The sequence below is a fragment of the Bradyrhizobium erythrophlei genome (assembly GCF_900129505.1).
GTDB classification, from domain to species: Bacteria; Pseudomonadota; Alphaproteobacteria; order Rhizobiales; family Xanthobacteraceae; genus Bradyrhizobium; species Bradyrhizobium erythrophlei_D.
Map to the genome: position 1 here is coordinate 7595302 of NZ_LT670818.1, position 56027 is coordinate 7651328.

Genomic DNA, 56027 nt, shown 5'->3' on the forward strand with positions numbered 1-56027 from the left:
CGCTCTGGGTGATCGGTTCGGACAGAAGCGGATCTTCCTCGCGGGGATCGCTCTCTGTGGCCTGGGCGCGACTGCGATTGGTTTCGCGCCGAGTTTCGCCCCGCTCATCGTCGGCCGGTTCCTGCAAGGCTTGGGCGAAGCCTTGATCCTGCCCAGCGGCCTTTCCGTGCTCGGGCAGGCCTTTCCCGCCGACAAGAAAGCCCGTGCGGTCGGCATCTGGTCCGCCGCCGCGGCTGTCGCCAGCGGCGTCGCGCCCGCGATCGCGGGCGCGATCCTCGATCACGGGTCTTGGCGGACGACCTTTCTGATGCTCCTGCCCGTAGTCGCCGGCGCGCTGGCCGTCGGCACCGTGTGGATACCCAACGACTCCCCGACGAGCCACGCCCGGGTCGACGTCGGTGGCGCGGTCTTTTCGACAGCCGGGCTCGGCGGGCTGGGTGCGGGGCTGACCAGCCTGACCAACGGTTCCGGTGCGAACCTTTGGGTGCTCGTCACTCTGATCGTTGGTCTGGGCAGCTTATCCGGCCTCATCGTGACCGAAAGGCGATTAGGCGACAACGCCATGCTGCCCCCGTCGCTCTTCGCCTCGCGGTCGGTCGTCGGCGCGAACCTGTTCACTGCACTCCTCTACGGAGCCTTCACGGTCATGCTAACCTTGATCCCGTTCGTGATGATCCGGGGGGCGCACCTGCCGACGCTGGTGGCGGGCCTGGCCTTCATTCCCCTGCAAGTGCTGATTGCGGTCGTCTCGCCGCTCGCCGGCATGCTCTGCCGCCGGTTCGGCCGGCGCTTGCCATTGTTCGCTGGCGGCGCCGTCGTCGCCTTGGGATGCGCCATGACGCTCACTGTCGGTTCGAACGCGACCTATTGGGCGGACATCTTCCGCCCTATCCTGTTGCTGTCGTTGGGCATGAGCCTGGCGATCGCACCGTTGACGACCCTCGTCCTCACCTCCGTCGAGTCCAATCGCGCCGGAACAGCGTCTGGTGTCAACAGCGCGGTCTCACGCGCCGGGTCTCTCTTCGCCATCGCCCTGCTCGGCGGCGTCCTGCAGCAGGGCGGTCCTCAACTGTTCTCAGGGTTCCACATGGCGCTGGCTGTCGCCGCGGTTGCGTGCGTTCTCGCCACGCTCGCGGTGTTCATCATCGAGCCGGGGCCCCACGTCGACTTCATCCCGCGAGACTGACCCGTTCGGTGTCCGTAATCAGCAGGCCGGCAAGAATTACGGTGACAGTGCACTGGAATTACGGTGACAGTGCACTCAATAGCCAGTCACGCGTTCGCAGACATCCTGCCGGAATTGCGCGCGCGTCATGTCACCCCCACCCGTTGGCTTGATCCGCGGCTGCGGGCTCCCGGGCGCCCCCTGCGGATTTGCGCGTAAAATCTAATTTCTCCAGCCGGATCAAGCTGTTTCTATCTGTCCAGTCCCTTCTGAAAAAATATTCTGGTTTTCCGAAGTCGCAAATCGCCTTATACCCGCCGCCGTCCACCCCACTCGAGGGGCGTATCGCGATCGTCACGGACGCGGGGCTGGATGCGATGGCCGCAAGCGGCGCTTCTGACGAGAGCGCTTTGCTTGCGGACGGCAAAATCGTGTGGTCCTGACGCCTCGACGCCGGCGTCAAGTTTGCGGGAAGCGATTTTCGCAAGCGACGGTGACAAAAAAGCCCGATCGCCGGGGAGAGCTCGACATAAGCCGTAAAACCATTGCGTGCGGGGATGCCGGGTGATTTCCGGTGCGACCGCTGTGAATACTCGTGTGCATCTTGCACTACCCACTTCGCACACGAGGCTGCGGGTGCACTGGGCACCCGGCATTCCCCACGCCCTCTTTTGGGGGCGGAAGATTCACTCAAAGCTTCGGGCGCAATCCGCGCCGCGAGAAGTTAAACGCATGTCTGGAAACCGTCATTGCGAGGGCAGCGACTTGTCCGCCGTAGCTCGAAGAGCGAAGGCGGAAGCAATCCAACTTTCTTGCTTTTGCGCGATGGATTGCTTCGTCGCTCCTCGCAATGACGTGGAAACACCATCGCGTCTCGAAAACAAAAACCCCGCGGCTCGCGCCGCGGGGTTTTTGCCTTGGATCGTATCGGGCCTCAGTGCGCCAGGATCGCCAGCAGCAGCAGCGCCACGATGTTGGTGATCTTGATCATCGGATTGACGGCCGGGCCCGCCGTATCCTTGTAGGGATCGCCGACGGTGTCGCCGGTGACCGCGGCCTTGTGGGCGTCGGAGCCCTTGCCGCCAAAATGGCCGTCCTCGATGTACTTCTTGGCATTATCCCAGGCGCCGCCGCCCGAGGTCATGGAGATCGCCACGAACAGGCCGGTCACGATCACGCCGAGCAGCATGGCGCCGACGGCCGAGAACGCCGCCGACTTGCCCGCCGCGCCGCCGCCCGCGATCGTATAGATCACGAAGTAGACGACGATCGGCGACAGCACCGGCAGCAGCGACGGGATGATCATTTCCTTGATCGCCGCCTTGGTCAGGAGGTCGACCGCCTTGCCGTAGTCGGGCTTGTCGGTGCCCTGCATGATGCCGGGCTTTTCGCGGAACTGGCGCCGCACTTCCTCGACGATGGCGCCGGCCGCGCGGCCGACCGCCGTCATGCCCATCGCGCCGAACAGATACGGCAAGAGGCCGCCGAACAAGAGGCCGACCACGACGTAGGGGTTGTTCAGCGAGAAGTCGGGCAGCACGCCCTGGAAGTACGGAAACTTCGCAGCGTTGCCGATGAAGTATTTGAGGTCTTCATTGTACGCCGCGAACAGCACCAGCGCGCCGAGACCGGCCGAGCCAATCGCGTAGCCTTTTGTCACAGCCTTGGTGGTGTTGCCGACGGCGTCGAGCGCGTCGGTGGCCTTGCGGACTTCCTTGGGCAGACCGGCCATTTCGGCAATGCCGCCGGCATTGTCGGTGACCGGGCCGAAGGCGTCGAGCGCCACGACCATGCCGGCCAGAGCCAGCATCGTGGCGGTGGCGATCGCGATGCCGAACAGGCCGGCAAGGCTGTAGGTGACGAGGATGCCGGCGATGATGACGAGCGCAGGCAGCGCGGTCGATTCCATCGAGATCGCAAGGCCCTGGATCACGTTGGTGCCGTGGCCGGTAACGGACGCGGCAGCGATCGACTTCACCGGACGATATTCGGTGCCGGTGTAGTATTCGGTGATCCAGATGATCAACCCGGTGACGGCGAGGCCGACGACGCCGCACTCGAACAGCGCCATGCCGGTGAACTTCACGCCCTCCAGCGGACCGAAACCGATCAGCCAGTTGATGACGCCGGCCACGCCGACCAGCGACAGGACGCCGGTGGCGATCAGGCCCTTGTACAGCGCGCCCATGATCGACTGGCTGGCGCCGAGCTTGACGAAGAAGGTGCCGATGATCGAGGTGATGATGCAGACGCCGCCGATGGCGAGCGGCAAGGTCATCATGTTCACCAGCAGCGGCGAGGTCGCGAAGAAGATCGCGGCCAGCACCATGGTGGCGACCGCGGTCACCGCATAGGTCTCGAACAGGTCGGCGGCCATGCCGGCGCAGTCACCGACATTGTCGCCGACATTGTCGGCGATGGTGGCGGGGTTGCGCGGATCGTCCTCGGGAATGCCGGCTTCGACCTTGCCGACCAGGTCGCCGCCGACGTCGGCGCCCTTGGTGAAGATGCCGCCGCCGAGACGGGCGAAGATCGAGATCAGGGAGGCGCCGAAGCCAAGCGCCACCATCGCGTCGACGACGGTGCGGCTGTTGGCGGCAAGACCCATGAAGTGCGTGAGGTAGGCGAAGTAGATCGTCACGCCGAGCAGCGCGAGACCGGCCACCAGCATGCCGGTGATGGCGCCCGCCTTGAACGCGAGTTCAAGTCCGCCGGCCAGCGAGGTCGTCGCGGCCTGTGCGGTGCGGACGTTGGCGCGCACCGAGACGTTCATGCCGATGAAGCCCGCGGCACCCGACAGGATCGCGCCGACGGCGAAGCCGACCGCCACCAGGATGCCGAGGAAATACGCCAAGAGCGCAAAGATCACGATACCGACCATGCCGATGGTCGTGTACTGGCGCCGCAGATAGGCCTGCGCGCCTTCGCGAACCGCCGCCGCGATCTCCTGCATCCGCGGATTGCCGGCGTCCGATTTCATCACGGAGGCCGTCGCCCAGATGGCGTAAACGATGGAAAGCGCTCCGCAGAGCACGATCACCCATAATGCTGTCATTGAATCTGCCTCAGATTGTTTCACCCCACGCCATTCACCGCGGGAGCGGCGGGCGCATCAAAAGAAGGCCTTCCCTGCCCAAAGGGTGACCTTAAATCGGCGGGACCATGCCAAAATCGTATGCCGGGCGCAACGCCACGAAGGTCCAAAGACGCCGATTTCGGCAGGTATTTGCGGGCGAACCTGCGAGCTTTTGGTGAAATGCCTAGAAATGGCTGTAGGACAGGCGCTGCAGCGGCACCTCCCTGCCCTGCGCGTCCAGGAACCGCGGGGCCGACCTGCCCGCCATGATGGTTCCGATCGAGGTCACCGTCACCCCGGCAGCACCTGCGTCCCGGGCGAAGCCCTCGAATCGTTTCTCGGGGATCGCGCACAAGATCTCGTAGTCGTCGCCGGCGGAAACCAGGGTTCCGATATCCACGATGCCGCGCGCGAGCAAGGCCGCCGCCGGCGCGGACAAGGGAATGCCCGGCGCGTCGATTACCGCCGAGGTGCCGGAGGCCGCGCAGAGCTTGGCGAGATCGCCGGCGAGCCCGTCGGAGACATCCATCGACGCGCTGGCGTGATCGCGAATGGCCCGCGCCAGCGCGTTGCGCGGCTGCGGCACGCGGTAGCGTGCGACCAGCATGTCCCTCGCCGCAGCGTTGTCGGCGAGCGCCGCGGCGGCCTTGCCGCCCTTGAGGATATCGAGGCCGAGCGTGGCGTCGCCGATCGTCCCCGTCACCACCACGCGGTCGCCGGGTTGCGCGCCGAAGCGATGGACCATCTTGCCCGAGGGGATGCGCCCGAACGCCGCGATCGAAATCATCAGCGGGCCCGGCGTGGAAACCGTATCCCCGCCGAGCAGCGGACAGCCATAATGCGCCGCGTCCTCGCCGAGGCCGCGCGCAAACGGCGCGAGCCAGGCATCGTCGGCCTTGCGCAGCGCCAGGGTCAGCATAAAGCCGGCCGGGGTGGCGCCCTTGGCGGCGAGATCGGACAGGTTCACCCGCAGCGCCTTGCGCGCGATGGTGTCGGGCGGATCGTCGGGCAGGAAATGCACGCCTTCGACGATGGCGTCCGTCTTCACCACGATGTCCTCGCCCGACGCACTCAGGATCGCCGCATCGTCAACGAGGCCGAACGCGCCGGGATCGGTCGCCAGCGGCTTGAAATACCGCGCGATCAGCGCGTCTTCGCCGGATGGGTCTGCACCGGGGGCGGCCATGTCACCCGCCTGCCCGCGAAAACTCGTCGGCGCGGAACTGGCGGGCGATCTGGTCGAGCACCGCGTTCACCATGCCGGTCTCCTCGGCCTCGACAAAGGCATGCGCGACGTCGACATATTCCGACACCACGACGCGGCCGGGCACGTCCTTGCGGTGCTCGAGTTCATAGGCGCCGGCCCGCAGCACCGCGCGCAAAATCGCGTCGATCCGCTTCAACGGCCAGCCCTTCGACAGTGCCTCGTCGATCAAGGGATCGAGTTTGCCCTGGTCGCGCACCACGCCGGCGACGACGTCCTTGAAAAACGCGGCTTCGGCCGGAAGGTATTTGTCGCCCTCGACCTCGTTGCCGAGCCAATGGCTCTCGAACTCGGCGAAGATGTCGTTGATCCCGGCGCCGCCGATGTCCATCTGGTAGAGCGCCTGCACGGCGGCAAGCCGCGCCGCGCCGCGCCGGTTGGCTTTTTTGTCGGCCCCCTTTGCGGGCTTCTTGTCCTGGCTTTTCTTGTTCTCCGCCATGATCAGATCCGCACCAGCCGGCGCTTGATCCGCAGCATCGCCAGTGCCGCGCGCGCGGCGTCGCCGCCCTTGTTGAGCTCGCCGGCTCTGGCCCGCGCCCAGGCCTGCGCCTCATTGTTGACGGTGATGATGCCGTTGCCGAGCGGCATGCGTCTGCCCACCGAAAGGTCCATCAGCGCGCGCGAGGATTCCATCGAGACGATTTCGAAATGGATGGTGTCGCCCCGGATCACGCAGCCGAGCGCAATCGCGGCATCGTAGGGCTTGCCGGTGCTTTCGGCGACATCGAGCGCGATCGCTATCGCGGCCGGAATCTCCAGCGCGCCGGGCACCGTGATGACGTCGTGGTTCAGCCCGGCGGCCTTCAGCTCCGCCACCGCGCCTTCCATCAGCGCATCCTGGATATCGTCATAGAAGCGCGCCTCGACGATCAGCGCGCGTGCGCCGGAAATGTCGGTCTGATCCTTCAAGGGTGCGCGCCGCGCGTCTGCCATCGTCTGTTCAATCCATCTGCGACCTATCCGCAAACATACGGATGCTGCGCGTTGTAGTCGCCACGGCGGATGAAGCCAAGCGCGAATACACTACCGGTTCTCCGCCCCGGCCGGCCTGATCGGACGACGAGGTCCGTTGGTGGGGCGCACCACCGCGCCTCACCCGCTCACGTAATCCCACACCAGTTTTGCGTTCAGCGCGATGATTACCGCCGCAGTCAGCGCCGCCAGCACCGTCAGCCAGCGCGGCGCGACGAAGGGGCCCATCTTGGCGCGGCTGGCGGTGAACATCACCAGCGGCACCACCGCGAACGGCAGTTGCAGGCTGAGCACCACCTGGCTCAAAATCAGCAGCTGCCCGGTTGCCTTGCCACCGGCCCAGATCGTCACGACCACCGCCGGCACGATCGCGATCATCCGCGTCACCAGCCGCCGCAGCCACGGCGCGATGCGCAGGTTGAGAAAGCCCTCCATCACGATCTGGCCCGACAGCGTCGCGGTGATGGTCGAGTTGAGCCCGCAGCACAAAAGCGCGATCGCAAACAGCGTCGGCGCCAGCGTCGAGCCCAGCAGCGGCGCGAGGAACGCGTGGGCCTGATCGAGTTCGGCGACGTCGGTCTTGCCGGCGCGGTGATAGGTCGCCGCGGCCAGGATCAGGATCGAAGCGTTGATGGTCAGTGCGAGACACAGCGCGATCGAGGAATCGATGGTCGCAAGCTTGATCGCCTCGCGCTTCTCCTCGGTGCTGTCGCCATAGCCGCGGGTCTGCACCAGCCCGGAATGCAGATAGAGATTATGCGGCATCACGGTGGCGCCGAGAATGCCGAGCGCCAGATACAGCATCTCGCGATTGGCGAAGATATCCGACGTCGGCGCAAACCCCTTGATCACCGCGCCCCAATCGGGGTCGGCCATCGCAATCTGCACCGCAAAACACGCCGCGATCACGCCGAGCATCGCCACGACGAACCCCTCGATCCAGCGGAAGCCGAACGCCTGGAGCGCCAGGATCAGGAACACGTCGGCCGCGGTGATGATGACGCCGATCTCGAGCGGAATGTGAAACAGCAGATTGAGGCCGATGGCGGTGCCGATCACTTCGGCGAGATCGGTGGCGGTGATGGCGATTTCCGCCGACAGCCACAGCGGCAACGACACCCAGCGCGGATAGGAATCGCGGCAGGCCTGCGCGAGGTCGCGCCCGGCGCCGACGCCGAGCCGCGTGCACAGCGACTGCAGCACGATTGCCATCAGATTGGACAACAACGCCACGAACAACAGCGCGTAGCCGAACTTGGAACCGCCGGCGAGCGAAGTCGCCCAGTTGCCGGGATCCATGTAGCCGACCGCGACCAGATAACCCGGACCGAGAAACGCCAGCAGCTTGCGGAAGAACGAGCCTTGTTTGGCCGTCCGCACCGTCGCGAACATGCCCGCGAGCGAGGGATCACCACGCTCGCCGCGCCAGCCGGTCAGCGCGGCTGCCGGGGCAACGTTGGCCGGGGAATCGGGGGGCAAGCCGGGAGACCGAGCGTCCATGTCAGGAGGATGGCGGATATTCAATTTTATTGCAACTCATTTGCAAGTGCATCTGGCTGCCGCCTTCCTCATATCGGGAAGCGGGTGGCCCGGCGGGTTCCCAATATCAGACAATGCCTGCAGACCGACGAATGCAAGGAGATCCCATGATGTCCGCGATCGAAACCACCCCCCGCCTGCCCCCGACTTTCAACCGCCTGGCGTGGTCCAATCTTGCCGCGCAATCCGCCGAGCAGATTGCGCTGGCGGCGGCTCCGATCGTCGCGGTGCTGTTGCTCGGCGTCGGCGAAGGCCAGACCGGCCTGTTGCAGACCGCACTGACGCTGCCGTTCATCCTGTTCGCAATCCCCGCAGGCCTGCTCGCCGACCGCATCTCGCGGCGGCGGCTGATGGCCGGCGCGGAAGCGCTGCGGGCGGCGGCCCTGCTTGCGATCCTCCTGCTGATCGGGCTGAACCTCCTGACGCTGCCCCTGCTCGCGCTGTCGGGCTTCGTCGCGGTCTGCGGTACGGTGGTCTACAGCGTGGCGGCGCCCGCTTTGGTGCCGTCGCTTGTGTCGCCGCCACTATTGCCCGCGGCCAATGCGCGGATCGAACTGGCGCGTACGGTCGCTTTCGCCTCGGGGCCGGCGCTCGGCGGCGTGCTGGTGGGATGGGTGGGTGCTGCGCCCGCGTTTGGTTTCGCCGCGGCGCTTTCCGTGATCGCGGTGGTGCTGCTCTCGGGGATCTACGAACCTACCCGGCAACCGGCGCCGCGACGCCATCCGCTGCAGGATATAAGGGAGGGTGCCGCCTTCGTGCTGCATCATCCGCTGCTGCGCCCGGTCTTCGTCACTCAGTTCATCTTCAACACCGCTTCCTTCCTGCTGCTCGCGGTGTTCGTGCCCTATGCGGTGCGGCGCCTCGGCCTCTCGGCGACCGGTGTCGGCACCACGCTCGCGATGTACGGTGTAGGCATGGTAGCCGGCGCACTCCTGGCGACCCGGGTGATGCGGCGCCTCGCGTTCGGCACCGTGATCGGACTTGGACCGGTGACCGGGTTTGTCGCCGCGGGCGTGATGGCGCTGACGACGATCATTCCGAGCCCGGCGCTGGCGGGTTTGAGCTTCTTTCTGCTCGGCGTGGGGCCGATCCTGTGGGTGATCTCCACCACCACCTTAAGGCAGTCGGTGACGCCGCCGCGGCTGTTGGGGCGGGTCTCCGCCATCAACATCATGAGTTATGGCGCCCGCCCGCTCGGCTCCGCGCTCGGCGCCATCGTCGGCGGGGTTTATGGGGCTGAGATGTGCCTCTATCTCGCGGCAGCGATCTTCGCGGTCCAGGCGCTGGTGATCCTGATGTCGCCGGCAGTCTCGCTGGCGCGACAGCCGGAAATGGTTTGTGAGGCCGCGTAGGCGTAACGAGACTGCTGATAGCCAACCATTCGTCATTGGGGGCGCAGCGAAGCAATCGATCGAGCAACAGCAAGAAAGCTGGATTGCTCACATGGGGATGGTGTGTGTCAATAAGTCTTCTTCCTTATGTTTGCGATCCGAGGTCCGAGCCGGCTTTGACGATCTGGTTTGCCTGCCAGATCAAACTCACATTCGGTCGTCGCTCGAGGCGACCGCACCAGGATTCCGCTTGCGACGGGTAGGCTCGAGAGGACGGGACCATTCTTCGTTGCGGCATTTGAAGCCATGCAATCCATCGGTTCGTCGACCCGGATCGGCCGAGGCTGATCAGGCCTTGGCTGATTGGTTTTGTTGGTTGTCCTGCGTTGGTGACAGAAGGTTCCGGAAGTGCGAGCCTTTGCTAGGTGGCGGCCTTCATCGCAGCTCCCTCGATGACGACGCCCTGTGTGACGTACTTCCACAAAGCGATGAGCAGCTTGCGCGCCAGTGCAACGATGGAGCCCTTGCGGCCTCGCTCGCCGCGCGCGTTGAACCAGCGGGCCAGCGCCGATTCTGGCTGATGGCGCAGCCAAAGCCAGGCGAGCTGGACCATCAAGGTACGCAGTCGCGGATTGCCGGCTTTCGACAAGCCCTGCTCGTGCATAACCGCGCCGCTTCGCCAGGGCGTCGCCGCCAGACCTGCATAGGCTGCGACCTGGCGGCGATTGGAGAACTGTCGAGACAGTCCTTCCGACCAGAGAATAGCGGCGGAGTGATCGCCGATCCCCTTCACGGTCAGCAACATCGCCACCGCGTTGCGCGGCTCTGCCTCGGACACCGCCTTCTCGGGACCGGAACCCGCCTCGGGCGCCGCCTTGCTTTCCGCGGCCAGCACGGCCTCCTGCTCGGCCTCGACGGAGCGGATCTGGTCGATCAGCAGTTCGAGCCGGTCAAGTTCCCGGCTGATCTGGGTCTTCAGATGCACCGGCAGGGGCCGTCCGTCTCCAGTGCGCAAGCCCTCAAGCCGCTTCCGCCGGTCGCGCCGCAGCGGCGCGTAGTCGGATATTCCTTGCGCGAACAGAAGCCCCTTGATCCGGTTGGTGTGCACGATCCTCTCGTCGAGCAACGTCTGGCGCTCGCGGCAAAGCCTGCGACGATCCTCTTCTTCAGGCGAAGGCGCAACCACCATGGCGCACACCCGCGGCTCGCCGCGCTTGAAGGCCAACAGTGCTCGCAACAGTGCCTCGCCGTCGATCTTGTCCGTCTTGGCCCGTCGGCGCCGGCGCGACGTCGCGATCGAAGCCGCATCGACCACGTGGCTCTCGATCCCTTCATCCTGCAGAACCCGGTGCACCCAAAACCCGTCAAGGCCGGCCTCATGAATGGTCATGATCGGATAATCCGATCCCGTGCGTTCTTTTGCCTTGCGTTTAAGGTCCGCAAACCGTGCCAACAATCCGCCGACGTCGCCCGCCGCCAGGCTATATTGCGACATCTTCTCCCCGTTGCCGGGCGACAGCGACGTCAGCACCCACTTCGAACGACTGAGTTCCAACGAAACGAAAATTGCGCCAAACTGTGTGCGGATAGCGGTCGGTCCAACGGAAGGATGATCGTGCAACATCGGTGGTCTCCAGGGTGGGTGGTTGAACAACCTCAGTCTGGCGTCAGACTTGGCCGCTATCCACCCCCATGGAATCTTCGTCGCTTCGCTCCTCGCAACGACGGTCAAACGCTCTCAGGCTACCCTGCCATCAGACATTGCGGTTTGGCGTCGCCGGAACTTCCCAAGGGTGTTTTATATGATATACATCATGTTAAATCACCGTAGGAGCTTCCATGGCCGACGAGACCATCTCTCATGTAACCGCAACGCCTCGCCCGGAAGTCTCCTCCACCTTCCTGCAGATCGCCGTGCTCGCTGCACTGGCTGCCACCGGAACGCTCGCCACCAACATCCTGCTGCCGTCGCTGCCGCAGATGGCCACGTCGTTGAAAGTGTCGACCGCGTCCGTCACCTCCGCGATCACGATTTTCCTGACCGTGTTCGCGATCGGCCAGCTCGTGGTCGGGCCCATCTCGGACCGCTACGGCAGGCGCTGGCCGGTGCTGACCGGCTTTGCCGTGTTCCTCACCGGCAGCCTCTGGTGCGGGCTCGCCAATGATTTGCCGGACCTGCTGATCGGCCGCGTCATCCAGGCCGCCGGCGCCTGCGCGACCTCGGTGCTGTCGCGCGCGATTGCCCGCGACCTGTTTTCCGGCGCCGCGCTGGCGCGAGCGATGGCGCTGATCATGATCGCGATGGCGGCAGCGCCCGGCTTCTCGCCGCTGCTCGGCGGCGCACTCGATCATTATTTCGGCTGGCGTTCCGAATTTGCCTTTGTCGGGCTGTTCGCAACCCTTGGCGCCGTCGCCTACAGCGCGGTGCTCGGCGAAACCCACCGCTCGACGCGAATTCCGCTCGATCCGCTGGCGATCGCAAGGACCTATTTCGGGCTCTCGACCGATCGCCGCTTCCTGGTTCCAGCCGCGACCGTCAGCCTGATTATGGGCGGGCTGTTCGCGATGTTCTCGGCGGCACCGCGGGTGTTGATCGAAGGGCTGGGCTTCACGCCGATCCAGCTCGGGCTGTTCTTCGCCGGCACCGTCATGATCGTGTTCGCCGCCGGCATGCTGGCGACGCAGCTGGCGCCGCGCTTCGGGCTCGACCGTTCGATCCGGGGCGGCCTGGTGGCCGCCGCCGCCGGCAGCGTCGCCATCCTGCTGGTCGCGAGCCTACACGCCACCTTCCTGCCGTTCCTTGGCGCTATGTGCGTGTTCCTGCTCGGCATGGGCATCGTCAATCCGCTCGGCACGGCGCAGGCGCTGTCCCCGTTCGGCGAGAAAGCAGGTGCGGCTTCGGCGCTCGTCGGCTTCTGGCAGATGATGGGCGCGGCGATCGGGGTTTTTCTGGCGGCAACCCTGTCGCGCGACGCGATGTTCGCTCTCGGCATCGTGCTGACGGTCGGCTCGCTGCTGGCGGCCGGGCTATATACGATGCGCAGCGGACCCAACTAGCGCGCGGTCGGTGCTCTAAATGTACTTCCGCTTTCGGCGGCACAGCGGACGACCGAACTTGCTGGTGCCGCGCCCCCGCCGCGAATGATCCATCTGCGACATCAGCCGCACAGTCATGGCTTGTCAAATTCTTGCGGCCTCCGAGATCAAACTCGGGGGCCGCACCGTTCGAATCGAATTCTCAGACCGGCCGATCACTGCACGGCGGGTTGTTTCCGGGACCGAAGCTCTCTTCCGGATTGTGATTGCTTTGATTGAGCCATGGAGTCGCTGGAATCCTTGGACGAGGAAGCGAGCGAGCACGTGCCACCGATACCGGCGGATGCGGCCCGGCACGCCTCCATGGTCTGATAACCGCAGCCATGAGCTGTTTGAGCGCCATTCGTAATGCAGTAGTCGTCTGCCTGAGCGGCGGACGCTGTCATAACAAAAAGCGCAAACGTGAACATCGTCGCAGCGGTGGCTGCGAACGTTTTCGAGGTCGGTGTCATTTTGTCTTTTTCCTGTTTTCAGGTCCCACAAAAGATTCCTCAGCGTGCGATCCACGCTGGGTTTCTCGAGCGTGCATTAAAGCGCCGGGTTGGGTCTGGCAATTACGGTCATCCGCATCGCAGCTATTCCCAAATTCGCTCTCAAGTTTGGGTGTTCGAACTGTGATGCACAGTTACGAAGTTGTGTGCGTTGGTGCCGCTTGCAGGCAACGATGAAAAACATTTGCTACCGCGGGCGACGCGATCGAATGAATTTTTCTGTACGGCGCACGAGTCCGGTGTTGGCACATCACGTTACTTTGTTGAGCTGCGGATTGTTGCTCTCGGGCATGGCGGACTCTGGCAGCGATCCGCCCGGTAGATCTACGAGTTCACGGCCGAGCTGGCAGGTTCGGCGACAGACATAGATCAAGCGCCGAGGTGGCTGCGCCGAACAGTCACATCTCTGTCGCCAGATAACGCGCGTAGCCCTCGGCCGTCGCCGCATCCGAGCCGATGTCGGGATCGAGTGTATAGAGGTCCTGCGCACGGCCGATGCCGCGCAAGGCAAAGCGACCGGTGGAAACAAGGTAGCCCTGACCGACGGCGTCAAGGCCGGTACGGAAATCCGAGGACGCGAGGAGTTCGCGGTCGACCGAGCGGCACATCGAGGCGATGCGGCTGACCTCGTTGACCGCGGGCCCCACCACGGTGAAGTCGAGCCGGTCCTCGCTGCCGACATTGCCGTAGAAGACGTCGCCGACATGCAGGCCGACCCAGGCCGACGTCGTCGGCCGGCCATTACGCGCGCGGCGGGCGTTCAGCTCGGCCATGTTGTGTCGCAAGCGATGTTCGGCCCGCAGTGCGGCGCGTTTGGCCGCGGCGGTGTCAGCGCTGGTGAACATCGCCAGCACGCCGTCCCCGATCAGCTTGAGCACGTCGCCGCCCTCGTCATGGACGGCGTCGATGGCGGCCTGCGCGTAATCGTTGAGGAACGGAATGATCTCGTCGGGCCCGATGCTTTCCGAAATCGCGGTCGAGTCGCGAAGATCGGAAAACCACAAGACCGCTTTGATGCGCTCGGTGACCCCGCGCGAGATCTTTCCGCGCAATACCTGTTCGGAAGCATCGCGCCCGAGATAGACCCGGCCCAGCGTGCGCGCGATATCGATCTGGGCGGCCGATTTGATCGCGAGCCCCAATACCGGCACGAGGTCGCGCAGCGCGGCCAGTCCCTGCTCGCCAAAGCCCTCGGCACGGCGCGTCAACCAGTAGGAATAAACGCAATCCATCTGGCCGATGGTTCCGGCTTCGCCGAAGCGATGCACGAAGGCGACAAAGTGCCGGTGGCCCCTGGCGGCGAGATCGTCGATCATCGTAAAATCCAGCGAGGCGCAATCAGCAAGGTCGATCTGCACGTCGTCGTGGCCGTTTTCGAGCATGTGATGGAAGACCGAGCGGCGCCAGTTCTGCGCGGCGTCGCCCTCGCCGGTCGGTCCATATTCGAACGTATTGCTCTCGTCGATTTCGGTGTCGTTCCAGCGAAATCCGCGCCCCTCGAAGATCGGGTGCAGCGTGTCGATGAACACCAGCCCGCGCGACAGTTCGAGACCTCCGGCCCGGCAACGTTCGCAGAATCCGCGAACCAGCTCGATTTCGGGCAGGCCGGTCAGGCCCTGGCTCACCAGCCAGTTCATCAGGTGCAGTCGGGGTGCGATATCCATGAAACCATTGTGCCGCGCAACCATGCGCGGCGAAAGACTCTGGCGCGTTCCATGAGCCAGTCTACGATGTCGCCCGCGTCACGGCCTCGCCGTCTTCCTTGACGAAGGACGCGACTGGATGCTCGAGCAGATCGAGCACGGCCTCCGACGGCCGGCACAATTTGACGCCTTTGGGGTCACCACGATCGGCCGGTTGATCAGGATCGGATGCGCCAGCATGACATCGATCAGCTGGTCGTCGCTCCATTTGGGATCGGCAAGCCCGAGTTCCGCATAGGGCGTGCCTTTTTCGCGCAACAGCGCGCGAACCGGGATTGCCATCGCCGTGATCAGCTCGACCAGCCGCACCCGGCTGGGCGGATTCTTCAGATATTCGATCACCTCGGGCTCCTCGCCGCTCTGGCGGATCATGGCCAGCGTGTTGCGCGAGGTGCCGCAGGCGGGGTTGTGATAGATCGTGACGGTCATGGTTGAGCTTCCCTGGCCATGGCAGCTCCCACGCCTCCGGCGCGCAGCAGCCAGCTCATCAGCATCAGCGCTGCGACCGAGCCGCAAAGTTCGGCGGCGATGAAGCCGGGGAGGTCGATGGGGCGAATTCCGGAAAAACTGTTGGTCAGTGAGCGCGCGATCGCGACCGCAGGGTTCGCGAACGACGTCGACGAGGTGAACCAATAGGCCGCGGTGATGTAAAGGCCGACCAGCCAGGGCACGGCGCCGCGCTCAAAGCGGATACCGGCAAGAATGGCAGCCACCAGGCCGAACGCGGCAACGCCTTCCGCCAGCCATTGCGCGCCGCCGGTTCGGATCTTGAGCGAGGCATCGAGCAGCGGCAGCGCGAACATCGCGTGCGCCACCATGGTTCCGGCAACGCCGCCGGCGACCTGCGCCAGAACATACGACAACGCCTCGCGCGGCGGCAGCTCGCGCTTGAGCGCAAACACCAGGGTGACGGCGGGATTGAAATGCGCCCCCGAAATAGGGCCGAGAATGGTGATGAGAACCACCAGCATCGCGCCGGTGGCGAGGGTGTTGCCGAGCAGCGCCAGCGCCACGTCCCTGGTGAGGCTTTCGGCCATGATGCCGGAGCCGACCACCGTCGCCACCAAGAGCGCGGTGCCCAGCGCTTCCGCTGTCAGCCGGCGCGGCAGATCAAAGCCAGGCATCAGCTGGCCTTCTGCCGGCCGGAGGTGGCTCCCGCACTACGGCCGATATCGCGCAGCCTGGTGCCGAGCGACAGGCGATCGATGCTTTCCAATGGCAGGCTGGTGAAGGCGGCAATGCGATTCTTGAGATAGCGAAACGCCGCAACGAACGCCGCTTCCTTTTGTATGTCGGTGCCCCCGGCTTCGGCTGGGTCTTCAATGCCCCAATGCGCCGTCATCGGCTGGCCGGGCCATACCGGACAGGACTCGCCGGCTGCGTTGTCGCAGACGGTGAAAACGAAATCCATCACCGGCGCATCGGGCGACGCGAATTCCTCCCAGCTCTTCGAACGCAGATCGTCTGATGGGTAATCCAGGCTCTTGAGAACCTTGATGGCAAACCGATTCACGTTCCCTTTCGGCTGGCTGCCGGCGGAGAAGGCGCGGAAGTGGCGGTGACCGTCTTTTCGCAGAATCGATTCCGCCAAAATCGAACGCGCGCTGTTGCCGGTGCACAGGAACAGAACGTTGTAGATGCGCTCAGACATGGGCCTTCCTCCTCGGCTTCGGTGGAGAACACGGCGTGAGGCTTTCGACCATCGGCGCGCAGATTTCGGGCCGGCCGTCGCAACAATCCCTCAGCATGAACAGCATGACGTCCTGAAATCGCGTGAGATCGGCGCGATAGACGATCGATCGGCCGAAGCGCTGTGCCGAGATCAGCCCCGCGCGCGATAAAATCGATAGATGCGAAGACATGGTGTTTTGCGGCACCGCCAGTGCCTTGGCAATGTCACCGGCCGCGAGCCCCTGCGGCTCGTGCTTTACCAACAGGCGAAACACCTCTAGCCGCGTGGATTGCGCCAGCGCAGCGAGTGCAAGAATTGCATCTTCCGATTCCATATATCCAGACTTATGGATATTTTGTCGTTTGTCAACAAGGCTGGGCACCGTATCGGGCCCTTGCCCCGGTCACTACTACCGCCGAACTAGCAGCACTTCTTGGTCTCTTGTACCGGCGGACAGGGAACTGAACCATAAGAGCAGAATACACAACAATCGCCTGCGAGCGGCTTCAGTCTCTCGCCGCAGCCCTTGCAATCGTAAAAAAACTGGCAGGCGTCAGTGGGCATGGTCTCGACCGACCGATGGCCGCATTTCGGGCAAGTCAGCGTTGATTTCAGCTGCATGAACGGCGCACCTTGATTGCAGGCTTCCATAGTAGCCAGATATCTCACCGCCGCGAGCGGGGAAATCAAATTGGCGATGGAACAGGCCACACACTACCGGAATGGCACGATCCTGCCCCCTGATCCTCCTTACGCTGCTTTGGCATCCGCTGCTACATCGGCCGGACGAGCATTAGACAAATAGTATTTCCATTATTCCGGAAATATCAATTGACAGCGTCTCCAGAGAATGACAGATTATCGTCATGAAGCTGGATGATGCCGCCGCCCATCTCGAAGCCCTGGGAAATCCCACCCGGCTTAAGATCTATCGTGCGCTCGTGCGTGCCGGCGATGCCGGACTCGCCGTCGGCCGCCTGCAGGACAAGCTGAAGATCGCCCCCTCAACGCTGTCCCATCACATCAAGACATTGATGGTGGTCGGACTCATCAATCAGGTGCGGGATGCGACCACCCTGGTGTGTCACGCCAATTACGACGTGATGCGGGGGCTGGTGGAATTTCTGGTCGCGGAGTGCTGCGCCGATACCGCGGAGACCGACGACACCAAGGCGGCATAGTTCGCTTGCGCCCACAATTTCGATATTTCTGGTTTGATGGGAGAAGACCATGAGCGAAGCAAAGACGGTGGCGATCGTCGGCGCCGGCCCAGTCGGGCTCGCCGCCGCCGCCCATGTGCTGGAGCGAGGGCTTCGGCCGATCGTGCTGGAAGCCGGTCACAGCGCCGGGCATTCGGTGCGGCAATGGGGCCACGTTCAGCTGTTCTCGCCGTGGGAGTACAATATCGACCGCGCGGCGGCGCGACTGCTGGCGCCGACCGGATGGAATTCGCCGGCGCCTGAGCAGTATCCGACCGGCAGTGAGCTGGTTGAACGCTATCTCGAGCCGCTCGCCACCAGGACCGTTCTCGCCAGGCATATCCACGCCGATAGCCGCGTCATCGACGTCAGCCGCGCCGGCTTCGACAAGCTGAAGACCAAGGGCCGCGACACCGCGCCGTTCGAAATCCGCTATCAGAACGGCCAAGGCCCCAAGGTAATGAGGGCGGACGCGGTGATCGACGTATCCGGCACCTGGCACTCGCCCAACCCGGCCGGCGCCAACGGCCTGCGTGCCATCGGCGAGACGCAAGCCGCCGACAGGATCGCTTACGGGATGCCCGATGTGCTCGGCAAGGACCGCGCCCGCTACGCCGGCAAGACCGTCGCGGTGCTGGGCGCGGGCCATTCGGCGATCGGCACCCTCACCGATCTCGCGCGGCTCGGGGAACAATCGCCGGCGACTAAACCGATCTGGCTGTTGCGCAGCAATGATCCGGCGAAGGCGTTTGGCGGCGGCGCCAATGACAAGCTTGCCGCCCGCGGCGAACTCGGGGCGGCTTTTGCCGCACTGGTCGCGGCGGAGCGGATCAAGCTGGAGAGCGAATTTCGCGTGTCGCATGTCACTTTAGACGGCCCTCGCCTCATCGTCGGCGCTGGCGGGGCCTGTTGCGGCCGTCAAATCGTCGTGGACGAACTCATCGTGGCGACAGGTTTCCGCCCCGATCTCGATTTCGTGCGCGAACTTCGCATCCAGCTCGATCCGGCGATCGAATGCCCGGCGATGCTGGCGCCGCTGATCGATCCGAACGAACACAGCTGCGGCACCGTGCGGCCACATGGCGCGCGGGAGCTGGCGCAGGCCGAACCCGGCTTCTATTTCGCCGGCATGAAATCCTACGGCCGCGCGCCGACCTTCCTGATGCTGACGGGATATGAACAGGTGCGGTCGATCGCCGCCGATATTGCCGGCGACCGCGAGGCCGCCGAGCGCGTCGAACTGGAACTGCCCGAGACCGGCGTCTGCAATCGGTCGGCCGCGCCTGATGCGAGTAGCTGCTGCGGCGGACTGGCATTTTCGGGTGTTGACGCCTGTTGCGTGGCGGATGCAAATGCCAAGCAAGAAGGCAAAGCAGGGTGCGGGTGCGCGGCTTAAACGCACAAGGTGAGCGGCATTAGGTTAGAAGGCAGGCCCGTTATTGTCGCGATGTGCGTTGGGCAGCTTGGCAGCCTGCTTCCCCATGTCGTGGTGCCATCCATCCTGGCTGCGTTCCTGATTCCGGAATGGCATTTGAGCGGTGCGCAGGCGGGGCTGCTGGCGGGTTCCGGCGCGGCCGGTTACATGTGCGCCGTGCCGGTGCTGGCGACGCTGACCGATCGCATCGATGCGCGCAAAATCCTGATCGCGGGCTCAGCCTTAAGCGCACTCGGCACCCTGCTGTTCGGCCTGTATGCGTCGGGACTTTGGTCCGGCGCATTCTTCAACGCCCTCGCCGGTGTCGGCTTCGCCGGGGCCTACATGCCCGGCCTCAAGGCGCTGACCGATCGTCTGGCACCCGGCGAATCGTCGCGCGCGATCACGCTCTATAAGTCGAGCTTCTCATTCGGCGTCGGCCTGTCCTTCCTGATCTCGCAACTGGTCGCGGAAGGCTGGGGCTGGCGTGCCGCATTCGCAGTGACGGCCTTTGGCCCACTGGTGATGCTGACGGTCTGCTTGCTGCTGCGGCCGGTCGAACCAAGACCCGCGCAGGGCCGCCTCCTGGATTTCGCGCCGGTGTTTCAGAACACGGAAGCCATCGGGTTCGTGCTCGGCTATGGCGCGCATTGTTTCGAGCTCTACGGCATCAGGACCTGGATCGTCGCGTTCTGGACTTTCGTGACGATGAGGAATTCGCAAACCCCTGTTCTGACGCCCATCGTCGTCAGCGTGCTGTTCTCCGTGCTCGCGATGCCCGCGAGCATCCTCGGCAACGAATTCGCGCTGCGGATCGGCCGGCATCGCGCCATTACGGCCGTGATGTTCGCCTCCGCCGTGGTGGCACTGCTGATCGGAATATTCGCCGACAAATCGCCATGGTTCTTGCTGCCCCTGATCCTGGCCTACGCGATCACGGTGCCGGCCGACTCCGGCGCATTGACATCGGGGATGGCGATGGCCGCCGAACCCAGATATCGGGGAGCAACGATGGCGATGCATTCGACGATAGGCTTCAGCCTGTCGGCGCTCGGCGCATGGGTCGTCGGCGTCGCGCTGGATGCGGCAGGCGGTCCACAAAGTCCGGCGGCCTGGATGGCGGCGTTCACGGTGCTGGCGGCGGGGATCATGTCCGGTCCGGTGGCGCTGTATTGGTCCAGACGGACGGCGCTGCAGGCATGAGCGGGCGTCAGCTTCCGATCATTTTGGGCCTCGGCACCTCGCAAACGCTGGCGTGGGCTTCCAGCTACTACCTGCCTGCGATCCTGGCCGATCCGATCGCACGCGATCTCGGCGTGTCCTCGAACTGGATTTTTGCCGCCTTCTCGGCCTCGCTGGTGATCTCGGCGCTGCTCGGCCCGCGCATCGGCCGGCAGATCGATCTCGTCGGCGGCAGGTCCGTGCTGTCGATCTCCAACCTGACGCTGGCGGCGGGACTGGTACTGCTCGGCGCGACCTATTCGGTTCCGGTCCTTGTCATCGCCTGGCTGCTGCTCGGCGTAGGCATGGCCTTTGGCCTCTACGACGCCGCCTTCGCCGCGCTCGGACGCATGCATGGCGACACCGCCCGTCGCTCGATCACCGGCATCACCCTGCTGGCGGGTTTTGCCTCGACCGTGGGATGGCCGCTGACGGCCTTCGGGCTTGAACACATCGGCTGGCGCGACACCTGCTTCGCCTGGGCCGCCGCGCACATCCTGATCGGCCTGCCGATCAATTTCTTCATGCTGCCGCCCGTGAAGGGCGCCAGGACGGCGGTCGCGGCATCGACAAAACCGCACATCCCGATCGACCGGACCATGGTGCTGCTAGCATTCGCCTTCGCCGCGGCCTGGAGCGTCACGGGCGCGATGGCGGCGCATCTGCCGCGCATCCTGGAGGCGGCCGGCGCGACTTCGCTGCAGGCGGTGACGGCCGGTGCCTTGATCGGACCGGCGCAGGTAGCCGCCCGCATCATCGAAGCCAGCTTGCTCAGCCGCTTTCATCCGCTGGTCTCGACCCGCCTTGCCTGCCTGACCCACCCGATCGGCGCCGCCATCTTGGCGCTTTTTGGGGGCGGCGCCGCCGGCGTGTTCGCGGTCTTTCATGGCGCCGGCAACGGCATTCTCACCATCGCGCGCGGCACGCTGCCGCTGGCGATCTTCGGCCCCGAAAACTATGGCTACCGGCTCGGCGTCATCGGTGCGCCGGCGCGGATGGCGCAGGCTGCAGCGCCTTTGGCCTTCGGTCTCTTGATCGACAGCATGGGAAGCCGAATCCTGATCGTCTCCTCGGCGCTCAGCCTTTCCGCGCTATTGGCGCTGTCGCTGTTGCGGCAGCCGCAACGCGCGGATGTGAAGACTTAAGCTGCATTTGCCCTTCCAATTCCGCGGCATTTCGAGCAAAAGCACGGCATGGAAAAGCAGCCCGAACCGACCGACGGATTCAAAGGCCTTGTGCGCTGGGCGACGACCCCGCCGCAATCGGTGGCGGTCTATTTTGTGATTCTTGTGCTGGTGTTGGGGATGTCGTTCTACGCGGGCACGCTCAGCCCGAAGAAGCAGGCCGGCACGGCGCTTCCGCCCGCCACCGCGCCACGCAATTAGGCTCCATAAACCTTCTTCGCCTCGGTCGTCGCGATCCAGATTCCGGCAAACACCGCGACCAGCCCGGCGACGAGGTTGGCCGTGATCGGTTCGCCGACGAGCTGCGTCGCGAGCAAGCCCGCCGCGATCGGGTTCACGGTCATGGTACTGGCGACACGCGTCGGGGTCGCGCGCTCCAGCGCCATGACCCACAGGATGAACGCCAGCGCGCCGCCGCCGACACCGAGATAGATGCCGGCAATCCATTGCGGGGGCCCGAGACTGCCGAGGGCTGTGAGGCTGCCCGTGAACGCTCCCACCACGACCAGCGCGGCGGCGCCGGCGCCCATGCCGACAGTGAGGAAACCGAGCGCGCTCGATCGCCGGATGAACGGGCGGGACCACACGTTATAAAAGGCCATGCACAGGACCGCGCCGGTCATGATCAGTTCGCCGCGCCACGCGCCTTGCGGCGCCGCCGACAGGCCGGAGGCAAGGGCTGCGATGACGCCGAGCACGGCGGCGCAGACACCGATCGTCTTCCGCAGGGTCAGCGCCTCGACCCCGAGCAGCGCGCCGACCACCATGGTGTGCAGCGGCAGCGTCGCCAGCGCGAGGCTGGCACGGGCCGCGGTCGTGTAGCCGATCGCGATGTTATAGAGGACGAAGAACAGGCCGAAGAAGCACAGCCCCAACAGCATCACGGCATGCCAATCGCGGCGCGGCGGCCAGCGCACGCCAAGCAACAATGCGATCGGCAGCAGGCAGGCAAAACCAATGCCCCAGCGCAGGATGGCGAGCGCGATCGGATCGGCATTGCCGACGAGATAGCGCGTGATCGCCGCCGCCGACCCGCCGAGGCAACTCGACGCCAGGGCGATCGCCACCCCGATCCATTCGCTCACTCCCCTGTCCCCCGTGTCTGGCCGCCTCGGCTCAGGCGGACCTGCCGCTCCCTAGTCGTAAAACTCGGGCGACATCTTCTGCCCGTCGCGCTGCGCCTTGTCGTGGTTGATCCACAGCTGCGCATGCTCCTTCGCCAGCGTGTCCGCGATCTTCTGCATCGAGGCCAGTGTCTGCTCCTTGTTGAAGTTGAGGGAAGGAACCCGGCGGTTGTCCCAATTGTCTCTGAAATGCACGGCATCGCCGGACAGAACCACCGCGCCGGTCTTCGGCAGCTTCACCAGCAGCGACTGATGACCCGGCGTATGTCCCGGCGTCGAAAGAATGGTCACGCTGCCATCGCCGAAGATGTCGCGGTCCCCTTCCAGCTCGGTAACGGGATGTCCCGGCTTGAACCGCGGCTCGTTGTTGGCACCCGGCCATTCATATTCGGCTTTCTGCACATAGAGCATCGTCGTCGTAAACAGCTCGACATTGCCGATATGGTCGGGATGGGTGTGCGACACCGCCATCGCCTTGATGTCGGCTGGCTTGACCCCGAGCTGATCGAGCTGAGCGACAAGAGTCTTCGGACGGTGCCAGTAAACCGCCTTCGGATCTGCCGGCGCCAGCCCGTTCGGCATCGCCGCCACCGCATCGGAAATGCCGGTGTCCCACAGGAACCAGCCCTGCGTGTGCTTGATGAGGTAGCAGGTGTCGACGAAGTCCATCGACTTGCCTTCGTTGACGCCGGGCGACCAGCGCGAGATGTCGCCGGCGACGCCTTCGCCGCAACTGAGAATGTAGACTTTCTCGACGCCGGGCTTGCCCGACTGCGCATGACCGGGACTTGCCGCGGAGATGGCCGACAACAGCGCAGCAACGAGAATGCTTGCTCGGTTCATGTGATCTTCTCCTTCGCCGGCAGACCTCGAATTCCACGCCGATGGCGATATTACTTCAACACGAGTTCTCCATCCAGACGCGACGCTGTGCCGACAGGAGCGATCACTATCGCGCGATCAGTTGCAGGATAAGTACGCAGGCCATGCGCGCGAAGCTGAACATATGATCGCGGCACACCGCGCGCGCCAGCCGCGACTGCTCTTCCGCCGTGTCCGTACCCATTCCCAGTCGACGGGCGTTCGGAACGGTGCGCATCATCGTAGGCACGAAACCGCTTGCCGCCAACAGCAGCGAGCCCCAGCCGATCCACCATGCGGTTTCGCGCTGCACGATCTCGGCGCAAATGGCGGCAAGTGTCAGCAGCATCACCACAGCGACGAGACGGTTCATCGGATAGGCTTCGGTGGTGACCCGGCGGTAATAGGCCGAAATCGAGCTCAGCACTTCCGGCGGCAACACATCGCCGGCGTGTTTTCGCGTCTGCACGTCGAACATCAGATCGAACCACAGGACGGCAAGCAGGAAGCCGGCGCCTGCCGCGGCGAATGCATGCATGCCACCATCCCCGGAGCGTCTTGCGACTCTATAGCAGTCCCGACCCGCCGGGAGAGGCAGAAAGCGGCGCCGCTCAAAAGACCAGCGACAAGCCCGAAAACAACAGAATCAAAAGAATGATTCGCCGGAATGCCAACTCGTTGACGCTGCGGAACATTACGATGCCAAGCAGGGTGCCGGCCGCCAGCGCCGGCAAGCTGACAACGAAGTCGACGACGAGCTTCGACGACAGGCTGCTGTGCGACAGCATCAGTGCCAGCGCAAAAATCTGCATGGCGGCGATGAACGGCTGGACCAGCCGGCACTGCTGGTTCTTCGGCACGCCGTGCATATCGCACCAGATCGTCGGCAACGCGCCCGGCATCGCCGTGAACCGCCGATCAGGCAGCCGCCAAATCCGACCAGGGCGTTCCTGCCCCGATTTTCCATCTGACGAATGCATGTCAGCGTCGGCCGAAACAACGAGTATCCCGCATACACAGCGACGACCGCGCCAAATCCCGCTCGTGGCACGTTGGTGTGTTGAAGCAGATAAACTGCGATTGGCACCCCGGTCAGCCCTCCGATGATCAGAGCCAGACTCTCCCTCCATTGAATGTTCTTGCGCAAAAGGACATCTTCGCTCCCGGCTTCCCAGTGGAGTTGACTGTTTCAAGGACGATTTGCGGAACTTTGTTCCTCAGCGATGGCGCGCCGGTCCTTTTTGCGGCATCGGCTTTATGCGCTCGATCGATGAGGTGACGATGTTGGTGAATGAACCGGGCCGCCTGGAGCCGCCGCGACTCGTGAAGGGTCTCGGAAAAGCTTGAAAAGAAGCCTCTGCCCGAATTTAGTTTTTGCTTGGAAACCACGGAAGAAACTGATGCGTCGTCGATCGGCGGGAATTGAGTATGCTTCAACGGATAATCTCAATGCTTTAAATAGCCTTTCTTCGAAAATGACATGATCGCGCAAAGCTCGTTATGAGCCGCTTCACAAGCTCGGCGATCACAATTTCGCGCGCGACGATGTGGGTTGACGGAAACTTAACGCGGAGGTCGTCCGAGCGGCGTCAATCGAATGACGGAGGCCCTGTTGTTTTCCTCGCCTCGACTTTGCGGGCAAAACCGGGAGAGATTTCTCCGATTCCGATCTGAAAATGGCGCAGTGCCGGACTGGACGCGCCGACAAAGCACATTGACAGCCCGCGCCGGTTTCGCTGTAATACGGCCATGGGGGTTATGCGATCCCCCCACGAGGCGACATGCCCAAGTATCGCGTCCCGTATCTTCCACGAGGGCGCAACCATGTCATCCCCTACAACGATATCAACAGATAAACTTGCTCGCCTGATCGGCACGGCCCATATGCCGGTGCTGATCGACGTACGTACCGACGAGGATTTTGCCGCCGACCCGCGGCTCATTCCCGGCGCGGTCAGGCGTCACCACGAGGACGTGGCCGGCTGGGGCGAGGAGTTCTCCGGACGGTCGGCCATCGTCGTCTGCCTGCGTGGGCAAAAACTCGCGCAGGGCACGGCGGCCTGGCTGAGGCACCTCCACGTCGAGGCCGAGGCGCTCGAAGGCGGCTTTGAGGGCTGGAAGGCGGCCAAGCTGCCGCTGGTGCCGACGTCGAAACTCCCCGCGCGCGATGCACAGGGCCGCACCGTCTGGGTCACCCGCGCGCGGCCGAAGATCGACCGCATCGCCTGCCCCTGGCTGATCCGGCGTTTCGTCGATCCCAATGCGGTGTTCCTGTTCGTGGCGCCGCCTGAGGTGGTCGGGGTCGGCGAGCGCTTTAACGCTGTTCCCTTCGACATCGAAAACGTGTTCTGGAGTCATCGCGGCGAACTCTGCACCTTCGATGTGATGGTCGAGGAGTTCGGTCTGGCAACGCCGGCCCTGTTGCGGCTGGCGACCATGGTACGCGCCGCCGATACCGCACGGCTCGATCTCAGTCCGGAGGCGCCCGGGCTGCTCGCGGCATCGCTCGGCCTGTCGCGGATGTATGATGACGATCTCGAACAGCTCGAGGCCGGCATCGCGCTCTACGACGCGTTCTACCGCTGGTGCCGCGATGCCACCAGCGAGACTCACAACTGGCCCACCAACAAGGCGAAGCCGTGATCGATATTGCCGCCAGCGAGACGATGAACAACAAGGCTGATGCCGGCCACGGCATCAGCTTTGGTGAGGCCTTTCGGGTCTGGCTGAGAGTCGCGACCTTGAGTTTCGGCGGCCCGGCCGGGCAGATCGCGGTGATGCACCGCATTCTGGTCGAGGAAAAGAACTGGATTTCCGAGAGCCGTTTTCTGCATGCCCTCAACTACTGCATGCTGCTGCCGGGGCCGGAAGCGCAGCAGCTCGCCACCTATATCGGCTGGCTGCTGCACCGGACCGCGGGCGGCATCATGGCCGGCGGCCTGTTCATTCTCCCCGGCATCATCGCCATCATGGGCCTGAGCTATATCTACGCCGCTTTCGGCCACGTCGGATTCGTCGAGGCACTGTTCTTCGGATTGAAGGCCGCGGTGCTGGCGATCGTGATCCAGGCCGTGGTCCGCGTCGGCAGCCGCGCGCTGCGCAACTCCGTCATGATCGCGCTGGCGGCGGCGGCCTTCGTCGGGATTTTCTTTTTTAATGTGCCCTTCCCGGTCATCATCATCGCTGCCGGCGTAATCGGTTACCTCGGAGCCAGGAGTGGACGGCCGGAATTCGCCGCCGTGCCGCATGGCGGCGGCAAGAACAGCGCCGCGGTCGACAACCTGCTCGGCGACGAATTGCCCGACCATGTCCGCCCCAGCGTTCCCCGCGCGCTGAAGGTTGCCGCGATCTGGCTGCTGTTATGGCTGGTGCCGGTCGCGGCCCTCCTGATCGGCCTCGGCCAGGCCAATGTGTTCAGCCAGATCGCGCTGTTCTTCAGCAAGATGGCGTTGGTGACGTTCGGCGGCGCCTATGCGGTGCTGGCCTATGTCGCGCAACAGGCGGTCGAGCATTATCACTGGGTGCAGCCGCGCGAGATGCTGGATGGCCTCGGCATGGCCGAGACCACGCCGGGCCCCCTGATCATGGTGTTGCAGTTCGTCGGCTTCATGGCCGCCTTTCGCGATCCCGGCACGCTGTCGCCGATGCTGGCCGGCACGCTCGGCGGGCTGTTGGCGACATGGGTGACCTTCACCCCCTGCTTCCTCTGGATCTTTCTCGGCGCTCCCTTCATCGAGACCCTGCGCGGCAACAAGGGGCTCGCGGGCGCGCTCACCGCGATCACCGCCGCCGTGGTCGGCGTCATCCTCAATCTGTCGATCTGGTTCGCGCTGCATACGGTGTTCCGGGAAACCTCGCCGGTGCACTCGTTCGGGCTGTCCTTCGACATGCCGGTGCTGTCGAGCGTCGATCTCCCCGCGCTGGTGCTGGCGATCGCGGCAGCGACCGCGATCTTCCGCTTCAACCTCGGCATGCTGACGGTGCTGGCGGGATCGTGCGCCGCCGGCGTGCTGCTGCGGCTCGCGGGGGTAATTTAGGCGCGGCGGCTAGACCACCTCGGCCGGCGCAAGCCGGCAGACGTCGCTGCCCGCCTCGATCTGCAGCGTCGCGTGCTGAATATGGAAGCGGTGGGAAAGCTGTTCACAGACGCCGTGGAGAAACGAATCGTCGTAGCCGCCGGGACGCACCAGATGCGCCGTCAGCGCGGTTTCGTTGGTGCTCATGGCCCAGATGTGCAGATCATGCACTTCGGTGATGCCTTCGAGCCCGCCGAGATAATCCCGCACGCCCGAAAGCTCGATGCCCTTCGGCACGCCATCGAGCGCGAGATTGACGCTGTCCCGCGCCAGGCCCCATCCGCTGGCGAGCACGATGGCGGCGATGCCCAGGCTGATCGCCGGATCGACCCATTGCCATCCCGTCAACATGATCACGATGGCCGCGACGACGACACCGAGCGAGACCGCCGCATCCGCCGCCATATGCAGGAAGGCGCCGCGGATGTTGAGGTCGCCATGGCGGCCGCGCATGAACAACAGCGCGGTGGCGCCATTCACGACGATGCCGAGGGCGGCGACCACGACGACGGTCATGCCGGCGACCGCAGCGGGCTCCGCGATCCGGTTGATGGCCTCCACCGCGATGCCCCCGACCGCGACCAGCAGCAGGCCCGCATTGACGAGGGCTGCCAAAATCGACGCCCGCCGGTAGCCATAGGTGTGCTGCTCCGTCGGCTGCTTGCGCGCCAGCCAGCCCGCGGCCCACGCCAGCAACAGCGAAATCACATCGGAAAAATTGTGAACCGCGTCCGAGATTAGCGCCAGCGAGTTGGCGGCGTAGCCGAAGACAAGTTCCGCCACCACGAACGCCGTATTGAGCGCGACGCCCACGGCGAATGCGAACTCGAAACGGTCCGGGGCGTGACTGTGGCCGGCATGACCGTGCGCGTGGGAATGGTCGTGATGATGGTGCTGATGGGCCATCGGTGCGTGCGACAATCGTTGCGGCGTCGTTTCAACCGCCTGCGATTATAACGCACACCAAAAGCCGAATACTATTACGCCCCTGGCTACTCCACGCCCCTGCGGAACTTGTTCGACTTCGGCAGGCCGCCCGCGAGGCGGCCGGCGTCGGCGCGGTTGCCGCGCCAGTCGGACAGTTCCTTCCAGCTCATGCTCTGCTCGCGTCCCGACGAATCCTTCCAGGTCAGTCCCGCCTTGGAATCGAAGGTGGCGACATCCGAGAGCGCAGCACTGGTGTATTTCTGCAGCCGCACGCCGCGGCCCCGCGCCATCTCCGGCACCTGGTCGAGCGGGAAGATCACCATCTTGTGGTTGGTGCCGATCACCGCAACGGTATCGCCCGTGACGGTCGCGATCGCGCGGGCCTCGTTGGGCATCTCGACGTTGAGCACCTGCTTGCCCTTGCGGGTATTGCCGACGCAATCGTCCTCGTTGACGACAAAACCCTGGCCTTCATGGCTTGCGACCAGGAATTTGCGGCCGCCGGTGTTCACGAACAGCGACACGATCGCCGCATCCTGATCCATGTCGATGAACATCCGGATCGGCTCGCCATGGCCGCGGCCGCCCGGCAGCTTTGCCACGTCGAGCGAATAGAATTTTCCGTTGGTGGCGAACAGCAGTAGCTTTGAGGTGCTCTCGGCGAAGAACGCCTGGTCGAGCTTGTCGTCGGTCTTGAAGGTCAGCCCCGAGAGATCGGCGACATGCCCCTTCAGCGTCCGCACCCAGCCCTTGTCGGAGACGACCACGGTGACCGGCTCGCGCTCGACAAAGGCTTCCTCGATCGCGGCAAGATCATGCTCCGGCGCGTCGGCGAATTGGGTGCGGCGCTTGCCGAGCGGCGTCTTCGGCCCGAACATGTCGCGAACCTTGCGCACCTGATCGCCGACCTTGGCCCATTGCTCGGTCTCTGAGCCGAGCAAGGTCTTGATGCCCTTCAACTCGCCCCGAAGGTTCTTTTCTTCGGTGCGGATCTCGAATTCCTCGAGCTTGCGCAAGCTGCGCAGCCGCATGTTGAGGATGGCGTCGGTCTGGACTTCCGTCAGCTTGAACGCTTTCATCAGCTCCGGCTTCGGTTCGTCCTCGGTCCGGATAATTTTTATGACTTTGTCGATGTTCAGATAGGCGATCAAATAGCCGCCGAGCACCTCAAGCCGGTTCTCGATCTGGGTCTTGCGGTAGTTGGAGCGGCGCACCAGCACGTCGCGCAGATGGTCGAGCCATTCGCGCAGGCACTCGGCGAGCCCCAGCACCTTCGGCACGCGGCCCTTCACCAGCACGTTGAGGTTCAGCGGAATCCGGCTTTCCAGCTCGGTCAGCCGGAACAGCGATTCCATCATCAGTTCCGGATCGACCGCGCGCGACTTTGGCTCGATCACGAGGCGGATGTCCTCGGCGGATTCGTCGCGCACCTCGCCGACCAGCGGCAGCTTCTTGCTGTCGTTCAGTTCGGCGATCTTCTCGACCAGCCGGTTTTTCTGCACCAGCCAGGGAATCTCGGTGACGACGACCACCCAGGTGCCGCGCGCGCCCTCCTCCTGGACCCATTTGGCGCGGGTGCGGAACGAGCCGCGCCCGGTCATGTAGGCTTCGGCGATGCTTTCCTTGGAATCGACGATGATGCCGCCGGTGGGGAAATCCGGACCCTTGACCCATTTCAGCAGCGCCTTCGACTTCGCCTCGGGCTTGTCGATCAAATGAAGAGCTGCGTCGCACAGTTCGGCCGCGTTATGTGGAGGAATCGAGGTCGCCATGCCGACCGCGATGCCCTGCGCGCCGTTGGCGAGCAGGTTCGGAAAGCCGCCGGGCAGCACGACCGGCTCTTTCGACTGGCCGTCGTAATTGGGGCGGAATTCGACGCCGTCCTCGTCGATGCCGTCGAGCAGCAGCCGCGCGACATCGGTCATGCGCGCTTCGGTATACCGGTAGGCGGCCGGGTTATCGCCGTCGATATTGCCGAAATTGCCCTGGCCGTCGACCAGCGGATAGCGCGCGGAGAAATCCTGCGCCAGCCGTACCATGGCGTCGTAGATCGCCTGGTCGCCATGCGGATGGAACGAGCCCATCACGTCGCCCACGATCTTTGCCGATTTCTTGAACGGCGTGCCCGGATCGAGCCGCAGCAGCCGCATGCCGTAGAGGATGCGGCGATGCACCGGCTTTAACCCGTCGCGGGCGTCCGGCAAGGCGCGATGCATGATGGTCGAGAGGGCATAGGCGAGATAGCGCTCTTCCAGCGCATCCCGCAGCATGACCTCGTGAATTTCGGCCGGCTCTTCCGGCGGTAATTGTCGTTTTCCCATGGGGAGGCGTTAAACCCTGGCGGTGAATCGGGCAAGACCGCGATTAAGACCGCGAATCAGCAGCAATTTAGGCGGTGCGGGGGCGTTACGGAACCGCCGCTTTCGCCCGAAATTTGGTCACGGCGTTGATAAACCCGTCGCGGGCGTCGGAATGGCCCTGCCCGCGCGGTTCCAGCACATGGCGAAGCAGGAATAATCCGGTGAGTTGAAAGCCGTCCTGCAGATCCTGGTCCGACCAGCCGTTGGTGCCGCCCTCGCCCTGGCGCAGGAAGGCCGGCAGCCGCAGCAGCCGGTCGCGCCAGGGATCGCCGGCCACGCGCGACACCGCGCCGCCGGATTTCGGCGAAACATAAATCAGCTCGCTGGTCGCCCCGGTCGCGGCACAGGTTTCCAGATCGAGCCCGAAGCCGAGTTCGGCCAGCATTGCGAGCTCGAACCGGATCAGATGCGCGGCGGCCTCGCCGATGTCGTCGAAATCATCCAGCGTGCGCTCCAGCATCTCGTAGATTTCCTCGTGCGGATCACGCTCCGGCAGCAACCGGGCCAGCGAGGCGAGATGGGTCACGCCGTAGACCGCATGCGACGAGGCCAGCACGGTGGCCGCGCGGAGCCTGGTGCCTTCGATCTGGTAGGTGCCGAGATGCTCGTCGAGCCGCGCCCGCCATACCGCGGTGACGCTGTTGCCGGGCTGCAGCAGAGGCCGCATCCGCGAACCCGCCCCGCCCCGCACCAGGCCGAGGTGCCGGCCGTGGCCGCGCGTCAAGAGCTCGACGATGGCCGATGATTCGCCATGCCGCCGCACCCCCAGCACGATGCCTTCGTCGGTCCATTCCATGGGGAGAGTTTACAGGATTCCAGCGAGGCGCGCAGCTATCTCCGCCGTCATTCCGGGGCGCATCGAAGGTGCGAACCTCGGATGTGCACCTGCTTCATCGGGGTTCGATGCTTTCGCATCGCCCCGGAATGACGATGCAAAGCGCTTACGCGTTGAACCAGCCCACGGCGTCGCCGGTGAAGGAAAAATACAGCCCTGCCGCGGTCAGCGCGCAGGAGACGACCTCGATGGCGCTGTCGAGCTGAACGCCGCTGTCGCCGATCACCTGCACCAGCGAGATCACGGACAAAACGAGCGCCGCCGCCAGCACCCAGCGCGGCCAGTTCTTCCTCTGCTGGGCGGCGAGCCAGACCAGAAACACCAGGAGCAGGATCATGCCGCCCGCCATCACGGTCGCGACCATGATCATGGATTCCGTCATCTCGCCGCTTGGCGTGCGGTCCTGGAACGCGACCGACAGCGCGTCCAGCGTCAGCGACAGATACAGCAGCACTTCAAACCACAGCACGTTCTTGGGTACGTTCATCGCGGGCCGGTCATTTCTTATTATTTGTTTATTTCTCGATCATTCCCTGGGGAACTCAAGTCCCATCTCACGGTAGCGGTCGGGATCGTCGCCCCAGTTTTCGCGTACCTTGACGAACAGGAACAGGTGCACTGGCACGCCCACGATCTCGGCGAGCTCCTTGCGCGACTCCGCGCCGATCGCCTTGATGGTGGCGCCGCCCTTGCCGAGCACGATCTTGCGCTGGCTCTCGCGTTCGACAAAGATCGTCTGCTCGATGCGAACAGATTTGTCCTTGCGCTCGGTCCAGCTGTCGGTCTCGACGGTGGATTGATACGGCAATTCCTGGTGCAGCTTGCGGTAGATCTTTTCCCGCGTGATCTCGGCCGCCAGATGCCGCATCGGCGCGTCCGACATCTGGTCCTCGGGATAATGGAACGGTCCCGGCGGCACCATTTCGGAAAGCTTCCGGCGCAAATCGTCGACGCCGTCACCCGACAGCGCCGAGACCATGAAGGTACTGGCAAAGCCGAGCCGCTCATTGGCGGTCTTGGCGAGCGCCAGCAGCTTTTCGCGCGGCACCAGATCGATCTTGTTCAGCACCAGGATCTTCTCGTGCTTGACGGTGGCGACCTTGGCGAGGATCGCGTCGGCTTCCTCGTCGATGCCGGCCTTGGCGTCGAGCAGCACGCAGACGAGATCGGCGTCGTGCGCCCCGCTCCAGGCGGTCGACACCATGGCGCGGTCGAGCCTTCGCTTCGGCGAGAAGATCCCGGGGGTGTCGACCAGGATGATCTGCGCGTTGTTTTCGATCACAATGCCTCGGATCAGCGCGCGCGTGGTCTGCACCTTGCGCGAGACGATCGTGACCTTGGAGCCGACCAGCGCGTTGACCAGCGTGGACTTGCCGACATTGGGGGCGCCGATCAGCGCGACAAAGCCGCACGCGGTGGCGGGTGCTGCGCGTTCTTCGGGGTTATCCGTCATTGCTGCCGCCGGCGACGCCTTCGCGCGCGATCATCGCGGACGCCGCGACCTTTTCTGCGGCCCGCTTGCTGCCGCCGACGCCTTCGGCCGGCTCCAGGCCGGGCAGATCCACCGCGACACGAAACTGCGGATCGTGATGCGGCCCGGTACGCTCGATCTCGCGGTAAACCGGCGTCGGCAGTCCCTTGCCTTGCGCCCATTCCTGCAGCACGGTCTTCGGATCGCGCAGGGGCCGCCGCGGCTTGCGCATCCGCTCGGTCCAGTTGCGCTCGACGAACTGCGCCGCGGCGGAATAGCCGCCGTCCAGGAACACTGCGCCGATCACCGCCTCGCAGATGTCGCCGAGCACGGATTTGCGCAGGCGCGCGCTGGCGCTGGCCCCGACCTGGCCGAGCTTGATGTCATCGAACAGCCCGAGCGATTTCGCGACGTCCGCGCAACTCTCCTTGCGTACGAGATCGGCCAGCCGTTTCGACAGTTCGCCTTCGTCGGCGTTAGGAAAGGCGCGGTACAGCATGTCGGACACAACCAGTCCGAGCACGTGGTCGCCGAGGAATTCGAGCCGCTGATAGCTGTCGCCGCGCTTGCGCGCCGGCTTCAGCGCGGAAACATGGGTGAAGGCGGTCGTCAGCAAGGCGGGATCGGTAAATTTGTGCCCGATCCGCCCCTCGAGCGCCGCGGTGGCCGCCCTGGCGCTGACCTTCTTGCGCGTCTTTTTCACCGCCACGGGTTCGTGGCTGACGTCAGGCTGAGAGCTTGATTCGCCTGACGCTCCGGTCTGGATGTCCGGTGTTTCGTCGTTCATCGCACGATTTTAAATATGCGATTCCAGCGCACCGCGGTGGGCCAGCGCCAGAACATCCAGGCGTGCTCGCCTTCGGCAATGGAAAAGAAAATCATTTGCGCACGGCCGACGATGTTCTCGAACGGCACGTAGCCGACCGCCGACAGCACCCGGCTGTCGGTCGAGTTGTCGCGGTTGTCGCCCATCATGAAGAAGTGGCCGGGCGGCACGTTGTAGACATTGGTGTTGTCGTAAAATCCGTTGTCGACGCAATCCAGCGATTCATAGCTGACGCCGTTCGGCAGCGTTTCCTTCCAGCGCTTCACCCGCGCGGTGGCGTCGGACCCGCAAGGATCCTCGCCGATGAAATCGCTCAGCCGCTCGCGTTTGACCGGCACGTCGTTGATGTAGAGCAGCCCCTCCTTCATCTGGATGCGGTCGCCGGGCAACCCGATCACGCGCTTGATGTAGTCGGTGGTGTCGTCCTTGGGCAGGCGGAACACGACGATATCGCCGCGCGACGGCTCGGAGCCGAAGATCCGGCCCGAAAACAACGGCGGCGACAGCGGGATCGAATAATGGCTGTAACCGTAGGAATATTTCGAGACGAACAGATAGTCGCCGACCAACAGCGTCGCCTTCATCGAGCCGGACGGGATGTTGAAGGGCTGGAACAGGAAGGTGCGGATCACCAGCGCGATCAGCAAAGCGTGGATGATGACGCGGACGGTTTCACCCAAGCCGCTTTCAGTCTTTGTTCCGGATGTCACGCTCATCGCTTTCCCAATTCCCCGCAGCGTTTGTTCCCGCACGGTGGCAGAGCATTTTCCTCACGCGGAAAGCTCATCGCTTCGCGCCAAGAAAGTGCTCCTGATTCTGATTTGAAAGCCAATCCCGGCGCAAACCTGAATTCGCTCTGGCCTCGATCCAACCTGCGGCGTTTTAGACCGTTGTTCGCAGCCGCGCAATCAACGGCCGCATCAAAACTTTCTAATCCATTGAAAAATATTGGATTTTTAGTTTTTAGCAGTCCGTCGGCCGAACCGCCCCGACGCGTCACGGTTTGCCCGCAGCGACCGCCGAAATTATGACGAAGGCCTGTGCCAAGGGCCAGTCATCAGTGATCGAGAGGTCGATCCGCGCCTCATGGCCTTCCGGCGTCAGCGCCTCGAGCCGGGCCAGCGCCCCGCCCGTCAGCTGCATGGTCGGCCGGCCCCCCGGCAGGTTGACCACCCCCATATCCCGCCACCACACGCCCCGCCGGATACCTGTGCCGAGCGCCTTGGAGCAGGCCTCCTTGGCGGCGAAGCGCTTGGCATAGGTCGCCACCACCATGTTCTCGTTCTTGGCCCGGCGCCCGGCTTTGGCGCGCTCGGCCTCGGTGAAAATGCGGTCGAGGAACCGGTCGCCATGGCGTTCGATCACCTTGGCGACGCGGCGGATGTCGATCAGGTCGGAGCCGATGCCGATGATCATGCTTTGCCTGTAAGGGAGTGATTCGCCCCGGCGGCCTTGCCGCGGCCGCGATCCATCGCAGCCCGCATCGCGCGGACCGTCTCGGCAAGGCCAACGAACAGCGCCTCCCCGATCATGTAATAGCCGATGTTGAGCTCGGCGATCACGGGAAGGCCCGCGATCTTCTCGGCGGTCGCATAATCGAGCCCGTGACCGGCGTGGACTTCAAGGCCTACCGAGCGCGCCAAGGCGGCGCCAGCGACGATGCGGTGCCATTCCGCGTCCGCCTTCGCCGCATGGCCGTCGACAACGGCGTCGCACCAGGCGCCGGTATGGATTTCGATCACCGGCGCGCGCAGCTTTGCCGCCATCTCGATCTGGCGCGGATCGGCGGCGATGAACAGCGACACCCGGATGCCGGCCTCGTTCAGCCGCGCGATGAAGGGGGCCAGCGCATTGTGCTGCCCGACCACGTCGAGGCCGCCCTCGGTGGTGAGCTCCTCGCGGCGCTCCGGCACAAGACACACCGCGTGAGGTTTTGTGGCGAGCGAAATCCGCAGCATGTCTTCGGTCGCTGCCATCTCGAAATTCAGCGGTTTCGAGATCTCGGCCTTCAGCCGCGCCATGTCGTCGTCGCGGATGTGACGGCGATCCTCGCGCAAATGCGCGGTGATGCCGTCGGCGCCGGCCTCGATCGCCAGCAGCGCCGCGCGCACCGGATCGGGATTGCGCCCGCGCCGCGCGTTGCGCAGGGTGGCGACGTGATCGACATTGACTCCGAGGCGGAGCGGAGGAGGTGTAGCCATGACCATCTTTCGGCAAGCCTTGCAGCAGAAAAGGTCCTCATCCCCGGATGAGCGCATTTGCGCTCACTCGGGAGGAGCGGCCGCTTGGCCGCGCCTCGAACGATGAGAGCAGTGTGGCCTCATGGTGCGAGACGCGCGCAAGAGTGCGCTCCTCACCAGGAGGAAGAGTCATTCTACCCATTGACGCGCTCGACCCGGGCGACGACGGCCTTGGCGCGCAACTGGGCGATAATAGCGCTGAGATGCTTGAGGTCATAGACCTCAAGATCGATGGTCAGCTCCGTGAAATCGGGCGAGCGGCGGAACATGCTGATATTGTCGATATTGCCGTCGTGCTCGGCGATCACGGTGGCGACCTGGGCAAGGCTTCCGGGCTCGTTGACGTTGTCCACCGTGATCCGCGCCGGAAAGCGCTGCGGCGTCGATTCGTCGACATCCCAGCGGACGTCAAGCCAGCGCTCCGGCTCCTCCTCGAAATCCTTCAGCGCTGGCGATTGGATCGGGTAGATGGTGATGCCCTCGCCCGGCGTGACGATGCCGACGATGCGGTCGCCCGGCACCGCGCCGCCGTTCGGCGCGAATTTCACCGGCAGATCCGAATTGATGCCGCGCACCGGGATCGCCGACGGGCTGCGCGAGGGATCGGGCGGCGATTTCAGCTTCAGCTTGACCGCAAGGCTGCTCTTCTTGGCGCCATAGCGTGCGACCCGCTCTTCCTTGTAATCGGGATACATCGCGCGGGCGACGTCGGAGGCCTTCATTTCGCCGCGCCCGACCGCCGCCATCACGTCGTCGATCGAGACGCGCGCCAGCCGTGGCAGCGCGCCCTTGAGCTTGTCGTCGGCGTATTCGATCTTGGCGCGCACGAACAGGCGCTCGACGATGCGGCGGCCGAGCCCGGCATATTGATCGCGGACCGCGGTGCGGGTCGCCCGCCGGATCGCCGCCCGCGCCTTGCCGGTCACGGCCAGCGATTCCCAAGCCGACGGCGGCGCCGACTGGGCTTCCGAGGTCAGAACCTCGACCTCGTCGCCGTTCTGCAGTTCCGACGACAATGGCGCGAACTTGCCGTTGATCTTGCAGCCGACCGCCGAGTTGCCGACGTCGGTGTGCACAGCATAGGCGAAGTCGATCACATTGGCCTGGCGCGGCAGCGCGATCAGCTTGCCCTTCGGGGTAAAGCAGAACACCTGGTCGTGGAACAGTTCGAGCTTGGTATGCTCGAGAAACTCCTCCGGATTGGCGCTGTCCGACAGGATCGCGATGGTGTGGCGCAGCCAGGCAAAGGCATTGGATTCGCGCTTCAGGAGTTCGGTCGGCGAGCCCACGCCGTCCTTGTAGAAGGCGTGCGCGGCGATGCCGAATTCGGCGATCTGGTCCATCTCCTCGGTGCGGATCTGCAGTTCGACGCGCTGATTGCCGGGACCGATCACGGTGGTGTGGATCGAGCGATAATCGTTCTGCTTCGGGGTCGAGATGTAATCCTTGAACCGGCCCGGCACCACCGGCCAGGTGGTGTGCACGACGCCGACCGCGCGATAACAGGACTCGACGTCCTTCAGCACCACGCGGAAACCGAAGATATCGGACAATTGCTCGAAGCCGACCGACTTGCGCTCCATCTTGGTCCAGATCGAAAACGGCTGCTTGCGCCGGCCGGAGACCTGCGCGGTCAGTCCGTTCCGCAGCAAATTCTTGGAGAGCTGGCTTTCGATCTCGCCGATCAGGTTTCGGTTGCGCTCGGCCAACGAATCCAGCCGCTGCTTCACCACCGTATAGGCTTCCGGATCAAGCGTGCGGAACGACAGATCCTCGAGTTCTTCCCGCATCTCGTGCATGCCCATGCGGCCGGCGAGCGGCGCATAGATGTCGAGCGTCTCCTCGGCGATCCGCTGCCGCGAGGCCGGCGGCACGAATTCCAGCGTGCGCATGTTGTGCAGACGGTCGGCGAGCTTGACCAGCAGCACGCGGACGTCGTCGGAGATCGCCAGCAGCAGCTTGCGCAGGTTCTCGGCCTGCTTGGCTTCGCGCGACACCAGCTCCAGCCGCTTCAGCTTGGTGAGCCCCTCCACCAGCGCGCCGATCTCGGGCCCGAAGATGTGGTCGATTTCGGAGCGGGTCGCCTCGGTATCCTCGATGGTATCGTGCAGCAGGGCGGCGACGATGGTGGCATCGTCGAGCTTGAGGTCGGTGAGGATCGCCGCGACCTCGAGCGGATGCGAGAAATAGGGGTCGCCGGAGGCGCGGGTCTGGGTGCCGTGCGCCTTCATGGCGTAGACATAGGCGCGGTTCAAAAGGTCTTCATTGGTATCCGGGTTGTAGGAGCGGACGCGCTCAACCAGGTCGTATTGCCGCATCATCCGCGAACGCGACGATTTGGCCGGCTTCACCGGCGCAGGCGCGGCGGGCGCCACGGCGACCGATTCGGTCGCGGCCTGCATCTGGGGTGCGCTGCGGCGCCAATACGCCATCAAATCCTAGCCTTCATGTGCGGACCTCAATCGTCCGCTTCACAACTAACGGGATAAACCTAGTTCCTCTCACGCTAGAGAGCCCCATTCTAGGCCACGAAAACGCTGGTTTTAGGACACAACGGGGTCAGTATGACGCCAATCCGGCATTTCCCCGATCAAATCGGGGTCAGCCGCGCCGGAATCCATCCGTGCCCGTGATGGACCCATGGTAACCACGAAAACGTCAACAAAAGCAAAGGCCCGGATCGATGTCCGGGCCCTGGATCAGATTGGCGGGGTGAAGACACCCCGGGATTGCAAGCCTTCCGGTCGACTACTCGTCTTCTTCGGGCTGCTCTTCCGGCGGCGCCAGACCCTCGAGGCCCTTCAGCAGTTCCTCTTCGGTCATCCGTTCGACGGCGACCTCGGTGTCGTCAGCGTCGACACTAGCGCCGGCCGAGCCGATCAAAGGCACGGTATCGGGTTCGGGCTCGTCCACCTCGACGAATTTCTGCAGCGAATGGACCAATTCTTCGCGCAAATCCTCCGGAGAAATGGTGGAATCGGCGATTTCACGCAGCGATACGACCGGATTTTTATCGTTATCGCGATCAACCGTGAGTTGGGAGCCGGATGAGATCATGCGGGCGCGGTGCGCCGCCAACAGGACCAGGTCGAACCGGTTGTCGACCTTGTCAATGCAATCTTCTACGGTGACGCGCGCCATCGACTGTCGCCTTCGCTAATGGGACCGAATATGTTGATTATGGCTGGTAGTTATAGGCACCAGCGCCTTTGCGCAAGACCATTTTGTGATTTGCGTTCCCATTCGGCTCTGGTAACCCCTGCTTCGGGGCCAGAAGGCCGGAACGTCCAGCGACATGGCAACAGCCGTCCAGGACAAGAATTCGCTTCATGGCGATGTGAAAGTATTGGTCTTTTCGCCCTTGGCATACCATATTTGTGGTGGTGTTTGTCGGGGCCAGATTCACCGAACTTTAAGGCAAGCAAATCTTGGAGATGCGCGGTCGGTTGCCGCTGCGCCAAAAACGTTAACAACAACGCGAGAAACTGAATGTCCCCTTCCTCGACCAACAAGATCGCGCTCTTTATCGATGGCGCCAACCTCTACGCGACGGCCAAGACACTCGGTTTCGATATTGACTACAAGCGCCTGCTCAAGGAATTCCAGAGTCGCGGGACGCTTCTGCGCGCGTTCTACTACACCGCGATCATCGAAGATCAGGAGTACTCGTCGATCCGTCCCCTGATCGACTGGCTGGACTACAATGGCTATACCGTGGTCACCAAGGCGACCAAGGAATTCATCGACGCCAGCGGCCGCCGCAAGGTCAAGGGCAACATGGATATCGAGCTCGCGGTCGACGCCATGGAACTCGCCGAGCATGTCGACCAGATCGTGCTGTTTTCCGGCGACGGCGATTTCCGCTCGCTGGTCGAGGCGGTGCAGCGCCGCGGCGTGCGGGTCACCGTGGTCTCGACCATTTCCAGCCAGCCGCCGATGATCGCCGACGAGCTGCGGCGCCAGGCCGACGTCTTCACCGATCTGGTGGAGCTGCAATCCAAGCTTGGCCGCGATCCATCCGAGCGCCCCGCCCCGCGCGAGCCGCGCCACCACGCGCCGCAATTCCTGCAGCGCGCGACCACGATGGCGCCGAGGGGCGATGACGACGATTTCGACGACTGAAAACGACAGGGCCAGCGGCCGGCCACGGCCCGCCCTCCTCGAGACCCAACCCGATCGTAATTGCCCGCTCTGCCCGAGGCTCAAGAGCTTCCGCGAGGAAGCGCGTGCACGTCATCCGGACTGGTTCAACTCGCCGGTGCGGTCGTTCGGCGACCCTAACGGACGGCTCCTGATCGTCGGCCTCGCGCCGGGGATGCAGGGCGCCAACCGAACCGGGCGTCCCTTCACCGGCGATTTCGCCGGTGACCTGCTCTACGCCACCCTGATCGAATACGGCTTTGCCAAAGGCGTCTACCAGGCCCGGCCCGACGACGGCTTGAGGCTGGTCGATTGCCGGATCAGCAACGCGGTGCGTTGCGTGCCGCCGCAGAACAAGCCGATGCCCGCCGAGATCAACACCTGCCGGCAATTCCTCATCACGGCGCTGGCGTCGCTGCCACGCCTGCGCGCGATCGTGGCACTCGGCCGGGTGGCGCATGAATCGACGCTGAAGGCGCTCGGCCTGCGCAGTGCCGCGGCCCCATTCGCGCATGGCGCGATCCATCAGGCCGGCGTGGTAAAGCTCTACGACAGCTACCACTGCTCCCGTTACAACACCAATACGCGGGTGCTGACGCCGGACATGTTCCGCAGCGTGTTCGCGAAGGTGAAGGCGGATCTGGACTAGGGAGATCTCCACAGCGGCGGCCGTAGGGTGTGGGGTGTGGGCAGAGCGAAGCCTACCCACCATCTTCGCAGCATCTCGAGGACGGTGGGCACGGCGCAAGCGCGCCTTTGCCCACCTCACGGTGCTCGCGACGAAAAAGCATGACGCAACGGCGGTTCTAAACCTCGTTTTCCTTCAGCCAGGCCAGCACGTCGCCGGCGTTCCGGTCGGGCGGAAACACCGGATAGAACACATGGGCGATGCGGCCGTCGTCGACGATCAGCGCCAGCCGCTTGATCAGCGTCAGGCCGGCGACCTCCATGGTCGGCAAACCGAGCGCGCGTGTCAGCTTCAGCTTTTCGTCCGACAACACCGGGAACGGCAGATGCAGCCGCGCGGCCATTTCGGCCTGGTAGGCATTGCTCTGCGTCGAAAGGCCGAACACCTGCGCGGCGCCGGCGGCCTTCAGTTCGGCGAACAGGTCGCGGAACGCGCAGGTTTGCGGGGTGCAGCCCCGCGCGCCCGGGATCATGTCCCAGTCATCGACCAGCGCGATCTTGCCGGGTTCGCCGGTTCGGGGATAGGCGAACACCACCGTGCGCGCCGGCAGCGCCGACAATGTCACCGAGCTGTCGTCGGTGGCGAGAAGGCCGATCGGCGGGATCGTCATGCCCACCAGATGCGCCGCTGCCCCGTCGTCAGTCGGCGCGGGAATTTTACTCCAGTCGACTTCAAGCAGATTTTTCTGGTTCATCGATATTCCCTCGGCATCCAACACATTCGGACCTCGTGGTGAGCAGGCGCGCTTGCGCCGTCTCGAAGGATGAAGCCCCTATACGGGCCTCATCCTTCGAGACGCGGCGAAGACGCCACTCCTCCAGCGATAACGGCGAAGCCGTACGCAGGGATGAGGGCACAGACCTATCCCCGCGCCCGCAGCAGGCGGCCCTTCTCGCGGCTCCAGTCACGCTTCTTCTCGGTCTCGCGCTTGTCATGCAGCTTCTTGCCCTTGGCCACCGCCAGCAGCAGCTTGGCGCGGCCGCGCTCGTTGAAATACAGCTTCAGCGGGATCAGCGTCATGCCCTCGCGCTCGACCGCGCCCATCAGCTTGTTGATCTGCTTCCTGTGCAGCAACAGCTTGCGCGGCCGCTTCGGCTCATGATTGAAGCGGTTGGCCTGCAGATATTCCGGGATGTTGGCGTTGATCAGCCAGACCTCGCCGTCCTTGGTATCTGCGTAGGATTCCGCGATGGTCGACTTGCCGCTGCGCAACGACTTGACCTCGGTGCCGGTCAGCGCGATTCCCGCCTCCAGCGTATCCTCGACGGCATAGTTGAACCGGGCCTTGCGGTTTTCCGCGACAACTTTGATCGCGCGCTGGTTCTTTTCGGCCATGATTGAATTGTCTCAGGAAAACGAAAGGGATAGCACCCCATCCGCACCCATGCACGTCAAGACTTTTTGAGCAGATCGCGGATTTCGGTCAGCAGTTCTTCCTCCCGGGTCGGTTTCGGCGGCGCGGGTGCGGCTTCATCCTTGCGCTTCAAGGTGTTGATGGCGCGAATGACGATGAACAGCACAAAGGCAATGATGATGAAGTTCAGCGTCAGCGTGAGGAAATTGCCCCAGGCCAGCACCGCGCCCTGCTTTTTGGCGTCGGCGAGGTTGGTGGCGGTGACCGCCTTCGAAAGCCCGGTATAGTAATTGGAGAAGTCCAGACCGCCCGTGATCGCGCCGATGATCGGCATGATGATGTCGCCGACCAGCGAGGTGACGATCGCGCCGAAGGCCGCGCCGATGATGACGCCGACCGCGAGGTCGACGACGTTACCCTTCATGGCGAATTCGCGAAACTCCTTGAGCATCTGCAGCCCCCTCTCTTCAGCCTGGCGAACCGGGACGCTCATCGCGGCGGCAGGACCTAGTTGATCAGCCCCGCATGCACCATCGCGCTGCGCACCGCCACGCGGGTGGGTTCGGTGACCGGCACCATCGGCAGCCGCAGCGTCTCGTCCATCTTGCCGAGCAGCGACAGCGCGTATTTCACCGGCGCCGGATTGGACTCGATGAAGAGGTTGGTGTGCAGCGGCATCAGCTTGTCGTGCAGCTTGAGCGCGGTCGCAAGGTCACCCTTCTGCCAGGCCAGGTGAAATTCGGAACACAGCCGCGGCGCCACGTTGGAGGTGACGGAGATGCAGCCATGGCCGCCATGCGCCATGTAGCCGAGCACGGTGGCGTCCTCGCCCGACAGCTGGTTGAAATCCTCGCCCATCTTGGCGCGCTGCTGCGAAACCCGCACCATGCTTGCGGTCGCATCCTTGACGCCGGCGATGTTCTTCAGCTCGAACAGCCGCGCCATGGTGTCCACGCTCATGTCGATCACCGACCGCGGCGGAATGTTGTAGATGATGATGGGAATCCCGATCGCGTCGTTGATCGCCTTGAAGTGCTGGTACATGCCTTCCTGGGTCGGCTTGTTGTAATACGGCGTCACTACCAGCACCGCGTTGGCGCCCGCCTTTTCCGCATGCTGGGCCAGTTCGACCGCTTCCTTGGTCGAGTTGGAGCCGGCGCCGGCGATCACGGGAACGCGGCCTTTGGCCTCATCGATGCACCACTCCACCACGCGCTTGTGCTCGTCATGGCTCACGGTCGGGCTTTCGCCGGTCGTGCCGACTGGCACCAGGCCATGGGTCCCCTCGGCGATCTGCCAACCCACCAGCGCGCGGAAGGCGGCCTCGTCGAGCGAGCCGTTCTTGAAGGGCGTGACCAAGGCGGTGAATGATCCCCTGAAATTCGTCTTGGCTGCCATGGACTTCCTCCGAACGCGCGTTTCGCGGCTTGCCGCTTACTGGAAACCGCCATTCATATCGGGTCTGACGATCCGGCGAAAGGCCCGCGCCGGCCTGACCTTTGTCCGGCTCCAGATTCCGGATTTGAACCGTTTTTTCGATGCGAACCGGTCTCCTTTTGCTTGAAACTGCTCCGGCCGCGATTTTGCCGCGGTGCTGGCGCAGACATGGCCGGGGCCCCCTGCGTATTTTAGTATTTTGTCCACATATTCAATCAAATAGAGCTTAACGCTCCAGCGATTGAATGATTCGCCGCGAAGGAAGGCCGTGACCCCATCCAGCCGCGCAGTGGCGTTGCGATCGACGGCGCTGACGACATGCCTGGCGCTTGCCGTTGGATTGTCGGCGTTGGCCGGGGACGCCTGGGCCACGCCCAAGAAAGTTCCATTGCCCAAGCCGCGGCCGATCGCGCGCAGCGCCGTGCCCAAAACCACGCCCGCGGCAAAGACCGCGGATAAAACCACCGCTCCGGCGGCGACAAGCGCTCCCGCGGCCCTCGCCCCCGCGACCCGCCAGCATGCGGCGTTGCCGCCGCCGCGCAAGCCGCCGCCCCCCGCGGCCGCCTTGGCCACGACATCATCGACCTCACAGGCCGACACCGATGCGCTGGAAAACGTCATCGACCTCGTGCGCAAGCACAAGCCCGCGGATGCGACCCAGGCCGAAGCGGTCATCATGGACCCGGTGGCGAGGAAGCTTGCCGAATGGATCATCCTGCGCAGCGACGATAACGGGGCGTCGGTCGAGCGCTATCGCGCTTTCATCACGGGCAACCCGAGCTGGCCGTCGCAGACCTTCCTGCGCCGCCGTCTCGAGGCGTCGCTGTGGGACGACCATCGCGAAGATTCCACGGTGTGGGCGTGGTTCGAAAACGAATCGCCGATATCGGCCAAAGGCAAGTTCGCGCTGGCCCGGGTGATGCTCGCTCGCGGCGACCGCGCCAATGCGGAGCGTCTGGTGCGTGACGCCTGGCGCAACGATTCCATGTCCGAGGATACCGAGAGCACGGCGCTCGACCTGTTCGGCGCGCTGCTGACGCCGGGCGATCAGAAGGCGCGGATGGATCTGTTCCTCTATGGCAGCGAGCACGAAGCCGCGCTGCGCGCCGCCAAGCGGCTGGGCGCGGCTTACGTCGCGCTGGCCAAGGCGCGGATCGCGTCCTACCACAAGGCCTCCAACACGAGGGCGCTGCTGGAGGCGGTTCCGCAGGAACTGCACAGCGATCCCGGCTACATCTTCAGCAAGATCCAGCTGCTCCGCCGCGAAGAGAAATTCGCGGAAGCCGGCCAGCTCATGCTCAGCGCGCCGAGGGATCCGGCACGCCTCTACAATGTCGACGAATGGTGGATCGAGCGGCGCTTGCTGTCGCGCAAGATGCTCGACATCGGCGAAAACCGTAGCGCCTATTTGATCGCGCGCGACGCGGCACTGCCGGCGCGCGACATCTACAAGACCGAGCAGGAATTCACCGCGGGCTGGATCGCGCTGCGCTTCCTGACCGACCCGGCGCTGGCCGCGCAGCATTTCGCCCGCATCGGGGTCGGCAGCGTCAATCCGACCACGCTGGCGCGCGCCGGCTATTGGCAGGGACGCGCCGCCGAGGCGGCGGGCCGTGCCCAGGAGGCCCGCGCCGCCTATACGGCGGCGGCGGCGCAATCGACCAGCTATTACGGCCAGCTGGCGCGGGCAAAACTCGGACTTCCCCAGATCGAGTTGAACGCCGCGCCGACCGGCCGGGGCCGCGGCGTCGAAAGACTGGAGATCGTTCGCGCCACCCAACTGCTCTACGAGCTGGACGAACGTGAAATCGCGGTGCCGATTTTTGCCGATATGGGAGAGAACGGCGATCCCGACGCGCTGATCGGCCTCGGCGAACTGGCCTCCCGCTATCGCGATGCGCGCAGCATGCTTCTGGTCGGCAAGGCCGCCCTCAACCGCGGACTGCCGTTCGATTTCTACGCCTATCCGGTGGCGGGGATCCCGCCATTCAAATCGATCGGGCCGCAAGTCGAGCAGAGCATCGTCTTCGCCATCGCGCGGCAGGAAAGCGCCTTCAATCCGGCCGTGGTGTCGCCGGCGCAAGCCTACGGGCTAATGCAGGTGACGCCGGACGCGGGGCGCTATGTCTGCAAGAAATACGGTGCCAATTTCGACCTCGGCCGGATGAAGAACGATCCGGTCTATAACGCAGCCCTCGGTGCCGCCGAACTCGGCGGGCTGATCGACGACTATCGCGGCTCCTACATCATGACGTTTGCGGCCTACAATGCCGGCCGCGGCAGCGTCAAGAAATGGGTCGACCGCTACGGCGACCCGCGCGATCCCAAGGTCGACGCGGTCGATTGGGTCGAACTCATCCCGTTTTCCGAGACGCGCAACTATGTGCAGCGGATCATGGAGAACCTGCAGGTCTATCGCGCGCGCTTCGGCGGCGGCACGCGGCTGCAGATCGAGGCCGACCTGCATCGCGGCGCGACAGTCGAGTAGGTTGCCCCGAGCGGCGCACTGCGCACGAAATCCCCGCTCGGCCTACTGCGGCAGTTGCCTGGCCAATTTCGCAGCCTGGAGGCACGTCAGGAGTTCAACATAGCTCGGCGTGCCGCCTATGTTTGCGTCTACAGAGCACTGCGCCCTGTCGGACTCGCGGAATTGAGACCATTGCGTTTGCAGTTGGGCCATGGCTCCCTGCTCATCTGCAACACACTTTTTGACGGTTTCATTCTGGCCTGTATTCAGATCAAATGCCTGGGTGTTATCAAGGCGGCACCCGCGCGCGATGTCGTATTTGGGTACACCGTCCGCCACTGTTATGACGAGTTGAGTACCCAGCACGATCATCGAAATTGGAATAAACATTTCGTCCTCCAAGGTTTCGCGTCGACCCCGCTAGATTCGTCCCTTTCCAGCCGTGCGCCCCGGGCCGACGGCGCGCACGTCATGATTTTTGGGGCGCCTACTTGGCCATTGCCGCCCTCGCGGCCTCGATTTTCGCCTTCACGGCATCGAGATTGAAACTCGCGCCCTTTTGCATCGGCGGAAACTCGATCGCCGTCATCGCCAGCTTTTCCACCTGCTGCTGGACAAACACAAAGCGCCAGAATTCATATTTGAACCAGTCGAAATATTGCTGGGCACCCTCTTTGGTCCCGCTATTGGGCCAGCCTGTGCGCTCGAAAGGATCGAGGCGAAGGTTGATCAAATAGGGTACGTCAGGCTTGGTTTTTTCGCCCAGCCAGCCTCCGGGCTGGTCGATAAAACGATACTTGAAGTCGTCGATGCGCACGGCGCCGATCTCGCTCTCTCCGAAGAAAAAGACTTCGTGGCGGTTCGACGGCCCCTTGCCCGTGATCATGTCCATCTGGTTATAGCCGTCCAGATAACACTTATAGGTCGTGTCGCCGATCTGTTTGCCCTTCTTCAGCTCTTCGGCGATGTTCGGGTTACCGGCCGCCGCAAGGAAGGTCGGGAACCAGTCCAGCCCGGAAATAATACCGTTCTCGACCTTGCCGGCCGGCACCTTGCCCGGCCAGCGGATCATACAGGGCACGCGGAAACCACCTTCCATGACGGTGCCCTTACTCTGGGCGAACGGTGTCTGTCCGCCATCAGGCCAGGTGAAGACCTCGGTGCCGTTGTCGGTGGTGAAGACCACGATGGTGTTATCATCGACGCCCATGTCCTTTAGTTTCTTCATCACAAGCCCGACGTCGTCGTCGAGCTGCGCCATGCCGGCTTCATGGATGGTCCAGCCGTTCTGGGAGTTGCGCAGCGCCTCGTATTTGGGCGAGAGATGAGTGACGATGTGCATACGTGTCGGATTGAGCCACAGGAAGAACGGCTTGTTGTCGGCCTTGGCCTTCTCGATGAACTTCAGGGCGAGGTCGCGGATTTCGTCGTCCACGGTTTCCATTCGCTTCGGATAGAGCGTTCCGGCATCCTCGATCTTTTGTTTGCCAACTTTGCCCCAGCGCGGATCTACGGTGGGGTCGTCGACATCGGTCGCATAGCAATGGAGCATGTTGCGCGGACCGACTTTGTTCAGCAGATCCTGCGGGTAACCAGGGTGCGCAGGATCTTCCATCGCGTCGAGGTGATAGAGGTAGCCGAAGAATTCGTCGAAGCCATGCACCGTCGGCAAAAATTCGTTTTTGTCGCCCAAGTGGTTCTTGCCGAACTGGCCGGTGGCATAGCCCAATCCTTTCAGCGCGGTGGCGATCGTCACCGCCTGCGCCGGTATGCCTATCGATGCACCGGCCTGGCCGACCGTGGTCATGCCGGTGCGGATCGGGAGCTCCCCGGTGATGAAGTTGGCACGGCCCGCCGTGCAGCTCGCCTCGGCATAATAATCGGTGAACAGCATGCCTTCGGCGGCAAGCTTATCGAGGTTCGGAGTCCGCCCGGCCATCATGCCGCGGTGATAGGCCCCGATGTTCCACATGCCGATGTCGTCGCCCATGATGACGACAACGTTGGGCCGCTGGCCGGCCGATGCAGATACCGGCGCCGCAGGTTGTTGCTGCGCTTGCCCAGCGCTAGTCAGGCCGACGGCCGAGAGCGCCGAAGCGGCAACGAGAGAACTACCACTCAACAACAGATCCCGGCGCTTCAACCCTGCGCCGGTCTGATCCGCACCGGTCTTGGGTCTCGCTAAATCCTTATCTTTGCTCATGCCGCGATCCTCTCCTCGTGATGCACCTGAAACCGACATGGCTTGCCGAAGTGTCGATTGGCTCGGCATGGCGTGCCGCCGGGCGATAGCGGCGGCAATAGTTGGGTGCGCAGAGATGCGAGCCACCCTTGAGCACCTTCCGCGGAATCCTGCTCTTCGGATCGCGAGAATCGTAGCTCGCGTCTTCGAGGCCACCGCGCGGATTTTCGGGAATGCAGCACGCCTTCGGCGCATCGGCTTCGTGCTTCGGCGAATACCAGTCGGTGGTCCATTCCCACACATTGCCGATCATGTCATGGAGGCCGTAGCCGTTAGGCGGAAATGCCGTTACCGGCGAGGTACGTTCGAAGCCATCGGCCGCAAGATTCTCGTGCGGGAAATTGCCTTGCCAGGTGTTTGCCATATGCTTGCCACCAGGCGTCAGTTCGTCACCCCAGGCGAATTCGGCGTCGTCCAATCCACCGCGCGCGGCGAATTCCCATTCGGCCTCGGTCGGCAATTGCTTGCCGGCCCATTCGGCATAGGCCTCGACGTCCCGGTAGGCGACGTGGACGACGGGGTGGTCGTCGAGCCCGCTGATGTTGCTGCGCGGGCCATAGGGGCGGCGCCAGTTGGCGCCGAATTTGAACGTCCACCACTCGCCCCAGCAGCGTAAATCCACGGCTTGCCTGGGCGGTGTGAAGACCAGCGAACCGGCCTTGAGCATATGCGGTAGAGCGTTCGGATAATCTTCCGCCTTGGGCGTCAATTCGGCGAAAGTGACGTAGCCGGTCGCGTTCACGAATTTGCGGAATTGGCGGTTGGTAACCGGCGTCCGGTCGATCCAGAACCCATCCACGGTGACGCGATGGATGGGCGCCTCCTCCGGGTAGTGTCGGTCCGAGCCCATGCGATAAGTGCCGCCTGGCACGTGCAGCATCCCCTCCTCCGCGAGCGCTTCCGACGACTGCGCGCGGTCGGATAATGATTTCGCTTCCGCAATACTCATCTTGAACTCCGGCGACGTTTCGAGCGGCTTCAGCCCCTTCATCCGTGATACTGCCGAAGCGCTTTCGTCCGCTATGCAGTTTCGGCAGGAAAGCCGTCGATGGACTGACGCCCCAACGTCGACGATCGCGGCCGCGGCCAAAGCGAGCAGCCCCCGGCCAAAGGTTCTTTGCAAAGCCCATCATACACTCCTCTGGATGCTTAAATGCGCTGGAAGCTGCTTCCGATCGCGCGATTCCAACCACTCGAAGGCATGCACGAAATGCAACGGCACGTGGAAAGGACAGAATGCGGCCCGGCATCGCGGAAATCTCCAGGCGGCTGCCTGTCATTCATGACGTATCGCGGCGCTACCAGGTTCGGCTTGACGAACTCCGGAATATCCGAACCGATCGCTGCTGCGGCTGTGGGCGCTGATGTTCCAGTAGCCAATGTCGTCGCCCATGATGACGAGGATGTTCGGCTTCTGCTGTTGCTGCTGCGCCGACTCGGCTACTGGTGCGACCAGTGCGAAAGCGAGCGATGCCGGCAGGGCAAGCCGGGTGCTCCAGCTGCTGTTCATCGTTGATATCCCGACGAAGTGGTTGCTCGATCGGCTTTTGGTCCGCGGACGCCCCGTGGGGCGCCCGCATCACCCGCAGGCATCCGAACTACTGGCTCGGGTGCCCCTGACCCTTCTTGAGCTGTTCCATGACCTGATCCAGGTTGTAGCTCGCCGGATCCTGAAGGGGGGGAAACTCTTTGTAGGATTCCAGCTCCTTCAGCCACAGCACCTGCCCGATGGGCAGCAGGTTCCAGTCGTATATGTAGGCGCTGACCGGCCCGGCGAGCGCGCCGCTGAACCAGAAACTCGCCTTTTTCTCATCGCCCCACGACGTCTCGAATGGATCGCGCTTGAGGTTTACCATGCCGGCTGCGAACTGGGTCTGGACTCCCGGGGAGAGGAAGCCCGTCGCGGTTTCGGGCGCGATCGCGAAATACATCTTCCAGTTCTTGTAGCGCACCGCCGACGGGTGGCTGCTGGAATAGTAGAAGAAGGTGTCGCGCGCCGACTTCTCCGATTTGCCGGTCAGATAGTCGATCTGGTTCACGCCATCGAGCTTGGTCTTGACGATGCCCGGATAGGAGCCGGCCATGATCCGCTTGTTCAGCGCATCGCCCTTGTCTCCGCCCGCGATCTCGACCAGCGTGGGGAGCCAGTCGAGCGACGCGAAGATGTCGTTCTTGACGGTCCCGGGCTTGATGACGCCCGGCCAGCGAATGACACACGGAGCGCGCATGCCGCCTTCCCAGGTGTTCATCTTCGAGCCCTTGAACGGGGTGATGCCGCCGTCCGGGTAGGTGAACGTCTCGGCGCCGTTGTCGGTGGTGAAGACGACGATCGTGTTGTCGAGCTGGCCCATGTCCTGGAGCTTCTTCAGCACATAACCGATGTTATCGTCCATCTGCTTCATGCCGGCTTCGTTGACGCCCCAGTCCTTGCCGCCCGGTTCGCCGACCATGGCCATGTACTTGTCATTCAGCACGGTCGTGACGTGCATGCGCGCCGGGTTGTACCAGACGAAGAACGGCTTGTTGGTCTTCTTCGGATCGTTGCGGTCGAGGAAGTCGATGACCTTGGCCGAGATTTCCTCGTCGACCCCCTTCGATCGCTCGAGCGTCAGCGGGCCCTCATCCTTGCACGTCTGGGTCTTGGATGAACCATCGGACTTGCACGACAGGACGTTGCGCGGAGGCGTCAGGCAAACCGTCGTTTGCGGATCGACCGCGCCCGGCACTTCAGAAAGGCCGGGGATCGGCGTGTTCTTGCATGGCGGGGCAACCGTCTGCTGGGTTGGCGACTTGTTGATGTCCGGGAAGCTCACGCCCTGCATCGCATCGAGGTGATACAGGTAGCCCCAGTATTCCTGGAAGCCATGCGCGGTCGGCAGTGCGTCGGTGTGGTCGCCGAGATGGTTCTTGCCGAACTCGCCGGTGTTGTAGCCGAGATCGAGCAGGAACTTGGCGAGCGTCGGGGTGCCGGGACGCAGATAGGACGGGCTGCCGGGCAGTTGCGGGGGGATCATGCCGGTGCGCAGCGGATTCATGCCGGTGAAGAAGGCGTTGCGCCCAGCGGTGCAGCTCTGCTCGGCGTAGTAAGTCATGAAGATCGCGCCTTCGTTGCCGATGCGATCGATGTTGGGCGTTTCGCCGACCATCAAGCCACGGTGGTAGATGCTCGGCTGCATCCAACCAATGTCGTCACCCATAATGAAGAGAATGTTGGGCTTGCCGGCCGGCGCCTGTGCAGAGGCCGGGAAGGTCATTGCGGGCAAGCTGACCGCGGCCAAGGCCGCGCTTGAAACCAGCATACTTCTTAAATATTTACTGATCTTCATGACTCCAGATCCTCCGTTGCGAATTTGAATCGGTGTTTGAGCCGCATTTTTGGATAACTGCGCAGAGTGCAGGCAACACGTCGCCTTCGCCTCCAGCCGTATAGCCGGGGCCTTGTATCTATCGATCCGCCGATTTTCCGGTAGGCGCTCTGCCTGCGCTATGCGATTTCGGCCGAAATGTTTCTGATCAGTCCGCTTTGATCCGCGGGCTTCGCAGTGTCGACGACGGCATTTCGCCGAAGACGGTGCGATAGGCCACGGCGAACCGCCCAAGCTCCAGAAAGTGATGGTTTCGAGCAATCTCTGCGACGCTTGTGGTTTCCGGATCGGCACGCCGCAATGCCGAGCGCGCCATGTTCAAGCGTCGCAGCAAATGGTATCGCGTCGGGCTCATGCCCAGGAATTCAGTGCAGCACGCCCGTAACGTTCGCTCCGGCACGCCCATCGCCGAGCAAAGCTGAGGCAAGTTCAGCTGCGGGTCGCCATGTGCGGCCAAGGCATCCTCGAACCGCACCATGATATCGGTATGATGCCGCCGCTTTTTCAGATTGCCGCCGGCATCGCCGACCGTCAGGCAATTGACAAGAGCGTGAATTAATTCCTGCTCGAGAGCTCGCGCGACTTCCGGATTAGCGATCAACTGATGCTTCGTTTCGGCGAGACGACAGATCTTTGAATGGTGCCCCAACAAACGTCTGGCGGCGCTCCGTAGCGGCTGCAGTACCTGGCCTTCCGGTGGCGACGCTATGTTGTATCCGGTCAGGGCCTTACTGCACGCGGCGAGCTGCTCGGGCGGCAGCGATATGAAGCCCCATTGGCCTTCTCCATCGATCCGCTGATGCATTCGCTCGCCGCGGCTGTGGAGCACGAGATCGCCAAAATGCAAGCCAATTCCGCCGTACGTCAAGGGTGCGCCGGCCTTCGTTGGAAACGAAACAAACGTTTGTGCCGGCGACAGCGAGAAAAAGCCGACGCGCGGCAAATTTTCGCGGCCGCGAAAAACGTGGAGATGACCCAAATTCAACCACGTCAGGCGGGCATTGAAGCTTCCGCCGCCGGTCACGATGAGATTGACAGTCCCGGCGCTGATGGCGGCGCGGTAGTCGTCCGGACTGGCAAACGTGAATGTGCCGCTTTCCGCCATCCGGTCCATCTCATTCGAGGTACGACGCCATCGCGAACGGCAATCGCTAAAACTTGCAGGATGAGGGCTCACCTTCGATCCAGCTATGCGACTTCGGAAGCTCGCTTTTAAATTTCAGCCAACAGGCCTGTCTTAAGCTCGGATAACCTTCGATAAGGTCTGAGCGGCCATGGGCCGGCCGGTCTGAGGTCAAGTCGGCGGCCGCGAGGGGATTGTGTCAGCGAAGCTGACGCAGGCAATGTTGCATCATCGAAGCGACGCCGACACGCCACCTGGTTACGAAGTAGACCGGTAATGATGGGCTGGTTCGCCAGTACCGAGCCACCTTCGAAACGCTCAGTGGTAGGCGGAGCCCGCCAGCGAGGATGGACGATTCAGGAATTCGGGCGGCTGGTCCGCGGGCCGTCGCAAGGATTCCGACGGAGACTCGCCAAACAAGCCGCGATAGGCGACCGAGAAGCGACCAAGCTCCCAGAAGCCATGGTCGGTGGCAACCCGCGTAACGGTTGCCGTCGAGGGATCGGCGCGCAAGAGTGCGCGGCGGGCAAGATGCATTCTTCGCAGGGAAAGATAGCGGATCGGGCCCATTCCCAGATGCTCCTCGCAGGCAACGCGCAGCGTTCTTTCCGCCACACCAATCCCCGCGCAAATCTCTGTCAGATACAGCGGCCGGCCGGGGTGTGTGTCCAGGAATTCTTCGAACCGGGCAATGATCATGTCGTGACGGCGGCCGCCGCTCCTCATTCCCAGGGAACAACCCTCAGTCAGGCACCGGATCATCACAAGAATCAGCTCCTGCTCCAGCGCCCGAGCCACCTCGGGGAGAGAAAGAATATCCGGAGTGGATTTGGCGAGCTGTCCGACCATCTCATGAATTGTCAGCAGCCGTGACATCAGCTCGGGAGCTGGCCTAATGAGATGTTTCAGGGGCGACCCCGAATATTCGCGGCCGGCTACGGCTTTGCACGTTGCATCGAGATCGTCCCTGGGGAGAGACATCGATCCCCAATCGCAGTTGGCCTCGGTCCGCCGATACATCAAGTCAGTGTCGTTGATAACGATATCGCCGGGCAAGACCGCCATGCCGCAGTGTTGCATTGCCGGCTGGTTTGGCCTGGTTAGAAAGCCGATTGCCGCTCGATGCGGCTTGACCATACCGATGTAAACTCGGGGCAGATCCTCGTGAGCGCCGTGTACCCATAGTTTGCTCAGGCTGACTTGAGTGAGCTCGGCGCGGAATGCCCCCTTCACGGTGGGGAAAAGCTCCACGTCCACGGAACGAAAAGCTGATTGATAGGCAAACGGATCGGTAAAGCTGAGTACCCTGCTCGAAGGCATTTCCGTACTCCTGGATTTGCCGAGACAAAAAACTGACTGCTGGACCGCGCCTTCTTAAATAAAATGAGAAATGATGAGCTGCATCCTCTTTGCCGATGATCGCCAGGGCATGTGTACGGAAGATGACACAAAACCAGAGGATGCACAAAGCAAAAGGCTATTTCCAAACGCGGTGCTAGGCATTTCGCCCGGCGGATAATCTCGTTCCGTGCTCTGTCTATCGTATTCGCGCCGTTTCTGCATAGTCGCTCCATTCGAAATGCCTCATACAATCGAGCGAAGCGCGATCGTTCGCGCTAAGACAATACTGTTTACCTATGCCGTTGCGGCATTTGCGCACACCAAGGAACGGTCCAAATGAAGCCGTCCACACGACGCCGGCGATGGCTGTTCATTCTCGGGGCTGTGCCAATCGTCTATTTCATATTGGCCTACCTCGTGTTGCCTGGGCTTTGGAAGCACCACGAGCATGAACCCGGTCTGGCCAATCTTCCCATGGTGACGCGCACCGGTGCAGGCATTCCCGGCGATGCGCTGAACGTCGGGCTTGTTGGCAGCAAGGAAGACATCATTCGCGCCATGCACGAGGCCGCTTGGTTTCCGGCCGATCCGATCACGCTGCGCAGCAGCATCGACATCATCGGCAGCGTCGCACTCGACCGGCCCTACCACGATGCGCCTGTCAGTCCCCTCTACTATGAGGGAAAAAAGGAACAGCTAGCCTTCGAAAAACCGGACGGCAGAAGCGCAGATAAGCGACATCACGTCCGGCTGTGGGTGGTCCTTGAAAAAGGAACGGATGGCCGTCCGGTCTGGCTCGGTTCGATAACGTTCGATCGTGGGATCGGTCTGAGCCATGACACTGGGCAAGTCACCCACCACATCGGGCCGAACATCGATGCCGAACGCGACCTCCTGATGGATGATTTGCGTAAGGCTGGAATGGTCGAGAGCTTTTTCCAGATTTCCGGAATAGGACCGACCCTGATCGCCTGGAATGGCGAGGGTGATCCCTATTATACAGACGGAGAAATCGACGTTGCCAGCCTTGTCCGTGACGGCGTCAAGAGAACGGAGCCACCGACAACATTGCCGCCACCGAACCTGATTGCCCTTAAGGACCAAGTCTGGCACGGCATCAGTAATGTGGTTACCCAATGAAGACCGGGCCACAAGGCATGCGGCTGCCGTTCACCTGCCGGCGCTTCGCGTTATGCTGAAAGGCCGGCGATAGGACGGGTAGCGATACAACGGGTTCGGTATTCCGATTGATCGGGCAGGCCGATGGAAAATCTGACGCATTATCCCGTGCTGGTGTTCGCGGCAGCCTTTGTCCTTTTGTCGCTCGCCTCAGAGACGGGGGCGTGGTTGCGAAGGCGCTACTCAAGCGTTAGCGACGAGCGGAATGAGGCTCTCAGTCTCATCCTCGGCGCTACGCTGACGCTGCTCGCATTAATTATTGGTTTCAGCTTTTCGATGGCCACCAACCGCTATGACCAGCGCAAAAATTTCGAAGAAGCGGAAGCTAACGCGATCGGAACCGAACTCTTGCGCGCCGACCTGCTCTCTCCGGCAGATGCCTCCAGCGTGCGCAAGCTTCTTGGCGACTACCTCGACCAGCGCATCGCGTTCTACATCAACAAGGACGATATGCGCCGGACGCGGATCGACGAGCGGATCAGCCAACTAGAGGCGAATCTCTGGGCTGTGGTCCGCGTACCGGCTCAAGCACAGCCGACGCCCATTGCTGCGCTGGTGCTTGCCGGCATGAACGACGTGATCAATTCTCAGGGCTACACTCAAGCGGCCTACTGGAATCGCATTCCTACCGCCGCGTGGTTTCT

The 56027-nt window shown here is 63.4% G+C and carries 55 protein-coding genes and 1 pseudogene (2 of these 56 only partly in view); 16 read left to right on the plus strand and 40 right to left on the minus strand.

Translation table 11 applies throughout. From position 1 onward, the window contains the following. On the plus strand, positions 1-1186 hold the 3' portion of the coding sequence (locus B5525_RS35615; protein ID WP_079570582.1) for an MFS transporter. The gene continues 251 nt to the left of window position 1, outside the view; 1186 of the gene's 1437 nt are visible here — the last part of the coding sequence; the start codon falls outside the window, past its left edge; its stop codon occupies positions 1184-1186. A gap of 913 nt (positions 1187-2099) precedes the next feature. Here the strand turns inward: B5525_RS35615 and B5525_RS35625 are convergent. The 5 genes from B5525_RS35625 to B5525_RS35645 all read right to left on the minus strand — a co-directional run bounded on the left by B5525_RS35625 (position 2100) and on the right by B5525_RS35645 (position 7977). Further along, entirely contained in the window at positions 2100-4220 is a 2121-nt protein-coding gene (locus B5525_RS35625) for a sodium-translocating pyrophosphatase (protein ID WP_079570585.1), read from the minus strand. Between the two features lie 205 nt (positions 4221-4425). Continuing rightward, positions 4426-5427 carry a thiamine-phosphate kinase gene (gene thiL / locus B5525_RS35630; protein WP_079570587.1) on the minus strand — a complete coding sequence of 334 codons (1002 nt, stop codon included), beginning with the start codon at positions 5425-5427 and terminating at the stop codon, positions 4426-4428. 1 nt (position 5428) lies between these two features. Continuing rightward, positions 5429-5944: a transcription antitermination factor NusB gene (nusB, locus tag B5525_RS35635; protein WP_079570588.1), complete on the minus strand. Its 516-nt coding sequence runs from the start codon at positions 5942-5944 to the stop codon at positions 5429-5431. 2 nt (positions 5945-5946) lie between these two features. Then, entirely contained in the window at positions 5947-6438 is a 492-nt protein-coding gene (ribH, locus tag B5525_RS35640) for a 6,7-dimethyl-8-ribityllumazine synthase (protein ID WP_079570590.1), read from the minus strand. Positions 6439-6597: 159 nt separating this feature from the next. Continuing rightward, entirely contained in the window at positions 6598-7977 is a 1380-nt protein-coding gene (locus B5525_RS35645) for an Nramp family divalent metal transporter (RefSeq protein ID WP_079570591.1), read from the minus strand. Between the two features lie 158 nt (positions 7978-8135). Here B5525_RS35645 and B5525_RS35650 point away from each other — a divergent pair, with 158 nt between their 5' ends. Further along, positions 8136-9368: an MFS transporter gene (locus tag B5525_RS35650; protein ID WP_154073916.1), complete on the plus strand. Its 1233-nt coding sequence runs from the start codon at positions 8136-8138 to the stop codon at positions 9366-9368. 400 nt (positions 9369-9768) lie between these two features. Here B5525_RS35650 and B5525_RS35655 read toward each other — a convergent pair whose 3' ends face one another. After that, positions 9769-10971: an IS110 family transposase gene (locus tag B5525_RS35655; RefSeq protein WP_079567907.1), complete on the minus strand. Its 1203-nt coding sequence runs from the start codon at positions 10969-10971 to the stop codon at positions 9769-9771. Between the two features lie 215 nt (positions 10972-11186). Here B5525_RS35655 and B5525_RS35660 point away from each other — a divergent pair, with 215 nt between their 5' ends. After that, positions 11187-12404, plus strand: a complete 1218-nt coding sequence (locus B5525_RS35660; RefSeq protein ID WP_079570593.1) for a multidrug effflux MFS transporter — start codon at positions 11187-11189, stop codon at positions 12402-12404. A gap of 194 nt (positions 12405-12598) precedes the next feature. On the opposite strand, the gene B5525_RS35665 is transcribed toward B5525_RS35660, so the two are convergent. After that, a complete protein-coding gene (locus tag B5525_RS35665; RefSeq protein WP_079570594.1) occupies positions 12599-12895 on the minus strand; it encodes a DUF3551 domain-containing protein in 297 nt (98 codons plus the stop codon). Between B5525_RS35665 and B5525_RS45630 the strand changes: the two genes are divergently transcribed. Next, positions 12846-13061: a hypothetical protein gene (locus B5525_RS45630; protein ID WP_172899788.1), complete on the plus strand. Its 216-nt coding sequence runs from the start codon at positions 12846-12848 to the stop codon at positions 13059-13061. The two genes, B5525_RS35665 and B5525_RS45630, sit on opposite strands and share 50 nt — an antisense overlap. Before the next feature lie 271 nt (positions 13062-13332). Here the strand turns inward: B5525_RS45630 and B5525_RS35670 are convergent, their stop codons facing one another. From B5525_RS35670 to B5525_RS46870, 6 genes and pseudogenes are all read right to left on the minus strand, one after another. Next, positions 13333-14598, minus strand: coding sequence for an adenylate/guanylate cyclase domain-containing protein (locus tag B5525_RS35670; RefSeq protein WP_079570596.1), 1266 nt, complete (start codon positions 14596-14598; stop codon positions 13333-13335). A gap of 61 nt (positions 14599-14659) precedes the next feature. Next, positions 14660-15066: pseudogene (gene arsC, locus B5525_RS35675) on the minus strand (arsenate reductase (glutaredoxin)). Then, a complete protein-coding gene (locus B5525_RS35680) occupies positions 15063-15761 on the minus strand; it encodes an aquaporin (RefSeq protein ID WP_079570598.1) in 699 nt (232 codons plus the stop codon). The pseudogene arsC and the gene B5525_RS35680 overlap by 4 nt, the downstream one beginning before the upstream one ends. Continuing rightward, a complete protein-coding gene (locus B5525_RS35685) occupies positions 15761-16288 on the minus strand; it encodes an arsenate reductase ArsC (RefSeq protein ID WP_079570599.1) in 528 nt (175 codons plus the stop codon). The genes B5525_RS35680 and B5525_RS35685 overlap by 1 nt, the downstream gene beginning before the upstream one ends. Continuing rightward, complete coding sequence (locus B5525_RS35690) at positions 16281-16643, minus strand: ArsR/SmtB family transcription factor (RefSeq protein ID WP_079570601.1); 363 nt, start codon at positions 16641-16643, stop codon at positions 16281-16283. Before B5525_RS35690 ends, B5525_RS35685 begins: the two co-directional genes overlap by 8 nt. Positions 16644-16729: 86 nt before the next feature. After that, entirely contained in the window at positions 16730-16930 is a 201-nt protein-coding gene (locus B5525_RS46870; RefSeq protein ID WP_079574239.1) for a GDCCVxC domain-containing (seleno)protein, read from the minus strand. A gap of 245 nt (positions 16931-17175) precedes the next feature. Between B5525_RS46870 and B5525_RS35700 the strand changes: the two genes are divergently transcribed. The 5 genes from B5525_RS35700 to B5525_RS35720 are packed head-to-tail and all read left to right on the plus strand — an operon-like array spanning position 17176 to position 21528. Beyond that, the gene (locus tag B5525_RS35700; protein WP_079570602.1) at positions 17176-17490 is read left to right on the plus strand and encodes an ArsR/SmtB family transcription factor; all 315 of its coding nucleotides are present in this window, start codon (positions 17176-17178) and stop codon (positions 17488-17490) included. Positions 17491-17539: 49 nt separating this feature from the next. Next, complete coding sequence (locus tag B5525_RS35705) at positions 17540-18904, plus strand: FAD-dependent oxidoreductase (RefSeq protein WP_079570604.1); 1365 nt, start codon at positions 17540-17542, stop codon at positions 18902-18904. Positions 18905-18955: 51 nt separating this feature from the next. Beyond that, on the plus strand, positions 18956-20125 hold the full coding sequence (locus B5525_RS35710; RefSeq protein ID WP_172900041.1) for an MFS transporter: 1170 nt from the start codon (positions 18956-18958) through the stop codon (positions 20123-20125). Beyond that, entirely contained in the window at positions 20122-21288 is a 1167-nt protein-coding gene (locus B5525_RS35715) for an MFS transporter (RefSeq protein WP_079570605.1), read from the plus strand. Before B5525_RS35710 ends, B5525_RS35715 begins: the two co-directional genes overlap by 4 nt. A 48-nt stretch (positions 21289-21336) precedes the next feature. Then, positions 21337-21528, plus strand: a complete 192-nt coding sequence (locus tag B5525_RS35720) for a hypothetical protein (RefSeq protein ID WP_079570606.1) — start codon at positions 21337-21339, stop codon at positions 21526-21528. Here the strand turns inward: B5525_RS35720 and B5525_RS35725 are convergent. From B5525_RS35725 to B5525_RS45635, 4 genes are all read right to left on the minus strand, one after another. After that, on the minus strand, positions 21525-22412 hold the full coding sequence (locus B5525_RS35725; protein WP_079570607.1) for a DMT family transporter: 888 nt from the start codon (positions 22410-22412) through the stop codon (positions 21525-21527). The two genes, B5525_RS35720 and B5525_RS35725, sit on opposite strands and share 4 nt — an antisense overlap. A gap of 51 nt (positions 22413-22463) precedes the next feature. Further along, a complete protein-coding gene (locus tag B5525_RS35730) occupies positions 22464-23294 on the minus strand; it encodes an N-acyl homoserine lactonase family protein (RefSeq protein WP_079570609.1) in 831 nt (276 codons plus the stop codon). A gap of 106 nt (positions 23295-23400) precedes the next feature. After that, positions 23401-23850, minus strand: coding sequence for a hypothetical protein (locus B5525_RS35735; RefSeq protein WP_079570610.1), 450 nt, complete (start codon positions 23848-23850; stop codon positions 23401-23403). 73 nt (positions 23851-23923) lie between these two features. Further along, a complete protein-coding gene (locus B5525_RS45635; RefSeq protein WP_079570612.1) occupies positions 23924-24214 on the minus strand; it encodes a hypothetical protein in 291 nt (96 codons plus the stop codon). Positions 24215-25136: 922 nt separating this feature from the next. Here B5525_RS45635 and B5525_RS35745 point away from each other — a divergent pair. Then, positions 25137-25955, plus strand: coding sequence for a chromate resistance protein ChrB domain-containing protein (locus tag B5525_RS35745; RefSeq protein WP_079570613.1), 819 nt, complete (start codon positions 25137-25139; stop codon positions 25953-25955). 23 nt (positions 25956-25978) lie between these two features. After that, positions 25979-27349, plus strand: a complete 1371-nt coding sequence (chrA, locus tag B5525_RS35750; protein WP_079574243.1) for a chromate efflux transporter — start codon at positions 25979-25981, stop codon at positions 27347-27349. 9 nt (positions 27350-27358) lie between these two features. On the opposite strand, the gene B5525_RS35755 is transcribed toward chrA, so the two are convergent. The 11 genes from B5525_RS35755 to rpoZ all read right to left on the minus strand — a co-directional run bounded on the left by B5525_RS35755 (position 27359) and on the right by rpoZ (position 39188). Next, the gene (locus B5525_RS35755) at positions 27359-28294 is read right to left on the minus strand and encodes a cation diffusion facilitator family transporter (RefSeq protein ID WP_079570615.1); all 936 of its coding nucleotides are present in this window, start codon (positions 28292-28294) and stop codon (positions 27359-27361) included. 86 nt (positions 28295-28380) lie between these two features. After that, positions 28381-30636 (minus strand): DNA topoisomerase IV subunit A, encoded by a 2256-nt coding sequence (parC, locus tag B5525_RS35760; protein WP_079570616.1) that lies wholly within the window; start codon positions 30634-30636, stop codon positions 28381-28383. 85 nt (positions 30637-30721) lie between these two features. After that, positions 30722-31471 (minus strand): DNA repair protein RecO, encoded by a 750-nt coding sequence (gene recO / locus B5525_RS35765; protein WP_079570618.1) that lies wholly within the window; start codon positions 31469-31471, stop codon positions 30722-30724. Positions 31472-31616: 145 nt separating this feature from the next. Further along, positions 31617-31997, minus strand: coding sequence for a hypothetical protein (locus B5525_RS35770; protein WP_079570619.1), 381 nt, complete (start codon positions 31995-31997; stop codon positions 31617-31619). Positions 31998-32036: 39 nt separating this feature from the next. Beyond that, on the minus strand, positions 32037-32963 hold the full coding sequence (gene era, locus B5525_RS35775; protein ID WP_079570621.1) for a GTPase Era: 927 nt from the start codon (positions 32961-32963) through the stop codon (positions 32037-32039). Then, a complete protein-coding gene (rnc, locus tag B5525_RS35780; RefSeq protein ID WP_079570622.1) occupies positions 32953-33768 on the minus strand; it encodes a ribonuclease III in 816 nt (271 codons plus the stop codon). Before rnc ends, era begins: the two co-directional genes overlap by 11 nt. Further along, positions 33765-34523 (minus strand): signal peptidase I, encoded by a 759-nt coding sequence (lepB, locus tag B5525_RS35785; RefSeq protein ID WP_079570624.1) that lies wholly within the window; start codon positions 34521-34523, stop codon positions 33765-33767. Before lepB ends, rnc begins: the two co-directional genes overlap by 4 nt. 280 nt (positions 34524-34803) lie before the next feature. Continuing rightward, on the minus strand, positions 34804-35223 hold the full coding sequence (gene acpS / locus B5525_RS35790; RefSeq protein WP_079570626.1) for a holo-ACP synthase: 420 nt from the start codon (positions 35221-35223) through the stop codon (positions 34804-34806). Beyond that, entirely contained in the window at positions 35220-36008 is a 789-nt protein-coding gene (locus B5525_RS35795) for a pyridoxine 5'-phosphate synthase (RefSeq protein WP_079574245.1), read from the minus strand. The genes acpS and B5525_RS35795 overlap by 4 nt, the downstream gene beginning before the upstream one ends. A gap of 173 nt (positions 36009-36181) precedes the next feature. Further along, entirely contained in the window at positions 36182-38479 is a 2298-nt protein-coding gene (locus tag B5525_RS35800) for a RelA/SpoT family protein (RefSeq protein ID WP_079570627.1), read from the minus strand. A 316-nt stretch (positions 38480-38795) separates the two neighbouring features. Then, positions 38796-39188 (minus strand): DNA-directed RNA polymerase subunit omega, encoded by a 393-nt coding sequence (gene rpoZ, locus B5525_RS35805; protein ID WP_024512695.1) that lies wholly within the window; start codon positions 39186-39188, stop codon positions 38796-38798. Positions 39189-39536: 348 nt separating this feature from the next. Here rpoZ and B5525_RS35810 point away from each other — a divergent pair, with 348 nt between their 5' ends. Then, positions 39537-40169 carry an NYN domain-containing protein gene (locus B5525_RS35810; RefSeq protein WP_079570629.1) on the plus strand — a complete coding sequence of 211 codons (633 nt, stop codon included), beginning with the start codon at positions 39537-39539 and terminating at the stop codon, positions 40167-40169. After that, positions 40147-40836: a uracil-DNA glycosylase gene (locus B5525_RS35815; RefSeq protein WP_079570630.1), complete on the plus strand. Its 690-nt coding sequence runs from the start codon at positions 40147-40149 to the stop codon at positions 40834-40836. Before B5525_RS35810 ends, B5525_RS35815 begins: the two co-directional genes overlap by 23 nt. A 157-nt stretch (positions 40837-40993) precedes the next feature. Here the strand turns inward: B5525_RS35815 and B5525_RS35820 are convergent, their stop codons facing one another. The 5 genes from B5525_RS35820 to B5525_RS46875 all read right to left on the minus strand — a co-directional run bounded on the left by B5525_RS35820 (position 40994) and on the right by B5525_RS46875 (position 44095). After that, entirely contained in the window at positions 40994-41569 is a 576-nt protein-coding gene (locus B5525_RS35820) for a peroxiredoxin (RefSeq protein ID WP_079570632.1), read from the minus strand. Positions 41570-41736: 167 nt separating this feature from the next. Then, positions 41737-42210 carry an SsrA-binding protein SmpB gene (gene smpB / locus B5525_RS35825; protein WP_079570633.1) on the minus strand — a complete coding sequence of 158 codons (474 nt, stop codon included), beginning with the start codon at positions 42208-42210 and terminating at the stop codon, positions 41737-41739. A 56-nt stretch (positions 42211-42266) separates the two neighbouring features. Next, a complete protein-coding gene (gene mscL, locus B5525_RS35830) occupies positions 42267-42680 on the minus strand; it encodes a large conductance mechanosensitive channel protein MscL (protein WP_172900042.1) in 414 nt (137 codons plus the stop codon). Between the two features lie 56 nt (positions 42681-42736). Then, on the minus strand, positions 42737-43627 hold the full coding sequence (gene dapA, locus B5525_RS35835; protein ID WP_079570636.1) for a 4-hydroxy-tetrahydrodipicolinate synthase: 891 nt from the start codon (positions 43625-43627) through the stop codon (positions 42737-42739). 36 nt (positions 43628-43663) lie between these two features. Next, positions 43664-44095 (minus strand): hypothetical protein, encoded by a 432-nt coding sequence (locus B5525_RS46875; RefSeq protein ID WP_244568140.1) that lies wholly within the window; start codon positions 44093-44095, stop codon positions 43664-43666. On the opposite strand from B5525_RS46875, the gene B5525_RS35840 reads away from it, so the two are divergent. Then, entirely contained in the window at positions 44007-46154 is a 2148-nt protein-coding gene (locus tag B5525_RS35840) for a lytic transglycosylase domain-containing protein (protein ID WP_425305338.1), read from the plus strand. The genes B5525_RS46875 and B5525_RS35840 overlap by 89 nt on opposite strands. 42 nt (positions 46155-46196) lie before the next feature. On the opposite strand, the gene B5525_RS35845 is transcribed toward B5525_RS35840, so the two are convergent. From B5525_RS35845 to B5525_RS35875, 7 genes are all read right to left on the minus strand, one after another. Next, positions 46197-46523 carry a hypothetical protein gene (locus B5525_RS35845; RefSeq protein WP_154073652.1) on the minus strand — a complete coding sequence of 109 codons (327 nt, stop codon included), beginning with the start codon at positions 46521-46523 and terminating at the stop codon, positions 46197-46199. Between the two features lie 97 nt (positions 46524-46620). Next, positions 46621-48336, minus strand: a complete 1716-nt coding sequence (locus B5525_RS35850) for an arylsulfatase (protein ID WP_079570641.1) — start codon at positions 48334-48336, stop codon at positions 46621-46623. Next, a complete protein-coding gene (locus B5525_RS35855; protein WP_079574247.1) occupies positions 48323-49324 on the minus strand; it encodes a formylglycine-generating enzyme family protein in 1002 nt (333 codons plus the stop codon). The genes B5525_RS35850 and B5525_RS35855 overlap by 14 nt, the downstream gene beginning before the upstream one ends. A 327-nt stretch (positions 49325-49651) precedes the next feature. Next, positions 49652-49885 (minus strand): hypothetical protein, encoded by a 234-nt coding sequence (locus B5525_RS35860; RefSeq protein ID WP_079570642.1) that lies wholly within the window; start codon positions 49883-49885, stop codon positions 49652-49654. 88 nt (positions 49886-49973) lie between these two features. Beyond that, positions 49974-51674: an arylsulfatase gene (locus tag B5525_RS35865; RefSeq protein WP_425305339.1), complete on the minus strand. Its 1701-nt coding sequence runs from the start codon at positions 51672-51674 to the stop codon at positions 49974-49976. 214 nt (positions 51675-51888) lie between these two features. Next, entirely contained in the window at positions 51889-52845 is a 957-nt protein-coding gene (locus B5525_RS47375; RefSeq protein ID WP_172900043.1) for an AraC family transcriptional regulator, read from the minus strand. A 336-nt stretch (positions 52846-53181) separates the two neighbouring features. Then, on the minus strand, positions 53182-54183 hold the full coding sequence (locus tag B5525_RS35875; RefSeq protein ID WP_079570647.1) for a helix-turn-helix domain-containing protein: 1002 nt from the start codon (positions 54181-54183) through the stop codon (positions 53182-53184). Between the two features lie 357 nt (positions 54184-54540). Between B5525_RS35875 and B5525_RS35880 the strand changes: the two genes are divergently transcribed. Then, a complete protein-coding gene (locus tag B5525_RS35880; RefSeq protein ID WP_079570648.1) occupies positions 54541-55344 on the plus strand; it encodes an LssY C-terminal domain-containing protein in 804 nt (267 codons plus the stop codon). A 123-nt stretch (positions 55345-55467) separates the two neighbouring features. Then, positions 55468-56027, plus strand: the 5' portion of a protein-coding gene (locus B5525_RS35885; protein WP_079570650.1) for a hypothetical protein. Its footprint extends 196 nt past the window's final position; the window shows 560 of its 756 coding nt (coding positions 1-560); its start codon is at positions 55468-55470; its stop codon lies off the right edge, out of view.

Excerpts from the sequence above, each read along its gene's own strand:
- recO (WP_079570618.1), bottom strand. The coding sequence starts at position 31,471 with ATGGAATGGACCGACGAAGGCATCGTGCTGGGGGTGCGGCGGCATGGC.
- B5525_RS35715 (WP_079570605.1), top strand. The coding sequence starts at position 20,122 with ATGAGCGGGCGTCAGCTTCCGATCATTTTGGGCCTCGGCACCTCGCAA.
- chrA (WP_079574243.1), top strand. The coding sequence starts at position 25,979 with ATGAACAACAAGGCTGATGCCGGCCACGGCATCAGCTTTGGTGAGGCC.
- B5525_RS35855 (WP_079574247.1), bottom strand. The coding sequence starts at position 49,324 with ATGAGTATTGCGGAAGCGAAATCATTATCCGACCGCGCGCAGTCGTCG.
- B5525_RS35845 (WP_154073652.1), bottom strand. The coding sequence starts at position 46,523 with ATGTTTATTCCAATTTCGATGATCGTGCTGGGTACTCAACTCGTCATA.
- acpS (WP_079570626.1), bottom strand. The coding sequence starts at position 35,223 with ATGATCATCGGCATCGGCTCCGACCTGATCGACATCCGCCGCGTCGCC.
- B5525_RS47375 (WP_172900043.1), bottom strand. The coding sequence starts at position 52,845 with ATGGCGGAAAGCGGCACATTCACGTTTGCCAGTCCGGACGACTACCGC.
- B5525_RS46870 (WP_079574239.1), bottom strand. The coding sequence starts at position 16,930 with ATGCAGCTGAAATCAACGCTGACTTGCCCGAAATGCGGCCATCGGTCG.
- B5525_RS35720 (WP_079570606.1), top strand. The coding sequence starts at position 21,337 with ATGGAAAAGCAGCCCGAACCGACCGACGGATTCAAAGGCCTTGTGCGC.
- B5525_RS35735 (WP_079570610.1), bottom strand. The coding sequence starts at position 23,850 with ATGCATGCATTCGCCGCGGCAGGCGCCGGCTTCCTGCTTGCCGTCCTG.
- B5525_RS45635 (WP_079570612.1), bottom strand. The coding sequence starts at position 24,214 with ATGCCGGGCGCGTTGCCGACGATCTGGTGCGATATGCACGGCGTGCCG.
- B5525_RS35670 (WP_079570596.1), bottom strand. The coding sequence starts at position 14,598 with ATGGATATCGCACCCCGACTGCACCTGATGAACTGGCTGGTGAGCCAG.
- rpoZ (WP_024512695.1), bottom strand. The coding sequence starts at position 39,188 with ATGGCGCGCGTCACCGTAGAAGATTGCATTGACAAGGTCGACAACCGG.
- B5525_RS35770 (WP_079570619.1), bottom strand. The coding sequence starts at position 31,997 with ATGAACGTACCCAAGAACGTGCTGTGGTTTGAAGTGCTGCTGTATCTG.
- rnc (WP_079570622.1), bottom strand. The coding sequence starts at position 33,768 with ATGAACGACGAAACACCGGACATCCAGACCGGAGCGTCAGGCGAATCA.
- B5525_RS35820 (WP_079570632.1), bottom strand. The coding sequence starts at position 41,569 with ATGAACCAGAAAAATCTGCTTGAAGTCGACTGGAGTAAAATTCCCGCG.
- B5525_RS35710 (WP_172900041.1), top strand. The coding sequence starts at position 18,956 with ATGTGCGTTGGGCAGCTTGGCAGCCTGCTTCCCCATGTCGTGGTGCCA.
- mscL (WP_172900042.1), bottom strand. The coding sequence starts at position 42,680 with ATGCTCAAGGAGTTTCGCGAATTCGCCATGAAGGGTAACGTCGTCGAC.
- B5525_RS35655 (WP_079567907.1), bottom strand. The coding sequence starts at position 10,971 with ATGTTGCACGATCATCCTTCCGTTGGACCGACCGCTATCCGCACACAG.
- B5525_RS35705 (WP_079570604.1), top strand. The coding sequence starts at position 17,540 with ATGAGCGAAGCAAAGACGGTGGCGATCGTCGGCGCCGGCCCAGTCGGG.
- era (WP_079570621.1), bottom strand. The coding sequence starts at position 32,963 with ATGACGGATAACCCCGAAGAACGCGCAGCACCCGCCACCGCGTGCGGC.
- B5525_RS35795 (WP_079574245.1), bottom strand. The coding sequence starts at position 36,008 with ATGGCTACACCTCCTCCGCTCCGCCTCGGAGTCAATGTCGATCACGTC.
- nusB (WP_079570588.1), bottom strand. The coding sequence starts at position 5,944 with ATGGCGGAGAACAAGAAAAGCCAGGACAAGAAGCCCGCAAAGGGGGCC.
- parC (WP_079570616.1), bottom strand. The coding sequence starts at position 30,636 with ATGGGAAAACGACAATTACCGCCGGAAGAGCCGGCCGAAATTCACGAG.
- B5525_RS35875 (WP_079570647.1), bottom strand. The coding sequence starts at position 54,183 with ATGCCTTCGAGCAGGGTACTCAGCTTTACCGATCCGTTTGCCTATCAA.
- B5525_RS35755 (WP_079570615.1), bottom strand. The coding sequence starts at position 28,294 with ATGGCCCATCAGCACCATCATCACGACCATTCCCACGCGCACGGTCAT.
- lepB (WP_079570624.1), bottom strand. The coding sequence starts at position 34,523 with ATGAGCGTGACATCCGGAACAAAGACTGAAAGCGGCTTGGGTGAAACC.
- B5525_RS35810 (WP_079570629.1), top strand. The coding sequence starts at position 39,537 with ATGTCCCCTTCCTCGACCAACAAGATCGCGCTCTTTATCGATGGCGCC.
- B5525_RS35880 (WP_079570648.1), top strand. The coding sequence starts at position 54,541 with ATGAAGCCGTCCACACGACGCCGGCGATGGCTGTTCATTCTCGGGGCT.
- B5525_RS35690 (WP_079570601.1), bottom strand. The coding sequence starts at position 16,643 with ATGGAATCGGAAGATGCAATTCTTGCACTCGCTGCGCTGGCGCAATCC.
- dapA (WP_079570636.1), bottom strand. The coding sequence starts at position 43,627 with ATGGCAGCCAAGACGAATTTCAGGGGATCATTCACCGCCTTGGTCACG.
- B5525_RS35665 (WP_079570594.1), bottom strand. The coding sequence starts at position 12,895 with ATGACACCGACCTCGAAAACGTTCGCAGCCACCGCTGCGACGATGTTC.
- B5525_RS35730 (WP_079570609.1), bottom strand. The coding sequence starts at position 23,294 with ATGAACCGAGCAAGCATTCTCGTTGCTGCGCTGTTGTCGGCCATCTCC.
- B5525_RS35680 (WP_079570598.1), bottom strand. The coding sequence starts at position 15,761 with ATGCCTGGCTTTGATCTGCCGCGCCGGCTGACAGCGGAAGCGCTGGGC.
- thiL (WP_079570587.1), bottom strand. The coding sequence starts at position 5,427 with ATGGCCGCCCCCGGTGCAGACCCATCCGGCGAAGACGCGCTGATCGCG.
- B5525_RS35850 (WP_079570641.1), bottom strand. The coding sequence starts at position 48,336 with ATGAGCAAAGATAAGGATTTAGCGAGACCCAAGACCGGTGCGGATCAG.
- B5525_RS35745 (WP_079570613.1), top strand. The coding sequence starts at position 25,137 with ATGTCATCCCCTACAACGATATCAACAGATAAACTTGCTCGCCTGATC.
- B5525_RS35860 (WP_079570642.1), bottom strand. The coding sequence starts at position 49,885 with ATGAACAGCAGCTGGAGCACCCGGCTTGCCCTGCCGGCATCGCTCGCT.
- B5525_RS35685 (WP_079570599.1), bottom strand. The coding sequence starts at position 16,288 with ATGTCTGAGCGCATCTACAACGTTCTGTTCCTGTGCACCGGCAACAGC.
- B5525_RS35800 (WP_079570627.1), bottom strand. The coding sequence starts at position 38,479 with ATGGCGTATTGGCGCCGCAGCGCACCCCAGATGCAGGCCGCGACCGAA.
- B5525_RS35645 (WP_079570591.1), bottom strand. The coding sequence starts at position 7,977 with ATGGACGCTCGGTCTCCCGGCTTGCCCCCCGATTCCCCGGCCAACGTT.
- smpB (WP_079570633.1), bottom strand. The coding sequence starts at position 42,210 with ATGGCCGAAAAGAACCAGCGCGCGATCAAAGTTGTCGCGGAAAACCGC.
- B5525_RS35865 (WP_425305339.1), bottom strand. The coding sequence starts at position 51,674 with ATGCTGGTTTCAAGCGCGGCCTTGGCCGCGGTCAGCTTGCCCGCAATG.
- B5525_RS35815 (WP_079570630.1), top strand. The coding sequence starts at position 40,147 with ATGACGACGATTTCGACGACTGAAAACGACAGGGCCAGCGGCCGGCCA.
- B5525_RS35700 (WP_079570602.1), top strand. The coding sequence starts at position 17,176 with ATGAAGCTGGATGATGCCGCCGCCCATCTCGAAGCCCTGGGAAATCCC.
- B5525_RS35660 (WP_079570593.1), top strand. The coding sequence starts at position 11,187 with ATGGCCGACGAGACCATCTCTCATGTAACCGCAACGCCTCGCCCGGAA.
- B5525_RS35625 (WP_079570585.1), bottom strand. The coding sequence starts at position 4,220 with ATGACAGCATTATGGGTGATCGTGCTCTGCGGAGCGCTTTCCATCGTT.
- ribH (WP_079570590.1), bottom strand. The coding sequence starts at position 6,438 with ATGGCAGACGCGCGGCGCGCACCCTTGAAGGATCAGACCGACATTTCC.